This is a genomic window from uncultured Anaerobiospirillum sp. (assembly GCF_902485895.1).
In the GTDB taxonomy this organism is placed as follows: domain Bacteria; phylum Pseudomonadota; class Gammaproteobacteria; order Enterobacterales; family Succinivibrionaceae; genus Anaerobiospirillum; species Anaerobiospirillum succiniciproducens.
This window is the reverse complement of sequence record NZ_CABTML010000003.1, coordinates 1-48,677: the sequence shown is the minus strand read 5'-3', so window position 1 is coordinate 48,677 and position 48,677 is coordinate 1. Positions and strand designations below refer to the sequence as shown.

The following is a 48,677-nucleotide window of genomic DNA, read 5'->3' as shown; positions in this document are numbered from 1 at the left end:
TGCGGTCTGGCTTGTTTTAGTCTATTCATGTGCATGTTTCCCAAAAAAACTGATAAACATGCGGTTCATAATAGTTATGCCAGTTTTATATTAATACCCCCCAAATATCGTACACATACTTACACGCCGCTTTTTCTCACTTGACTGATAATATCTGTGACATTAGGCCAATACTCAAAACATGCTGATTGCTGATTACTCGTGTGTGACTACAATGTAGTACTAATCTAAGGTCACAGCCAAGTTCTCTTATAGCTTGCCATGCCACTCAAGCATCCACAGATGCTTACGAGCACAGCACAGCAAGCACTGCCAAGCACCTGCTAGCACATGCAAGGCAAGCACAGCCAAGCACCCGCTAGCACGAGCAAGGCAAGCACTGCCAAGCACCTGCTAGCACATGCAAGGCAAGCACTGCCAAGCACCTGCTAGCATAGCAAGGCAAACACTGCCAAGCACCCGCTAGCATAGTAATGCAAGCACTGCTAAGCTCCCGCTAGCATTAGCACAGCATCAAGTGATAGCTACACGAGCAAGCACATGCTGTCATGCGCTCGCTTGCCATGGTAGGTATCTAATGTAATGTGCTTAGAGCAATTAACAGCAAGGCGCATGTGACCCAAGATAGCCATGAGGTGTAATCAGCCTTTGTTAGTCATTGAAAGATAGCTGCAGGATCATTATGAGTGACTCATTTAGACTAGAGAAGAATAAGTATCGAGCACAAGCAGGTGAAATTAGAGCATCCTATGCTTATGTCTTTCGCATTGTGTTAGATGATGAGCTCTTCTTAGTGGGTAATGAGCATTATGACAATCTGCGCTTTCAGCCAGTAGGCGGTGGCTATCGCTTTGATGATGAGAGTCTTGATGATGTGAAACGCTACTTTGGGCATAAGTGTGCTCCTGGTACAGTGCGCTCTCATCAAGAAGTAGCAGTGCCAGAGGACAATGACTTTAGATTGCTCTTGCCAGCTGCAGGTATCGAGTCCTTATGCCGTTTCTTTAACAGCACCGAAGATAAAGTAGAGCTTACCAATCTCATCCAAGATCCTAAGGAAAAGCAAAATCTCACTAAAGCATATCGCGCCACCCTTGAGCGCGAAGAGCAAGAGCTTCGGGCTAATAAGCTTTACGCCTGCCAAGATCATAAGAGTACTAGCAGCAAAGATCACAAGACTACTAATCTGAGCAAAGATCACAAGCTCACCAATGACAGCCAAGAAGGCAAGATCATAAGAGGCGATCGTCCAGCCATTCGCTATAAGATCGCCACAAGCTTAAGCGACAGTGAGGTCTATGCAGGCATGCTTGAGGATACTGCACGTATGCTCTTAGAGCAAAAGGGCAATGGCTCACTCGTATGCTTAATCCCAGATAATCATGATGAGCTTATCAAGGCCATGCTTGAGGCGGCAAAGAGTTGCCATGGTGCTCAGCAGGCACTGTGTCATCGCGAGACTATCAATGATCTCAGGCGTGAGTTTGTTGAGGAAATGATTGAAAGTAAGATCGTGCCAGAGAGCATGGCAGGGCACTTTAATGAGCTTACTTATCTGTACCGTGGCCGTCATCAAGAGTACTTCTACGATGAGCGCTTTGGTACATACTCATTCTTTGTCTGCGATATCTTAGAGCTCATTCCAAATGCACAGCAGCTTGAAGTCCTGCGCTATCTTAAGGATCATGAGCATGATGACAATGCCAAAGATCGCTATGTCTTTGTAAAAGAAGATAAGATCCCTGAGCACTTACTGCTGCGCTCTGAGGCAGTTACTGCAGTGCCGTTCCCACCAATTGCCGATCACTCCGTTAAGATCTTAAGCTGCAACCTCAACGCTCTTACCATCCCACAATCAGTAGCTGCTAAAACCTCTGATCCTCAGCCACTTTTCAGCATCAAGCTTAGCTAACAGCGTGCTTGGCAAAAGGCATGCTGCGGATAAAAGAAAACGGCCTGCAAGATGAGATCTTGCAGGTCGTAGTGCATCACGACATTTATCTAAGCATCTTCATGTGAGCCTATCTAGATTAGGGAGGTGCTGCAGCTACTGAGATAATGAGGCTTTGAGTGTAGATAGATCCTTGCGCTTTGCTTCTACTTGCTCGTAAATCTCCATTTTACGACGAGGCTGAGATTCTTTTAGGCACTTTAGCTCAAGTCTTTCTATCTCTTGTTCTAACCTAAAGCATTCTTGATTGATGCGTACTGCCTTAACTGGATCTACCTGATCCTTAATCTCGAAGTTTGCGAGATCTGCAACCAGGTTGGCATAGACTTCATCGATGTTACTGCCATGCAGCTCAGGAAAGACCTCATCAAAACTCTTACAAAAGCTAGAGCATATAATTCTATCGTCAACAATAGCTAGTCTATATTGGCTATTGACGACAATTACCATCAAAAGTTTTTGCTTAATGCAAGTGGATAAGATACGCAATAGCTTTTCGCTATATGCATCGCCTTTAATCATGACCTCAATAACAAACAAGCGTTTAATATCATCGCCCGCGCAAACTCCCTCTAAGGTTTTTTCGCTCAGCTCATGCGTAATTCGCAATGACTTAAGCTCATTATTGATGAGAATCTTGTCATCAGAGCTAATCTCATTAGAGGAGTTAAGAGTGCTTATCTCTATCTCGATATTTTGGTTTTTAGTTGATTCAGGCAAGCTGCTCATTGTTTGTTAACCCCTTATGTCATTATGCAGGCAATGCATTAGTTACTTACTTAATCACAAGGAAGTCAATGAGCTCAAAATCTTTTAGATCTTGATGCGTATTCACGAAAGATACGTCATTATCGCCAGTTAAGAAGGCTGACACATCTGTCTTATTCTTAACATTGACAACAGATCGGACGGCCTTATTCAGAATGTCTGAATAGGTTTGCATCTGAATACCGTCATCTGTCTCATGGTTGAAGAGATCACAAAGCTCATGATCTGGCTCAATCTTGCCAAAGCAAAGCTTGCGGAATAGGTCCAAAAGTCGCTTAGGCTTGAGGTGGTTGGCAACAACATTGCCTTTCATATCCATGTATATGAGATAGAAAGGATGAAGCTGGTTCTTAGTGTCTTTGTGCACGTCAGCAACACGACTCTTGAGCACAAAGATTACACCTGGAGGGCATTCGCTTTCTGATTTAACAATGGCATGTAGTCCATGAGGAGCCTGGTCAAGCTCAGGATAGTCACCGCGTTTACCAATTAGGTCATTCTTAAATTGGTTAAGGCCAAGATCTAAGATTGAAATGCCGGAGCTCATATCCTCAAGGTCCACAACTTCACTGCGCAAACGTTTGAGCTGTTCTTTGCGGTACTCAAGATCGTTAGCCTCTTCACTAGAGAGAGGATTGTCATCACCTGTTGAGGTCATGACCGTAGCCTCCATACGTGATTCAACACGCTGTTTGAGCTTGATGTATTCGTCTAAAGAAATATCTGGCCAGTAGTTGATGAGCTGAATACGTTCATTCTTGGAGCCGATACGATCAATACGACCAAAACGTTGAATGATACGCACTGGATTCCAATGAATATCAAAGTTAATTAGACAATCACAGTCTTGGAGGTTTTGACCCTCACTAATACAGTCAGTAGCGATGAGAATATCAATGCTTTGACCTTGATACTCTGGATACTTGCTCTCTAACTCTTTAGAGCATGGTGAGAAGATAGACAACAAGGCATCGAAATCAATCTTGCCTTTAAAGTTAAGGTTGTGAGTGTTTTTACTGCCATTAATGAGTGCAGTATGCAAGCCATGCTTCTCAAGTGCCCAATCGCTAATACCATCGAATAAGTACTGAGCTGTATCGGCAAAGGCAGTGAAGATAATAATCTTGCGATTGTTATTATTGAGAGGATGCGAGAGCTTCTCATCAATATCAGCTTTTAACTGCATGAGTTTGGCATCTTTACTACCATCAATTGAGGAAGTCTTCTCAAGCAATTGATCTAAAATGACAATGTCATGCTCAAGTTCAGATTGCCAGCTAATATAGTCCATATGCTTGAGCTGAATCTTAGCAGTCTTATGGCCAATATTGATATCGAGCTCATCATCAAACTCATCTTCATCAAAAGTTGGCTCATCAACAGCAGCGTTAGTAAAGTTATGCTCAGAAATGAGGGCAATCATATCCTCATGCATCTTGCGCAGACGTTTTACAGTAATTCTAAAAGAGTTAATACTGCTCTCCATGCGCTTGAAGATATTGATGCTCATGAGGTGACGAATACCTTCCTCTCGACCAGCTAAAGTAAGGTTGTCTTCGTGCTCACGCTCTCTTTTGGGCAGATATTGCTCCATGTACTGAGGCAGAATGTACTGAGATGGAGTGTATATCTTCAAATGAAGAGTTTGCAAAAGGGTAAAGATCTCATGGTACTTAATACCATCAGATTTATCGCACAGAGAAGGCGAGCGATTGATTGGAGGTAAACGAGTTGGAAACTTACCAATAGCAGCTGTGTCATAGAACTGGGCAATATGTTTACGACTGCGGGCAATAGTAACCGCATCAAGCACCTTAAAGAAATCGCTATCGAGGACGTCTTGAAGGTTTCTTTCTAAACGCTCTTTAACAGGCAGTTTGCTCCACTCATTAAAGCGCTTCTGAGCAAGCTTAAAGATCTCATCGATACCAGTTGAAGTATTGAGCTTTTCATTAAGGGTATCTGGTTTGCCCTCATAGGCAAGCTGCAGCTGATTTCTAAGGTCATTGAAGTTGTTGTTAACGGGCGTAGCAGAGAGCATTAAAACCTTGGTCTTAACGCCTTGACTAATGATGCGTCTAAGCAGACGCTGATAGCGGTTATCGACTACCTCAACATCTCCAGTTGCTCGATTCTTTTTGTTTTTAGTGCCGTTTCTAAAATAGTGTGACTCATCAATAACAACAAGATCAAAGTTGCTCCAGTTAATTTGAGACAAGTCGATGCCATTGGAAGTGCCATTGTTACGTGACAGATCAGTGTGAAAGAGCACTGTATAACTAAAGCGATCGGCCTCAAGCGGATTGGTCTTGTAGTTGCGGCAGTACGTGTTCCAGTTCTGTGCTAGTTTTTTAGGGCACAGTACTAGTACACGCATGTTTCTGCTTTCGTAATATTTGATTACCGCTAAAGCAGTGAAAGTTTTACCCAGACCAACGCTATCAGCAAGGATACAGCCATTGTAGGTTTCAAGCTTGTTGATAATGCCTAAAACTGCATCTTTCTGGAAGTTATAGAGCTTCTGCCAAATAACACTATTGCGATATCCAGTACCCTCTTTAGGAAGAAAATCATCATTCATTGCATCTAAGAACTCACAAAAGAGGTTTTGCAATGTAATCATGTAAAGGTACTCGGGGGTATTCTCCTTACAGACACTACCAATGCTTTGTTTTACATTCTCGGTGACATCTGTAACTTCAGAGTCATTCCAGGCTGTTTCAAACTCAGCGTATAACTCAAGTGCATCGTCACCAGATAAGCGCACGATATTGCCAAAAGGGCGACGTCCTGATTGAGTTAAGCCTAAGTAGTCAGTAGCAAAGTGATTGATTTGGAGGTAGGCAAAACATCCATCAAAATTCTTAACCACGAATACTTCATTAATTTCGAGTTCATGAGAAGTATTAGTGTATAAGGTGCACTTACGATCTAACCATTCAGCGCATGCATGAGCAAGCGAGCGTTGGGTCAAAGGATTGCGCAGACGTATCTCGAACTCACAGCCATGGATGACTTTCTCACGATTAATACGTGGGATGATAAATTCTCTAAGCTGCTTGTCTTTCTTTTCTTTCTCAAAAGCTGGCTCTGTATAGATAAACCGCACATTATCAACACAATCAAGATTATCTCGTAGAGCTTCATAAGCAAAAATGCTGAAACTTTTCGCAGCAATGCATACGCTACATCCTGGTGTAAGCACCTGACGTAAATCATCAATAACCTTAGAGCTTGTGTTGTTAAATAAGACAGATTCTTGCATTATGAGATACGTACCATTGTCTGTTTGGAGAAGCTAGATCTAGTTTGGGCTATACAATCCTAGGGCTAAACTTGTACCAAGAAAGAGCTCATAGAGGGGATTTAGTTAGATTACCATCAACTAGCCTGAATGATAATTATAGGCTATTAGAAAGGACAAAACCTAAATATGCGCACTAAACTAATCTACTTTGCATAGAATAGCCAAAAGTTGGCGTGCATCTTATATGGTATGAAGATAAATGATATTACAATCACATCAAATCATGATGTGACTGTAATATTACTAATGCATGAAGAACTTAGATAAGTTCGAGTTTGGCAGGACTAAACGGTACGTACTGCACAGCGTAGCAGGTCATCGAAGGTCGCAACTTTTTCATAGCGGATTTTTGACGCATCTACGTTGAACATACGTCTAGCGCACTCAATCTTGGTATTTTCAATCTTGCGCAGCTGCATAGAGGAAATGTCGCCCTTGGTTTCAGCCACGAAGTAAATATGCTTTACTTGTCCTTCCTTAAAAGTCACCGCCCAGTCAGGTGAATAGCGGCCAACTGGAGTTGGAATATAGAAACCACGCGGCAGTTTGGCATAGACACATACTTCCTCAGCCTTCTCAAGTTCATTGGCAAAGGATTTTTCTACCTCAGCATCATAGAACAGACGGTCTGTAATGTGTTTTGAGGTGATGATATTAGATGCATCGGCCGAATGCTTAACTTCAGTAAAGATATTGCTTGAGTAAGTATCGCTCAGAGGCTCGTAAACTATATGCTCAACTAACATAGTTGCTTTTTGCTCTTTAATAATCCTTACTGCGCGGGCGATGAATTGCTCTGGATTCTTGGCAAAGAGTCCAAACTTCTCATCAGAAAGGCTCTTAAGGATTTTTGTGGCAGTTCTACGAGTGATTTTAGCTCCCTTGGCAATATCGCCCACAAGATCATACTTAACCGAAGAACCTTCGATGCCAAGATTAAGCTCGGTGCGGCTAGATTTTGCCTTGAATGATTCTGCATCAATCTGATTACCGGTACTGATCTTAACTAGCATCTCGTCAACATTGAGCTCTTGAGCTAGAGCTGCAGCTGCATTTTGGATGAGCTCTGAGCTGTCATATGAAACAGTATAGAAGTACTTTCTGTTGATGCTTCTCCACAGTTCCTTAAACTCTTTACTTCTAAAGTTTTCGTTCAGGCCATTATTCACAAGAGCATGTTTATTTTCGTTATAAACCATGTTCTTAAGTGCAGTGGTCTGAGCGTAGGTTGAGCGGGCCGCCTCATGAATAAACATAGACAGCTTTTCTAATTTTGTACCAACAGAAACAGTTGTACCAGCCTCAACAGCTTGCTTATAAGCATCGGTAACGAGACCATAATCGTCAATGTAATCATTGCTCAAGAAGTAGCTATAGATCATAGCTGCTTCCTGCTCAGTGATACTGTGAACGGTGTTGTCTTCTAGCTTTACTTTCTTGCCCTTGAAGAGCTTCAGATCGATCACAGTTGGACGTTCGCGCAGTACATCTTTGGTCTCAGATTGAAGAGTATCAACAAAGTCTTCGTAGCTTTCATTGGCAATAACAGTCAGAGTATTGAGCTCATGGACATTATCCCCCAGTACTGAAATATCCATGCGTTCACCCTGGTCATTTACGCACAGACGTAAGCCACGGCCAACTTCTTGACGCTTGTTGATGGTTGAGCTGGTGTGGCGTAGCGTACAAATCTGGAAAACGTTAGGGTTATCCCAGCCTTCACGCAATGCCGAGTGAGAGAAGATAAATCTAGTCGGCTCTTCAAAACTCAGTAGACGCTCTTTATTGCGTAGGATCAAATCATAGGCCGAGGTGTCATCTGAAATGCCATCTTTCTTGGTCTTAGAGTTTACGGCGCGGCCTTTGTCGATTGAGAAATAGCCATTGTGAACCGATGCCTCATGATCTTTGGTCTTAAGCAAGTACTGATAGTAGGCGTGCTTATTAAGCTCTTCAGGAGGTGCATTCTTGAAGCCCTCCTCAATACGCTCAAGTGTCTGCATAAGTAAAGAGTGGTACTCTTCTTCAAACCATTGAGCAAACTTTCCTTTAACCTCTAGGCCATCCTCTGAGTAGCCTCTGTAGTTAGCAACCTCATCAATAAAGAAAAGGCTTAAGGTCTTGATGCCGCGATTAAAGAGGTCTTCTTCTTTGTCAAAGTGTGAGCGTATAGTCTCACGAATCTGTACACGCTGCAGTGCATCTTCACTTTTATCACCAGCTACATCGCCCTTGTAAATGACTGAACCATCAGATAGTTTGATGCAGTTATATACAGGCAGAATCTCGCTAACACGCAAGTCTTTGTACTGATTGAGCTCATGCGATGCTACAAAAAGATCGTCATTAGCTCTGAGTTTTAAACTCTTACGAACAGTCTTGCCTGAGGCAGTCTTAACCTCCATCTCAACAAGTGCAACTGGAGCTTCATCACGAGAAAGTAAAATGCTATCTAAGTAAAGGTAACCATCGGATCCACTAAGGTTTTTAAGTTCAAAACCCTTTACAGAAATTCGCTTTACTAACTTCTGCTCAAAGGCATCCACTGCATCTAGTGCGTAGATACAATTGTGCTTAGTGCGGTGAGTTGCTGAGTAGTTGATGGTAAAGAGTGGATTAAACTGAGCCAGGCCATCAATTGTCTTCTTACCTTCAGCCTTTTGCGGCTCATCAATCAGCATAATAGGATTAGTTCTAGCAATAACGTCGATAGGACGTAAAGAGTTAAACTCATCACGCTGAGAGTAGATTGTACGAGTTACGTTATTCTTCTTGGATTCATCAAAGCTATTGAAGGCCTGAATATTAATAATCATGACCTCAATATTGTCAGATGTTGCAAACTGTCTAAGCATAGAGAGGTTGGATGAGTCATAAACAAAGTACTCAGCCTTCTTCTCATACTCATTGAAAAAGTGTCTCTCGAGCATAGAGAAGCTCTTTACAACACCCTCACGAATCGCAATGCTAGGCACAACAACAATGAACTTTTCCCAGCCATAACGCTTGTTGAGCTCAAATATGGTCTTGATGTAGACGTAGGTTTTGCCAGTGCCTGTCTCCATCTCGATATCTAAAACGCATGAGCCTAGCTTAGGATCGCCAACAAGCTTATCTGACATCAGGATATTAGAACGCTTTTGGACCTCCTGTATATTAAGGAGTAAGCGCTCTTTGAGGTTTGGACCAATATTCAAAGGTGCATTACGTAGACCATATTCATCCCGAACAACTTTAAAAGCATCTTGTTTAGTGCTTAAGATATAGCTATAGCCATCTTGATATGGTTGACCTGTGAATACTTCAACGGTGTTGCTAACTGCATCGGTCTGATACTGTTGTTTCTTGAACTGAAATTCCATAACCCAAATACTCAGTCAGAATAAGGCAAAAGACATTAGCTATACCTGCAAGATTACCTGTAGAATATAGCTAAGAGGCTCTAAAGCTATACCTGCCAGATTACCTGCAGAATATAGCTAAGAGGCTCTAAAGCTATACCTGCCAGATTGCTGGTGGATAGCTACTAAGCGCTAAAGATATTTTTTGTTTAGAAGTAGAACAGATTAAGGAGCTAGAGCACCTTAATTGTAGTGTTTGGTGAGATAGCCATGAAGATCTGCTCCATGTTATCTGCAACATCGTCTCTAGCCATAGAGCCATCGCGCGTGATGAAATACACCGGCTTACGCTCGGCTATAGCTTTCACTGTGGCAAGATCGATGTACTCATCAAAGCAAGCAATCAGGTAGCCGTCGCGTACAATGAACACTTCTTTGTTGTTTATATGTTCCAAACTGATAGAAGAGTTCAGCAATACATCAGTCTCAAGCATGGTCTGATACAGTAAATCTTCACTAGAACGATCTTGCTTGATGTTATCAGATACAAGCGAGTTACGATTCACATGATTAGGAATGTAGAACGTATCTTCCATATTAGAGCTGTCAAGCTTAAGAACACGGAAACCAACGTCAAGATCCTTTGCTTGATCTCCAAACTCAGATTTTATTTGTGCTCCAGCTTTGCGGATTCGTTCTTTGCCTATTTCACATATTGTCTTGTAGCCTGCCTTGAAAGATAAACTATCTTCATCAATAGCAGCAGGAATTTGAATCATAATAAACTTACGATTAAAGCCTTCTATTGCATTCAACTCAATAACAGCATGAGCGGTAGTTGCAGATCCAGAAAAGAAATCCAATATAATATCGTCATCCTTTGTATTAGCTAAAGTTAATAGCTTTTTAAGTAGAGAAGTTGGCTTAGGCATATCGAATACCTTTTGCCCCATAAGCTTCATGAGTTCTTTTGTGCCTTCAGTGGTTGTACCCACTAACTCTCCACTAAACCAAGAGTCATCAACGGAACCGAATTCTTTCTTTTCCTCGTAAAAGACTTTTAATTGCGGTCTTCCAGTACCTGACTTGCCGAATAAGATACGACCATCGTTTAGATATCTTAGGTAGTTTTTATGATCTGTACACCAACAACGGCCTGAAGGTGGCAAAAATTGTTCACCAGTATTCGGATTAGTTATTAGATAGGTTAGGTTTTTTCTTTCGTTTGGGGCATCAAAAGGATTTGTTTTCCATGGCCCACGCGGATCATTGTCAGGATTAGCAAATTTAGTCTTATCTAGAGGTAGTGGCTTACAAACAAATGAGTCGCTTTTATGCCATTCAGTAGAGTTATTCTCTTTAATTCGACGGTTTTTTCTTCTTCTCTTTTTAGCATAGGCTAATATGTACTCATGGTTGATACTAAAATCAGTATCATTCTGTTTAGAAGTTCTAGACTGCCATGGGATTTGTGCCACCAGGTTTTCGATGCCGAAAACTTCATCACATATCATTCTCAATGTCTGTGATTCGTTATCGTCAATTGATATAAAGATCACTCCATCATCACGCAGAAGATCTCGGGCAACCTTAAGACGTGGGTAGATCATATTGAGCCAGTCAGTGTGGAAACGACCGTTAGAATTGCTGTTTACAACAAGTCTATTGCCGTCATTGTCCTTTTGGCCACTAAGATGTAGGAACTCGTCAGAGTCCATGGTGAAATCGTCTTCATATACAAAGTCATTACCGGTGTTGTAAGGAGGATCGATATAGATCATCTTTACACGAGAGCGGTAGGTATTGCGTAGGACTTTGAGTACATCGAGGTTATCGCCTTCGATGTATAGATTGCCTGTGTTATCAAAGTCCAGACTTTCTTCACGACATGGACGTAATGTTTTGGATGTGCGGGCGTTGGCAAGACGAATGGCGTCAGATTTCTGAGGCCAAGTGAAGTTGTAACGCTCTTGGGATCCTTCAACGATCTTAGATGATAAGGTTGCTTTGAGCTTGTCAAAGTCTACTGCTTGTACTACTTGGCCATTTTCATCAGTAGCCTCAGTAATACAGTCAGGGAATATCTGAGCAAGAGCTTCGATGTTAGAGCTAGTGACATTGCCGCTGTGCATTTTAAGCTTCTCCATTTTGCACCTCGCAAAGTGAAGAATGGCTTAAATTTGCGGTTTTTATACTAGAGAGTAGGTTGAGATTTCGTGCCCCCCCCCCCTACACAATTATGATTGCACTTGTCAAGTGTACAGATCTTTATTAGCGACATTTATGTTGCTCCGATTAAATTAAGGCCAAGCACCAAGGCATTACTAATTACCATTAGCAAGGAGTACGCATGTTTGTATAGCAATTGCTAAAAAATGACTTTTAGTGGTCTAGCATTGGTTTTTGAGGTCTTTGGCCAATAATCTGAGATTAATAGCTCTAACGGGATGAGATTAAAAGTATAGCGCATCTATGATACATGGGAATAAATGATTTGCATAAAGCGCGTCGTATTGGGTATCAAAGATCATGGAATCTTGATTATCTGCTTAATTGTATTGATACGATTAATGGGCATTGATGTGCGGGCGTTGGTGCTGGATTGTTGCAAGGCTGCAGAGGTTATGACAGATAGATCGTGGCAATTATGAAAGCATGCTGCTGACAAAAGAAAACGGCCTGCAAGGTGGGATCTTGCAAGCTGCAGTGCATCACGTTCTTGCTCTAAGCATCTTCATTTGAGCCTATCTAGAGTAGGGGGTGCTGCAGCTACTGAGCTAAGTACTTGGTCGATTTTAGGGAGTGGCTTATATAAGGCTTTTGCTATATGATTTTGACCATGGTTCTACATGATCCGTACATGTAGTTTTCTATTACGCAAGCCTCATAAGTTAACGGTATACCGAATCATCTATAAATTCTCGTTTTAGTTGCCAAGCTACGTTACTGGAAAGTGCTGTAAATTATCTTAGCTCAATTGCTTTCAATTGCTCACTAATGGTTATTTTTATTATTAAAGGTGGTTAAAGAAATCACAAAGTTGCGCTATTATGTGGATGAGTCAATATTGCCAAAACAATTGAGTTAGCGTTTATTTAAAGTATTTTGGCCGATCTTTAATAGATCTTCTACGCTCTATTAAGTCCTTGTTGCAAAGCACTTATTACACTTAGATCCCTAAGTAAAACTGCCTTTTGAGGTCTATGAGTGTGCTTTAGGTAAAAATACCTCTTTTGTTTTCATTATTGGCGTATTTTGGAAGTAAACAATTAACTTGCTGTTAACCAAAATCTCTCACAACAATGTTTTGAGCTCTTTAATCTTTTCTTAAAGTCTAAAAAATATTGTTAATGATAACTCTGGTGAATTTTATGCCAACCAACGAACAATTAGTAAGACGAGGCATTTTTATAGCTACTGGCTATTTATGTGCTGGTGTAGTGGTTGCTATTTTTGCAGGTCTACCTTTATGGATCTCATTTTTTAATAGCGAATTTTCAATTGCTGCAATTGTGGTTAGCGCAACCTTTATTGCAGGCCTCATTATTGGCATGTTGATCTTACGCCCTTTAATTCCAAAGGTTGGTGTAAAAGCCGTGTTTGAGCAAGATGTTTTAATCTTAATGATAGGCTTACTGTTCATGTCTTTAGCCATGAACCAGGCCATGCTCATCGTTGGTCTTTTAGTTACTGGTGTCGCTATGAGCTGGTACTTTACTGCTAACTTTAAAGTCCAAGTAAAAGCAGCTAAAACTGGTGGTGCCTCCGCCCTTGCTTTAGGTGGCTGGGCATTAGGACCTATTGTGGTAGTTTTTGTCTTAAACTACTTTGAACAACATGGTTTACTTATCTTACGTTTACTCTATGCTCACTTCATTATTTTTGCTTTCTGGGTATGGGTACAGCGCTTAGGTCTTCATACTGATTACTCCGATGCCCCAGAGTTTATCTTACGTATTCAAAGCGACGAGGTAGTAGCAAAAGCTCGTCCACGTAAAAAGATCTTTGATCCAGGTGCAAGCGCCTCTGATGAGTTTTTAAAGAATCACTCTACTATTAAAGATCAAGATAAGAGTGAAGGTGATAGCAAAAACTCACCTGAAAATCGTGTGTGATAACTTTAAATTAGTTTGTGTGTGTGTTGCTATTTAGCAATGTTTGAATGAAAGGTTTGATATGCCCTTGTTATTAAAATTATTCAGCTTAATAGCTTTGGGACTGGTGACCATGGCTCCTGCCTGTGCCAGTGAAACTATTTTCACCACTACTACCATCTATGGCATTCGCTATGAGATGATTATCTTTGGTCTTATTTTGCTCGGCGTTGCTGTTTTCTACAATAAGACCATGCATGTTGCCATTATAGGTTTATTATGCTTGTGTTTTTACAAGTATGAATTTATTGATGGCTTTTCTGTAATTCATAAGGTTATTGGTTATACCAATGCAGATGGCCAATGGGTTAAAGGATCTTGGAACACTTATTTAAACCTAGCTTTAATGCTTCCTGGCTTTGCTATTTTAGCTAGCATTTTCGAAGAGTCTCGCTTCCCTGCTGTACTACCACGCTATCTTCCTCAAGGCATCTTTGGTGCCATGGCCTTGCTAGCTTTTGTATTTATCCTCTCTACTTTCTTGGATAATATTGCAGCAGCAATTATTGGCTGTTCTATGGCAGCTACCTTATACAAAAACAAGGTACATATTGGTTACATTGCAGCTATCTGTGCGGCCTCTAACGCTGGTGGTGCTGGCTCTGTTGTAGGTGATACTACCACTACCTTAATTTGGATTTATGGTAAGGATCCTTTAGTTTTAGCTCATGCCTTTATTCCTGCTATTTCTGCTTTCTTAGTATTAGCTTTTTTTGGTGCTCGTCAGCAACATCACTATACTCAAGATATTTTTGTTCCAGAGGGTGGTGTTAAAGTTGAAAATCGCCGTATCGCATTAGTAGGCTTAATCTTAGCTGGCGCTATTATTTTCAACTACTTCTTTGAGTTCCCTGCTTTAGGTATTTGGATTGCAATCTTAATTGGTACTCCTTTTGTTAAGATTAACTTCCGTGAAGGCTTAACTGCTATTGAGTCCACCGTATTCTTGATTGCATTAGTATTCTGCGCTGAGTTAGTTCCTATTGACTCAGTACCAGATGCTTCCATCTTATCTACTATGGCTATTGGCTTCGTGTCCTCAGTATTTAATAACATCCCATTAACTCAATTAACTTTAATTAAGGGTGGCTATGACTGGGCATTAATCTCTTATGCTGTAGGCTTTGGTGGTTCCATGATTTGGTTCGGTTCCTCTGCAGGTGTAGCCGTATGTAACGTCTTCCCTAAGGCCCGCTCCTTCATGAACTGGTTACGTTATGGTTGGCACATTCCTTTTGCCTTCGTAATTGGTTTTGGTGTGTACCTCATTACCTTAGGTTGGGATCCGATGAAGGGCAACCCACCAGATCAAATGCCTGAACCTATTACCAAGCAAGAAGCTATTGGTAACACTAAAATTCACAAGAATGCAGCTATCCCACCTCAAGTACAATTCATGCCTGAGGCTCAAGATAGTGCGGCAGCTCCTGCTCCTGTGACACAGGACTAGTATAAATATACAGAATAGGACACTAAATAACTGTGCATAGACTGGCACAGTTTTAAAACACAGCCAACTTAACCGTCCTGAATTTTTCTATATTTCGTACAATATCTCAGATATAAACACAATATATCTTACACAATTACTAAGGGCTAAAGCTTCATAAACCTGATGCTTTAGCCCTTTTTTATTTTTAGAAAGCACTCAAGAAACCATTGATAATATGCCATAATTATTCGTACGATTCGTGCGAATATCTTAAGCAATATGAACTTCTAAAGCTTAGTAGGGAAAAGCAAAAACAAAAGAAAAGGCTAAGGCTAAGGCTGAGGCAAGGCTAAGGCTAAGGCTAAGGCAAGGCTAAGGCTAAGGCAAGGCTAAGGCAAGGCAAGGCAAGGCAAGGCAAGGCAAAGCTGCTGCCAATAAAGAGCTTTATCTTATAGAGTTGCTAGTGAAGCGATTACACAATGTGCCTTATAGCTAGGGTTGATTAAAACTACTGTATAGGTGAATAGGCTGCTCTACTGTTAGCCTAGGAAGGTCTATTGCAGGGGAGGTTTTGCCTTCGGGAGGATAAGCGTTCGTGGAAAGTTTGTGTGGCAAAACTTTAGATGCTTTTGGGACGGTTTGATAAAAAGAGGCCTTGTGGGTAAACAAGGCCTCTTGAGGTGTGTGCTCTAATGAACTTTAGTTGTGTAGGCAGAAATATCGCCTTTTGGTGTTTAAGCCTTAATTAAAGCAATACGATGACAGAAGTGCCTTCTGGAACGATTACTTGCTTATTCTCGATAGTAGCCTTATCAGAGCTTAATAAGATTTGGCTGCTCTCGTTAACGTCAAACTTAACTGGAGCAGCGCCAAAGTTTGCAACTACCATTAAGGTGTGCTCTTTACCCTTACGTAAGTAAGCGATGGTGTGGTCGTTTGGATCCTCTAAGGCAACAAACTCACCATAAGTAAAGGCCTCAATGTACTTAGGATCTTTACGTAACTTAATTAAGGTCTTGTAGTAGTTAAGTACAGAGTTAGGATCCTTTTGCTCAGAAGCTACGTTAACAGTCTTGTAGTCCTGGTTAACCTTCATCCATGGCTTAACAGTTGAGAAGCCAGCGTACTGACTATCATCCCATAGCATTGGAACACGGCCATGGTCACGAGCTTGATCATTTAAGACCTGCATAGTAACGGTCTCAGATAAGCCTTGCTCTTGACACATCTGGTATTGATCCTTGCTCTGGCAATCATCTAACTCATCGATGTTGTCAAACTTGGTGTTAAGCATACCAAGCTCTTGGCCCTGGAATACGAAAGGAACGCCCTTTAAGGTGAGGTTTACAGTACCTAATGCCTTAGCACCCTTGGCGTTTTGCCACATAAGTGGTAAGTAGGTAGAAACACCACGTGGCTCATCATGGTTCTCGATAACTGGGGCTAAGAAGCCAATATCACCGGCAGTCTTTTGAGCCTCAAAAATTACCTTACGGTATTGGGCTACGCTTAACTTCTCAAAGCCATAGAAGCAGTAGTGCTTGGTTAAAGCTTCACGAGCGGAGAAATCAAAGATGGAGCTAAATACACCATCATCGCCAATAAAGTCTTTTACGTTGTCCTTAGTAATACCAAATACTTCACCTACGGAGAACTTATCGTTAGGGTGGAAGGTACGGCTATTCATTTCACGTAAGAAGTTTAAGGCAACATCAACGTTTTGGCTGTTCATCACGCCGCAGGAGCACATGCCATCGCCTACGCTATCAGGAGTGTACATAGGATAGGTAGGATCTTTACCGATACACATAATGGCATCAACACGGAAGCCAGCAATACCCATGTCCACTAACCACCAGTTCATCATCTCATAGATCTTCTCACGAAGTTTTGGATTGAACCAATTGAGATCTGGTTGCTTCTTGTGGAAGAAGTGGCAGTAGTAAAGATTGTCTTGGCCTGGAACCTTATCCCATACGCTGCCGCCAAAGCAAGCACGTAAGTTGTTAGGCTCTTTACCATCCTTGCCTTCACGGAAAATAAAGTAAGAGGCTTCTTCACAAGTTGGATCAGCACTAGCCTTCTTAAACCACTCGTGCTCATCAGAGCAGTGGTTTACGACTAAGTCCATAATAATGCCAATACCGTACTTATCAGCCTCAGATTTTAACTTCTTGAAGTCTTCTAAGGAACCGAAGATAGGATCGATATCTTGGTAGTCAGCAATATCGTAACCCTGATCTGCAAAAGGTGACTTATAAATAGGAGAGATCCATAAGAGCTCAATACCTAAGTCAGCTAAATAAGGGATCTTTTCAATAATACCTGGTAAATCACCAAAACCATCACCATTGGTATCTTTGAAGCTCTTTGGATAAATTTGATAGGCTACTTTGCCATGCCACCACTTGGTCTGCATATTCTTCTCCAATAGACAATAGCTGACTGTAAACACACACGTAATGACTTAATTAGAATTAGTGTTAATCAGCCCAAGGTAAAAATACAACTACAATGTCAATCACATGACTATAGTCTTGCTTAATAAAGGTTAAAAACTTGCTTAGATTAACCTATAGCTAAAACTAAATTAGATGCTTAATAAAACAAATCTTTAGGAAATAAATAAGAGTAAAAGCCGATTTAGTGAACATTTACCCCTGTTCCTACAAGAGCAATTATAGAGAGCTAATAAGATAATCTGTTATGACTTTTTGGCTAAAAAGTACACTATATTAACTATAACTTATTAAGATCGCTGAATATGAGTGACCTTTATCACAAAGTGACCGATGAGCTGGGATTCGCCTATATGCTGTATTGATTTGAAACCTCATACTAAGCACAGCCCATACGCTTAGCAGGTCATGTCCTTATCAGGCCATGGCCTACGCTTGCATAGTCTGCTAGAACCTTCAATGCAACCTTAGCCAACCTAACAAGTTGGTGCTTAAACTTCTACCTCACCAATAGTGCCTTAGCAGCCAATAAGATTGGCAATAGCAAAGAGCATTAAGTCACTAAAATATGAGGGGGAGTGTCCAATACTTTTGATTAACTTTTAGCAAATATCTTGCTGTTTGATAAAGAGTGGTGCTTAGGGGCGTGCTAGGTTTTGATGGTCTTCAAAAGTGGAGAGTAGGGGATAAGGACTTGGGCTTGGGCTTGGTGAGGCAGCTTAGAGGTGGGGTGCTAATTTTATAGGCTCTGTGATAGAGCCTATAGGAGCACTAACTTTAGTTAGTGCTCCCGGCGATAAAAGATCTAACTATAGTGCCATTTAGTTCTGAGTCTTGTAGTTAGGGGCTAAAGGATCGCCCTCAACCTTACGTCTTTCTAACTCCTTGATAATATCAGGATAGATCTTGTCAAGCTTATAGCCAAGTACAGAGACAATACCAAGGATAAAGAGGCCAGCTGGTAATACAGTGGTTGCTAATAAGATGGTGTTCATAGCCTCAGCAGTCTGCTCTGTAGCGCCGTTAACATAGCCACCAAATTGCATTACTGAGGATGCTAATACAGCACCTAAGCCAGCAGCTAACTTCATACCAAAGCTTGCGCCTGAGTAAACCATACCCTCGTGACGCTCGTGATCAATGTACTCACCATACTCTACACAGTCAGGTAACATGGCGAATACGCAAGCGTAGGTAAAGCCTTGACCGAAGCCCCAAATAGCAGCGGCAATGAAAGCTACAGTAGCGCTATATGGATCAATAAATCTAATTAATGCAGCACAAGCAATTACAGCACAGGCAAACATCAGAGCGTTTCTCTTACCAATAGTTCTGAGCACAATTGGTAAGATTAAGATCATGGTACCAACCTTAAAGACATTCATAATGGTGGCAAAAGTACCAATATGATTTGGGTTGTCCAAGAAGTAACGGCAGTAGTAAGTATTAGCGGTACCAAATACCGTGTCAGAAGTAAAGGTAGTTAACATGGCGAAAGTTAACATGATCCAATACTTGTTGTGGAATAAGCCCTTGACTACCTTTAAAGTGGTCTTTAAATCGCTCTTCTCAGGTACTGGTGTAACAATACGCTCATGACAGAAAGCAAAGGTTAAGAAGAAGCAGAAGCAAGCTACTGCACCTAAGATCAGGAAAGTAATAGTCCAAGCGGCCTGATCATTACCGAAGAACTCAACCATAGGTAAGGTTACAATCAAGGTTAAGGTGTTACCTGCGGTAGCTAAAAGCATACGGTAGATAACGATAATAGATCTTTGGTGAGAGTCATTGGTCATAGTAGTGGTCATAGAGCCATAAGGGAGGTTAATGGCGGTATAAACCACAGTAATGGCAAAGTTGTATGACACAAAGATGTAGACATATTTGAACCAATCAGACATCCCTGAAGGCACTGAGAACAGAGCCACCATGGCAATGAAGAATGGAATCAACATGCGGAGCAGCCATGCACGAGCCTTACCATAAGGGCTCTTGGTATGTTCGATTAACCAACCAACAAATAGATCGGAAAAACCATCAAGGAAACGTGAGAGCAACATAATGGTTGCTACAACAGCAATATTGACGTTTACAAACTCAGTGTAATAGTAAATCAAAATACTGCCAGTAGGAGTGTAGAGCATCTGGCTAGCAAAATCGCCTAAACCATAGGAAAATTTCTCTCCAAATCCAATCTTAGGATCTTTTTGAGGGTTGTTTGCAAGACGAGGAAACAACATGAGTAACTCCTTTTAAGACTAACTTAGAGTGTTTAAATCTAAGAAGTTCTGTAAAAGCATGAATGAGCACCAAAGCTCTATCATTAAACACACACAAAACCTTGATTTTGTCTATACTCCATCATAGACAAAAGAGTAAAAAGATATGAACAAGAGCTATGAGCATTAGTCTTTTCATCAAGGCAACTGGTTTGGCTATAACAACTATAGAACGAGCAAAGTAAATAGTTATTATGATGGCTGCTACTTTCTTATTAGAGTATGGGTGGAGCAATTAACAGTAAAAGAATGATAGCAGCAGCCTGATATTGGGCTAAAAGTAACCTTGCTAAAACAAGTATTGCTCTTAGCTCAAAAGGTAATGGTTTTTTAACTAACTATAGTGCGACCACTACTGCACATACGGCAGGAATGATAATTTGGTTATCTTTAATTTCTACGCTCTTGGAGCTTAAAACTACTTGAGCATTAGGGGTAACTTTATGAACAATAGCACTGTCTTCAAAGTTAGCAATTACTTGAATTTGCTTGCCATTAAGCTCACGAGCAAAAGGAACAACATATTCTGCTTGTGGCTCTAAAGCTACGAACTTACCATCGGTTAAGATATCGTGGTATGGCTCATTGTTCTTTAAAGCAATTAACTTCTGATAGAAAGCTAAGGTTGAGTCAGGATCATTTTGCTGAGCACGAACATTTAAGTTCTTATAATCCTGGTGAACCTTAAGCCAGGTAATCTGTGCGCTGGAGAAGCCAGCGTTTTTCTCATCAGACCATAAAACTGGGGTGCGAGCATTATCACGGGATTCGATATTGAGAATATCTAAAGCCTGACGCTCGCTAAAACCTGCCTTAAGAGCAACTTTGTAGTTATCCTTAGCAGCTACATCGTCAAACTCATAAATAGAGTCAAAACGAGTATTGGTCATACCAATTTCTTGGCCTTGGTAAATAAATGGCATGCCTCTTAAGAGTACATTAACTGCACCAAAAGCCTTGGCACCATCAGCATTTTGAGCATGGCGTGGTAAATAGTAAGAAACGCCACGTGGCTCATCATGGTTTTCAATGATAGGGCACATAAAGCCAATATCATTAACACGCTCTTGGCTAGCAAAAATAGTATCGCGCCATTTAGCAATGCTTACTGGACGGAAACGGTAGTAGGCAGGGTACTTCTCATTAAGTTCACGAGCAGAGAAGTCGAAAATAGTGCTAAAGAAACCATCCTTACCAATATAGTTGCGTAAAGACTCAGGGTTAACACCAAAGGCCTCAGCAACAGAAATGGCACCATGCTTTTTAAAGGTGGCATTGTTCATTTCGTGTAAGAAAGTAGCAGCCTCATCAGATAACTTAGCTGTCATCTTAGCAGCTGAGCACATGCCGTCAGGTGCATCAGCAGGAAGTCCTGGGAAGGTTAGGTCTTTGGCAATATTCATGATGGCATCAATTCTAAAGCCAGCAACACCCTTTTCTAGCCAGAAATTGATCATGTCATAAAGCTTCTGGCGTAATGGCTCATAGTACCAATTCAAATCAGGTTGCTCTTTGCAAAAGTAGTGTAAATACCATAAGTCTTCATTTTCATGACCTGGTAATTTCTCCCAAACAGAGCCGCCAAAATAAGAGCGTAAATTGTCAGGAGGGCAACCATTCTTGCCTTCACGAATGTAAAAGTACTTGGCTTCTTCACTATTAAGATCGGCACAAGCTTTTTTAAACCACTCATGCTCAGAGGAGCAGTGATTGATTACTAAGTCTAAAATGATGGAAATACCACGCTCTTTAGCTTTAGCTAAGAGCTCATCAAAATCTTCCATGGTGCCAAAGGTAGGATCAATGGCCTGATAGTCTGCAATATCATAGCCCTGATCTACAAATGGACTCTTAAAAATAGGGGATAACCAGACAAGCTTAACGCCTAAATCTTTAAGGTAATCAAGCTTAGAAATAATACCCTGTAAGTCGCCGATACCATCACCATTGGAGTCACAAAATGACTTTGGATAAATTTGATAGGCAACTTGGCCCCACCACTTATTAGACACGGTAATCTCCAAGAATCACAATCGCCTCTTAAGCTAACCCTAATCAAATTAGGGGTTCACATACAAAGCTAAGAGGACACTCCTTATGTACAAAAACAACATCTCCTGCTTGTAAAAAGCAAACACACAGTCAAATCTTAATCTACAAAGCAGGAGCCAAATTATTCAGGCAATGTGAATTGTTGCAGTCATTTTTTTTGCAAATACATGCAAAATATTATCGCCTTAAATGGTTGTTAAGTATAAATTAAGACAAATTAGAAAAAGTCCAAAAAAATCATCAAAAAATACACTAAATTAACATTTGGCTGCAAATTTTGTGATCTGTTGCACAAATTGATTTTGAGCACATATTGAGTAGAAAACTTTATTAAATAGCGTAAATATGAGATTTCTGTCGTTAGTGCTAAATCATTCAAGCGTAGTTCAAGGTATGTTAGCTTATCAAAGCGATAAATCTTTGAGATAATAATTACACAATATGAACTTAATCATCCTGAATTTTTCTAAATTTCGTACAATATCTTATATATAAACACAACATATCTTACACAATTATTAAGGGCTAAAGCTTCATAAACCTGATGCTTTAGCCCTTTTTTATTTTTAGAAAATCACTCACGAAACCATTGGTAATATGCTATAATTATTCATACGATTCGTATGAATATCCTAAGTAATATTTAGAGCAATATTATCATGGCTTTGTACAGAAATCTAAAGCAAATTCCAATACCTGAAGGTGCCAAAGTTTCAAGTTACGACAAAAGAGTTTATGTCCCCTCACAATCTAGTAGTGGTACTCAAAGTAAACGTGAGATTGGGCAAGAGACTGAGCCAGGCATGATGGTGCCTAACGATAACTTTCGTATTGAATACCCAAACCTTTGGAAGCATCACTATCCACAGTCACCAATCCCACTTCCTATGATCAGTGTTGGAAACTACGCTGTTTCTCTAAGCATTGGATTGAGCTCAGGTCTATACCATGACTTACAGGAATGCTTTGGTCCTTGGCATGGCAATGCAATTATGGACTTTGCTCGCTATATGATTAGAGAACAATCTTCTGTAGCAATGACATATGAGCAAGCCATGGAAAATCAGCTTTTCTTTCTCGGTAAAGGAGAGAATGACAGCTGGTTCTCTAACTTGTTTTCAAAACACATTACCGCAACTCAAATTCACGACTTCAGGGATGCATGGTTGAATCGTTGTGTTGCCAATGGCATGCAAGACGTCTGGCTCTGTATTGATGGCTCAAACAGTGACTTAGCCATGGAGAATAGTGATTTAGCAGAGCTTGGCCACTCTAAATCATTAAAGGATCGCCCAATCATCAGTTATATATGGGCTGTAGACCCTGCCTCAAAGCTGCCTGTAACATGGTTTGTTAACAATGGGGGCATGATAGATTGCAAAGCTATAGACGAAATTATTAGGTACTTAGCTGCATCTAACCTAAAGATCAAAGGTGTAATCTTAGATAGAGGATTTGTCTCTAGAGAGGTTCTTCAGCTATTGACAGATAAAGGGCTTGACTACATTGTCATGCTTACATCAACCACAACTGGCTTCAAGACAATGCTTGAGAAGCATGGTGAATCTTTAATCAATGAAAAGGCTGAATTTCTGCTTTCGAGTGAATACATCTTTGGAGTTGAAGAAAAGGTTAAAGTCTTTGCAAACAGTAAGAGTGAAGCCTGTGTAGCCTTGTACTTCTCTGCTCAAAGAAAGTATAAGCAGGGAAAAAACTTCGTAGAAAAGCTTTTTGAGGCACATGAACAGATTGCTAATCAGATTGAGAAAAACTCGGTGAAGGTGACCATTCCTCAGGGCTTTAAACGTTACTTTAAGCTTATTAAGGATGGTGAAAGAGTTATAGGATTTGAACGCGACAATGCGCAAGTACAGTCGTCATTGCGTCAAAATGGATTTCATGCAATAGCTTCAGCCAAAGATAGAAGTGCGTTAGAGATTTCGGAACTCTACCGTCTACGCGACTATAGCGAAAAGCAGTTCTCACAACTAAAGACTCAGTTAGGCGGTGGAACTGTTAGGGCTCACTCAGATAAAGGTGCACAAGCTCGATTCATGGTTGGCTTTGTAGCATCAATCCTGCGTACCCACATAATGGTCAATTGCCAAGAACTCAAGATAAAAGATACGAATCGACTAATAAAAAGTCTTGATAGCGTGTCACTTCGTCGAGTAAATTCTGGCAGATACGTGGCTTGCCACAATTACAGTGTCGACATTGAAAAGTTGTTTGATCGACTTGGTATTGAGTTCAGCCATTTAGAAAAATTTGCTGATGTCGCAAACCAGCAGTCTGAAGGCAAAGACAAAACTCAAGTTCGAACATTAGAGCTCTATGTAAAAAGAGGACGCGGTCGACCTAAGGGAAGAAAGAACAATAAAACCCTTGAAAGAGAAGCTGCAGAACAAAAGCTTGAAGTAGTCAAGGTTAAACGAGGTCCAGGTCGTCCTAAGGGCCGAAAGAACAATAAAACTCTTGAGATGGAAGCAGCCGAGCAAGCTCTTGGTATTGTTAAGATTAAGCGTGGTCCAGGTCGTCCTAAGGGGCGTAAGAACAATGCAACTCTTGAGAGAGAAGCGGCTGAGCAAGCTCGTGGCATTGTTAAGGTTAAGCGTGGTCCAGGTCGTCCTAAGGGGCGTAAAAACAATGCAACTCTTGAGAGAGAGGCGGCTAAACAATCCATAGACATGGATGTAGTTAAGCGTGGCCCAGGCCGTCCTAAAGGGCGTAAAAACAACAAGACTCTTGAAAGAGAGGCCTTCAAACAATCCATTGGGCTTGTAGCGCTAAAGCGTGGCCGTGGGCGTCCTAAAGGCAGAAAGAACAACAAAACTCTTGAAAGAGAGGCAGCTATACTAGCGCAAACTGAAATCCAGTAACTGGTGTTATAGCAGATGCGCACGGCATCATTAACTGTGATGTAGCAATAGAAAGATGACTATCCGTTTTAGAGGTTGAATCGCATGAATCTCTTCTGGCACGAAAGAATATTTTAGGCAATATCTTTGATGTCTTTGTGCGAAATTTAGAAAAATTCAGGAGATCATCTGCCTAATTGTACAGAGACGACTAATGGGCATGATGTGCGGTCGCAGGTGCCAGATCGTTTGCAAGGTGGCAGAGGTTATGACAGATAGATCGTGGCAATGATGAAAGCATGCTGCTGCCAAAAGAAAACGGCCTGCAAGATGGGATCTTACAGGCCGTGGCGCATATGTATGCGGAGATCAAAATCGATTTGGCGTTAGATGACGAAACTATCTGTTAAGAGGTGGGAAGAGTTTCTTATCCTTTGCCTTGAGGGTGTGGAGCATTCTAAAGGCTACTTCAGGCTTGCCTAAGATGGTGATGCTAGAAACATCTTTGCCATTGGTACCAGCGCATGAGTAACCCTTGATGCCGTTGAGTATGAACTCAAAGTAGAGCAGGTCGCCTTGTCTCTCAATTGGCTTAACTTTAGCATGCTGAGCTACTAAGGTTCTTTGTAAGTCAGTAAGTAACTTAGTTGGGTGAATCTGACCAGAGCCTACGACGATATTAACGCTAGATTGCACACCAGGATTAACGAAGTTGACGTTAACTGAGTGCGGCATGTTCTGAGGTCTTCCTTGTACATGCCAGGTGTTGCCTAAATCTACGGTAAAGAAGTGAGTTTTGAAAACTTCAGCAGATGCAGTTGCAGGGAAGGTTAGTGTAACTGCAGCCATAACTAATCCAAGTAATGGGAGTGTAAGTTTTCTTGTAAATTCCCTTACTGACAGTTTTAGCATAGTCACGTCCTTAGCCTCATTAGGCGCTAAGTGCAAAAGACAGGGAGTAGTTTGTCTTTGGCAATGAAAGTAGGGTTCTAAACTATGATTTGAGTATATGACACTTGCTCAGATTATTAGAGATCGAGCATCTGACAAAGTGAAGCGAGTCAAGTTTTAAATTGCGAATATCTTGCTAATCATACTTAACATGTGTGCAGTCAGAAACGATCCACGTTTTTATAGTCTAAAAATGCAAAAGTCAGAGTGCCTTTAATCAACTTAACGTCATTAAGTGTAAGCAACATGTTTATTTTTCTGAGCAGCTAGGAAGTGTATATGTTGGGCTCGATGCAAAGAACTCTGAGGCTAAAGATATCCTTGAGGCCATATAAGTGCAGATACAGGCAAGTTTTACCGTATATGCATCAAAACTTAATAACTTTAGGGTAGAATATGCGGCCTTAGCTCATAGCATATGCTAAACAGCGTCAGACTATTAAGTTATCTGCATACACGCCTTTGGTTCGTGTTGGTGCTCTTACGTGGTTTTGATAGATGTTTTTAGGTTTTGTACTGGCATGTACTTATGGGCTTTTGGGGTATCTTAGCGAGCAGGGTACCTAAGTTTGGTCAGTAGTTCTTTTTACAGGCTAAATGGCTAGTCAATTGCGCGGCGATATTTGATGAAAGATAAGCATTGTACTTACCTAAGATACTTTGCTTTTTGAGAGAAACTGTAAGGTTTTACTCGCTAGTTTGGTGATGATGTACTCAAAATTGCTAAGCGGTTGAGGATCGATCGTGAAATATTCTAAAAAGTAAGTAATATTAGACTTTGATATGTGTGTGGTTATGACTGATGAAATGTCTTTTTTCGTGTAATCACAACAGAATCACATACTGCTTTTTAAAGTATGCACGATCTTTGCTTAGAGCAAAGTGTTGTTTTGTTTTAGTCGCTATCTCGACCCATTAAGTAGCCTTAGTGGAATCTCTTTTGTATAGGCTTTACCATGGCACTTTTTAGTGCTTTTATGCTAAAGCATATGGCATAAGATTAAATCTAGATGGCTTAGGTGTGTGATCTTATCGCACCTCATCAAAACGACGGCTTTGATGCAAGGTAGTCTTTTGAGCAAGATTACTGTTAAAGCGATCTTTCTTGAGGATGTTTTAACTCAAGAATAGGTTTATAAATTGACTCAACATTAGGGATTTGTATAGCGTTTGCTATGCATGATCTCTATTGAATAGGCATGCACAGAGATAGTCATTAAGAGTTAATCCTTGTAGTTCACGAAAAGTACTGTTAGTTGATTTGTCCGTAACTTCAGTGCCTTTTCTTGCCATAGCTGTACAAAACGGCCAGTGGCGGTGGCAACAAGGTGCTTTTGCTTAGCTTTGTGATGCTCGTAGCTCGGGGCATATGCAACACCTTTATAGCCAGGTGCTGTCATGTGTAATTGCTATTGGTTTACTTTCTCTTATTAGAGAAACTTTTTAGGGGCATGTCTGAAAGTGCGGAACACTAACCAAGAGTTCAGAAAGGCCAAGCAAGATCCAAACGTAAAGCTAATGCTGGCCGCTGGTCCAAAGCTCACTCACTTAATGCCGGGTGATAGACCAGCTAAGCAAGACAAACCTGCCAATGACATGGGTAGGCCTGCAGCTCCACAGCAAGCTGCATCCACAGGTATGTCTACTGTCGAAGCTTTGGCTAAGGTGTTTTTCAATGCACCTGCAGCCCAAAGCTCGCCTGCAGCAAAGGCAGATCCTAATGCAGCGGCTGCTCAAAAGGGAGTCAAGAAGCATACTACCGAGCGCAGTTACTTTGAAAATGGCATGATCCGCTCTGAGACGCCATTAGTTGATGGTATTCGTCACGGACGCGAGCGCGTGTTTTTTGCCAACGGTAATGTTCAAATCGAAACACCTTGGGTAAAAGGCTATAAAGAGGGTGTTGAGAAGCAGTACTTTGAAGACGGTGGTATTCGCCGCACTACTAGCTATCGTCTTTCTAAAAAGCAGGGTGCTGACACTGAGTACTTTGAGCAGGGTAATGCTATCCGTCGCGAGTCATACTACACCGATGACATCATCGATGGTACTCAGCGTGAGTTCTATCCAAACGGCACCATTAAGAATGTAAATCAATACGAGCACGGTGATCGTCACGGCATTAGCTCTACCTTCACCTCTCAAGGTGCCATCATGAATGAGACACCTTATGTGCATAACATTATTCACGGTGTAGCTCGTTCTTATTATTCAGATGGCCAGCTCAACCATGAGACTCCATTCCAAAACGGTGTTAAGCATGGCGTTGAGAAGTGGTTCTACATTTCTGGCAAGATTCAGCGTGTAGCTTTCTACCAAGATGGTGAACTCAACGGCACTCGTAAGATGTATTACGAGAATGGCTACATTGAGTCAGAGACTACTTTCTCCGATGGCAAGAAGAATGGCTGGGATCGTGAGTACTACTCTTTAGACACTAGCACTGAGCCAGAGAGTGAGGGTGCTAAGGCAACCCAAAAGGTTTTAGAGACTTCAGGTGTTTCTATCATCAAGCCAAAAGATGAGAACGGCGATCGTAAGATTGTGTTCATGGGTGATGATGAGAAGCGTGGCTTAATGAAGCATGAGGCTTTCTATAACCACGGTGAGCCAGAGGGCTTAGAGCGTACTTATTACGACAATGGTAATGTCGAAACTGAAGGTAACGCTGTAAACGGTTTCTGGGAAGGCATTGCCAAGACTTACTATGAGAGTGGTGTGATACACATGGAGTCAAACTTCAAGGCTGGTGTACGTGTCGGTGAAGAGCGTCACTACAGCTTAGCAGGCCACCTCAAGTTCATCGTCTACTATGATGAGAACGGCAAGCCATTTGAAGGCAAGTGTGCTTGCGGTAAGAAGTTTACCCAAGATCAGCTCGATGCTTTCTACAACGGCTCAGGAGATCCAACCTGCGATCACCGCCGTTAATAAGCTTTAGCTTAAGCATAAGCATAAGCATCGCAAAATCCTTAAAAGCAGCAGTCATTCGACTGCTGTTTTTACTTTAGCTCCATAAAAATGCCGCGCACACATTGTATTATGAGATCATCGTGATGGCATTGCCTCTCTAATAGATGTGTCCTTGTTGTGTCATTGTTTAGCCACTGGCTGTTTAGCGGTGCTAGCTCTATCTTGCTGTAGCAAGCTGTTCCAACATGTTTGCTGCCATGACCTTAGCTATACAAGAAGATATGCCGCTCAAATACTCATGTTCTTCGCAATACGAGATGCTATGCCGCTCAAAAGGCATAATGCTGTAGCGAAGTGAATGACAAGGATCATGGGATAGGGCAATAAGCTTTTGAAGTGTGATAGCGCATAAAAGAGGGCTTCAGGAGAGGGGCTGCACGCGCTGTGGATGGTGGCTATAAGGATGCAGCGGTAGGCATGGGTCAATGCATTGCGTGGCGGCTATATCGTTTAGAGTACCGTGCCAGGGTAGGGGTTATGGCACGGTAATGAGCACTTATCACTAGTCGCTAATGGACGTGATAGTGCTACGTTAGTTGATTGGGGTTTTAGTCAGATCGCACTAATCGTAATAGAGCACGTCATCCCACTCTATGCCTAGAGCCTCATCGATGGCATCGTCTTGGCCTTGCTCTTTGAAGTTCTTAAGCTGATTGAGGCTGTCTTTGAGGTAGGTCTTATTTAACACATTGTTTTTGTAAAGATCATCGAGCATGTAGATGAAAAATGCAGTTTCCTCATCTTCATATTGAGACTCGTCAAAGTCCTCAAAGTCGTCAGGATCATCCATCTCAAAGATCTCGACTACCTCAAGAAAGACCTTGGCGTTTTTGCCTAAGTACTTGTCTAAGAACTCGTGGCTGTCGTTAGATAATTGGTTGAAAGTCTCGTCAGATAAGACACCTTGCTGATGGCAGTTATCTAAAAACTCAAAGAAGTTCTTGTAGCCTGCATCAAAGTCACCACATAAGGCTAGAGGATCGTCACTTTCCCAGATATGGGATTTAACTTTAGTGCAATTGCCACTAACCATGAGGATGTGGCTAAGAGGGATTTCATAGGCCCACTCAGAAAGGCCCTCGAACTCCTCACTATCTGGAGTTTTAACGTATAAATAGCTGCGGTTGCTCATGATAATTCCTTTTTACAGCAAGAGACAGAAGCTAAGCTAAGCCAAGATAAGCTTGATTGTGCAAGCAAAAGTTAGCTCTGTACTGCTGCTTGCAATGATACTGAAGTTAGCATAGCACATCGCTTGATATATAGGAGGGTTTATACCAGGGACTGTGAGGATTTGTGAGGACTGTGAGGATTTGTGATTGATCGCTTGAAAGATTGTCGAATACTCTTTTAGGGTTTAATTAAGGGAAACGCACTGTTCTTGTAGATTTTCGTGCTAGTTGGTGAGCGGCAATAAAAAAGCGGGCTTGAGCCCGCTTGAGATAAGGGAGAAACCCCTTCAGATTAGAATTTAGTGTTGGATTCAGGCAGGCGTCCCCGCCTGAACCACTAGATGGGACAAAGAGACTAGATCTTCTCTGGAACCATCTTAATGTGACCGCAAGGACACTCCTGAGCACAAACACCACAACCCTTACAGTAGTCGTAGTTGAACTCATAACCCTTGCCTGGGCCTAACTTGATAACAGCGTTGTCAGGGCATACGCCGTAGCAGTTGTCGCACTCCATGCAGTTACCGCATGATAAGCAACGACGAGCCTCGAAAACTGCGTTCTCTTCGGTTAAACCGTGCTGAACTTCGTCGAAGGTTGAGGTACGACGAGCAAGCTCGAGCTGAGGACGAATCTTCTTAGGAGCATCGGAGTAGTAGAATGGGTGCATGTCTTCCCAACGTGCATCCTCGTGCTTCTCTGCCTTTACGTATGGACGGCCAGATAAGAAGCCGTGAACACCGCGAGCTGCATGCTTGCCCATGCCGATAGCGGCAGTTACGGTACGGTCACCTGGAACCATGTCACCAGCTGCGAAGATACCAGATACGGTAGTCTCGAAGGTAGTGGTGTTAACGGTAACAGCGTCCTTCTGTAACTCTAAGCCTGGAATAGCCTGTAAAGGAGATAAATCAACGTTCTGACCGATAGCTAAAACTACGGAGTCAGCAGGCATGTCCTCGTACTCGCCAGTTGGCTGTGGGTTGCCCTTCTCGTCAAGTGCCATCTTCTCGATCTTTAAGGTCTCGCCTTGAGCCTGATCGATGGTGGATAACCACTTAACCTCAATACCTTCCTCGATAGCGCCATCCATTTCTTCTTCGTTAGCTGGCATCTTATCGCGGTTACGACGGTAAACGATGATTGGCTCTGCGCCTAAACGACGTAAAGAACGAGCTACGTCAACAGCGGTGTTACCACCACCGTAAACTGCTACCTTACGGCCGATCTGAATGTCGCCATCGGTAGAAACCTTCTCTAAAACGTCTAAAGCGGTAAGAATACGGGTAGTATCACCAGATGGGATGTCAACATTTGAAGATAATGAAGCACCCATGCCCATGATAACTGCGTCGTACTTGCCGTTTTCCTTCTCAGCAAGAACGTTTTCGATCTTACGGCCGTACTCGATGGTTACGCCCATGTCGAGAATGCGCTGTACTTCAGCGTCTAAGATCTCACGTGGCAGACGGTATACAGGGATACCGTAACGCATCATACCGCCAGCCATCTTAGCCATTTCAACGATGTGAACAGTGTGGCCAAAACGACGTAAGTGGTAAGCAGCGGACAGACCAGCAGGGCCTGAACCGATAACTAATACACGCTTGCCGGTCTCACGAGCTGGCTTCTTGAAAGCTAAGTTGTGAGCTAAAGCGTAGTCACCTAAGAAGCGCTCAACAGAGTTGATACCTACGGACTCATCTAAGAAGCCACGGTTGCACTTGCCTTCGCAGGTGTGGTAGCAAACACGACCCATACATGCTGGGAGTGGGTTTTGCTCAACTAAAACGCGCCATGCGTGCTCATAGTCACCCTCTGATGCGTAGTAGAGCCACTGCTGGATGTTCTCACCAGCTGGGCACTGCTTGTTGCAAGGTGGGAGCTTGAATACGTTAACTGGACGTAATGTACGCCATGAACCGGTGTGATTGCTTAAGGATGAAGCAGGATCAAGGGTTGTGGCGAATGGTTTTTTCATCATTTTGAACGGCTCCTTAGACTAACTCTTGACGCTCGTAAGCCTGAATGGCGGTTGGTACGGTCTCAGGGACGGAATCGCCCATCATGTCGTACTGGCGAATGTTCTCTTCGCACATCTTCTCGAGAGCCTCGAGTACCTTAGGATCGGCCTTCTTGCCGGTTAAGTGAGCATAGCGGCGCTGTAACTTGAGGAAGTTGATGATTGGCTGCTTCTCTTTGATCTTGTGTACAGAAGTTACCTTACCGTACTCAGCCTCGAATACTGGGTAGAAGCCAGTCTCAACAGCTAAACGAGCAACAGTTACAGTGCTTGATGATGCGCTACCCCAGCCTAATGGGCATGGAACGAAAATCTGGATGTAACGAGCACCACGGTAGCTCATTGCCTTCTCAACCTTGTACTCAAGGTCACGAAGATCAGCTACGGTTGCAGTGGCTACGTAAGGAATACCGTGAGCCATAGCAATCAGTGGAACGTTCTTACCCTTACCCCAATCAGAACCTGGGTGATCACCAACTAACTGAGTGGTTGCAGTACGAGCTGATGGAGGGGTAGCAGATGAACGCTGTACACCGGTGTTCATGTATGCCTGGTTGTCGTAGCAGATGTATAAAACGTCATCGTTACGCTCAAACATACCAGAGAGTGGACCGAAACCGATATCGGTGGTACCACCGTCACCACCCTGGGCGATAATACGGGTCTCTTTGCCACCATACTTTAAGGCACGAACCTTAGCAGCGGCAGCCATACCAGTACCTACAGCAGCTGCGTTACCGAATAAGGAGTGGATCCATGGTAAACGCCATGCTGATTCAGGATATGGAGTAGAGAAAACCTCAAGACAGCCAGTAGCATTACATACAGCTAAGTTGCCGTTGGTTGCACGCATTGCAGCGTCAATAGCGGTACGAGCACCTAAAGCTTCACCGCAACCCTGGCAAGCACGGTGGCCAGAGGTTAAGGTGTTAGGACGATCCACCTCGGCCTGAACAGCGCGCATGGATGGGTTTAAAAGACGGTTACCTACGGTGTTGGAACCGGTCTGGTAGAAATGAATCTTGTCTAACATTGCGATCTCCAGAACTAGCGTACAGACTTAATGATGTCGCTCTCAGCGATAGGGCCGTCTGCAAAAGAAACACCCTCGGCATCCTTTAAGTAGTTGTTGAGGACATTTGGTTGAGCATCAACGAAGGTTAATTCCTCAACTAACTTGCCCTGAAGAGCCAGATCAGCGATGTTCTTGATGGTTGAACCTAAGATTGCACGACCACCTAAGCCAGCTACTACAGAACGGATCTTGCAGTCAGTGCCGTACATGGAGCGCTCAACCTCTGGGCCGATAATGCCACGAGCACCGATGGAGAATGCACGCTCAACAACAACTACGTTCTTGCAGTCGCCGATAGCAGCCTTCATTGCCTCGTATGGGAATGGACGGTAGGCCTTTAATGAGATGATGCCAACCTTGTAGCCCTGCTCGTTGAGACGATCAACTTCGTCCTTAGCAGTACCAACTGAAGAACCAGCGATAACGATCTTAACGTCAGCATTGTCGCAGTTGTAGCACTCAACTAAGCCGCCAGAGTTGCGACCGGTGAGCTTACGGTACTCTTCGGTAACCTTCTCGATAACGCCAATAGCCTTAGCCATCTTGCGCTGCTGTAAAATCTTAACCTCAGTAAATGCCTCTGGGCCAACCATAGCACCCATAGAAATAGGCTGCTTAGGATCTAAGAACTCCTTAGGATTGTACTCAGGTAAGAATGAATCGATCTGCTCTTGTGATGGAATGTCCATACGCTCAAAAGCGTGGGTTAATACGTAGCCATCCATCAGAACCATGACTGGAAGACCAACTTCCTCAGCGATCTTGAAAGCCATGATGTGGGTGTCAACTGCGTCCTGGTTGGACTCACAGAATAACTGTAACCAGCCAGAGTCACGCTGTGACAGGGAGTCAGAGTGGTCGTTCCAAATGTTAATAGGAGCACCGATAGCACGGGATGCTACGGTCATAACCATAGGAAGACCTAAACCTGATGCGTTGTATACGCCTTCTGCCATGAACAGGAGACCCTGAGAGGCAGTAGCAGTGTAGGTACGAACACCACCGGCAGCAGCACCGATGGAGATAGACATAGCGGAGAACTCGGATTCACAGTTAATGAACTCGCACTCCTTGAGCTTGCCTTCCTTTACGAGCTTACCTACGTTCTCAACGATGTGAGTTTGTGGGGAAATTGGGTAAGCACATACAGCACCAGGACGGCAAAGGGCAACGGCCTCAGCGATACCAAGAGAACCTTCGATTTGCTTAAGCATTTGCGCCTCCGTTCTTGATGTTGCTAATAAATTCGTAAGCTAAAGCAGCGGTCTCAGCGTTAGCATCACCGACCTTGCCTGGATAGCGGGTTTGGAATGACTTCTGTACTGACTCGAGCTTGAAGATGCCGGTAACAGCTGCTAAAGCGGCGATCATTGGTGCACCTGGAAGTGGACGACCAATCTTCTGCATAGCAAAGTCAGTTGCTGGTACAGTGTAAACGTGACCAGCTGGTAAACGCTTAACCAGCTCTGGAACGATTTCCTCTGGGGACTCGTTGGTGTTGATGATGGCGTAGCCATTGTCAGATAAACCAGCGAATACGTCTAAAGCGGTTAATAAAGTACGATCCTGAACAACTACAGCATCAGGACATAAAATAGGCTCGTGAGTTCTGATCTCTTTTTGATCAATACGAGCATATGCAACAACTGGAGCGCCTGTACGCTCGGAACCGAAGCTTGGGAAAGCTTGTGCACAGTGGCCTTCTAAGAATGCTGAGAGTGACAGCATTTCGGCTGCGGTAACTACGCCCTGACCGCCACGGCCGTGTAATCTAATCTGAAGCAAAGTAGGCTCCTTTAATATGCATCAAATCAATTTTCTCTTAGCCTTAGCTACTTACTTATGACTTCTGCACAGGGATACGACTTTTCTTTTACTACGCGATGCATTAAGAATGTTCTAATATGAGGACTTTCAGTAAGCATCAAGATTGAAGCTTTATTTGCAAACGCCTTTTCTTGGCGTTTGTGTCAACACATCAACCGTTAATACTTAACTGATGTATTAGCCATTTTTTAAGTAGTAAAAGCCAAGTGCACAATATCTTGCGATACTGTCTCGAAACAGCAGGTATAAAAGGCATACAAGGAGCACTTGACTTGAGTGCATATCCTTTAGCCTTAATACATACACAGACCTGCAAGAAATGACTGTGTACTACCGCTCCGAACCTTGTTACGGGGCACTTAAGACAGTTTGACAAGGACTGCCGTCGTAGTCCGCTTACTTTCAGGAGATGTCAGAAGACAATCCTAACGTTTAAGCAAATGAACTAACGGGAAAGATCCGCAAGTTACGCCATTAAGAGTTCTTATCTCACCTTCAGTCTCCACGAAAGAGGGAGCAAAACAGCTTAATTTAGGTGCTTGATGTATAAGAGAAAGCTTACACGCAAGAGCACCTGCGAAACTCAAAAACAATATAGTCAACAACACCGTAAAAAGCCACGTACCAATTCTGATTTTGGTTAGCGTTGGATAACTATAAACGTGATGTTCTTCACACTAAATTGCCAAAACGGTGCCCATGGCAGTGCGGTTGCACTAAAAATGATAAGTATAAATATTATGTCATAGATAAAATCGGTGATCTAAAAGCGCATAAATCCCTTATCTACAAAGGTTAGCTATAGGTAATTGGAATTAGGCTAGATGGCTATCATGTAATCTAGATCACAACTTGGGATATTCAGAAGTTTAATAAACCTACTTAATTAAATGATTTTAATAAATAGATATCGCCACTAACTTGATGTGAAATTTTTCAAAAGATGATGTGCATGCTGTTTATAAGCACGTGTATCTATTTGAGAATAAAAGATATATAAGTAACGCTTATGGAAAATCGGTTCTAAGACGCCGTCACATTCGCATCAATTAATAGGTGCTAAACCTAGTAGATTAGCCAAAGTTGGGCTTTATCTTGGATCCAAGTTGCTGATTACTGCAAAAACACTACAAAGAGTCTCACTTGAAAAACTAGTATCAAAAGGGCGATTTTTAGGTCATATTCTGGAGTGAAGTTTCAATTTGGCATGTCTCAATGAAATTAAACTCCATGCCAATTACCGCTGCACCTTCTCTTTTCGCCCGCAATGGTGCAAAGCAAAATACGCAAAGCTACTCATTATCCACTCAAAGTCACGAGGCCTACCGAGCCCATAGGGCAATGCCAAGCCAGCACATAGTTGAGGCTGCCTATGCTATAGCGTGTGGCAGCCGATCTTATAGCGTGAGGCCTCATCACCATCAAAAACTAGGCAGGTTGCTTTTTCAAGCAACAAGCTTAATATCAATTGAATACTTCAGCCAAGTAACACTTTCACAGGCATATACATACATACATATATATGTATCAGCTGACTGCATTGCTCATAAGATGGTACCAGTGTAGGTAATGGCAAGGCCAAAGTTGCTGCAGCTAAGGTCAGATAGCTGTCCATCTACATATATAGAAGCGGTACAATCTTTAGTAACACCAATCATTCTGCTGGACTATGTATATGACCATCATTAATGGATGAAGAACCTTTAGTTGACCTTACTGTTATATCTAACAGTTTAAGCTCTTGGTGGAATAAGTCATACAGTAACGCCAGATTTACCTCGTAGCTGATCTCAGATCAGGTATCTTACGTTTGTGCCTAGTTTGGCGGGCTCTAAGTTGCTTAGTGAATCTATTAATGTAGCTCGCTCAGATGGACGGTTGTTTCTTTAGAGAATGATTCAGGACTTGTTAACAGAATAGATAGACTGACCGCAGCAAATTATGGCGTGGCAATCAATATCAGTCACTGTTAACTCTAATTTGTTAAGCATGAAGACAGAACAATCATGTTGCAGGCTGCTTCTATTTATACACAAGGTAATGGTAAGGGGTGTACAAAGGGGCAAATGTTTGAAATCATGCTTGAGATAGCAGAAACATCGCTGCAGATGCTTGGCAGGGATTTGCAGAATCAAATGAAAGATTGAGTATGGCAAGACATGCAACAAATAAGAACCTACAGAAAGCCAAGAGGCTCAAGAGCGACGAGTTCTATACTCTACTTTGCGATATAGAGCGTGAATTGCAGCATTATGAAGGTTGCTTTGTAGATAAGGTTGTTTACTGCAACACCGATGATCCTAAAGACAGTAATTTCTTTAAGTTCTTCAAATACAATTTTAGAAAGCTTGGGCTGCGCAAGCTAATAGCTTCGTGTTACAAAGAGCAAAGTAGTGGTCTTTTTAGTGAGCCTGCTAAAGGGCAAGCATATTACTGTGTTTATGAAGGTAGCGAAGAGACGACTAAAGTAGGCTACTTTAATGGCGATGGTGATTTTAGAAGTGAAGAGTGTTTAGCCTTACTTAAGCAGGCAGATATTGTCGTTACCAACCCGCCATTTTCACTTTTCAGAGAGTTTGTAGCTCAACTTGTTGCATACCAAAAGGATTTTTTAGTAATTGGCAACATTAACGCAATCACATACAAAGAGATATTTGAGTTAATCCAAGGCAATCGTGCCTGGCTTGGCGTTAATCTTGGTCGTGGCATTTCTGGGTTCATTGTACCTGACCATTACGAGCAATATGGTAGCGAGGTTGATATTAATGCAAACGGGCAAAAAATCATCTCTACTAATAACTGCCTCTGGCTTACTAACTTGGATTTAGCTCAAAGGCGCAATGATATTAATCTCACCAAACATTATTCAGGGAATGAGCTCTGCTATCCTAAATACGATAATTGCGACGCTATCAACGTAAACAAGACCAAGGATATTCCTAAAGACTACCCTGGACTCATGGGAGTGCCGATAACTTTCTTGCACAAATACAATCCAAGTCAATTTGAAATTGTAAGGTTTAGAAAAGGCGATGACGGCAAAGACCTATGTGTCAACGGCAAATGCCCGTACTTTAGGATCCTTGTGAAAAATAGGGCACCTTTGACATCCACCATTATCCCCTCAAATGGCCATGCAACAGAGCAAGCATCAGCATCTGCTCTGAATATGCAAACAGGCAAGTAGTCGCATCTGGTCAGAATATGCAAATGACCGAGCTAATGCGGCTGATTTGAATAGCAAAGGTGATTTGGGATTGTCGTTTTTCATACACTGCAAAGTTTGCAGAAAGCTGCTTATGCTGCAGTGCGCTTATATGGTAGATATTGGCTGATCTTTTTGTTTGTAAATGGCTTAAATATGCTATTCGTGGGCAAGTAATGTCTTGCCTTTTCGCAGTCGCAACAATTTTTTATCTATGTAGCGTGGCGCTCAATGCATATCTATGTACTGAAAACCCCATAGATATGCAAATCTTTATACATAATCAAAGCTCAGAGAATCTCTTTAGCAGTGATAATTTGCTTGAGTATATGATAACAATTTGCAAATACTTATACTAAGTATTGTGGCCATAGTTCATTATTGATGTAATAGCCACCGAACAAGTCTTGATCGCGTCCTGTATTACTGTGAACCCAGTTGAGTACAGGGCGCTTTTTTATTTTGGCCCTCCAAAAAAATCAGATCCAGCCAATTCGTCTTCTCTTTTTCACTCATCCCAAGCATACAGTCGCCATCCCTGCAGAAACTGTTGCTCTTCACTTGCAAAGCCATTGTCAGCTCTTCAGGTAGTACCGTATAAAGGCGTCACATTCCGTAACTGCATAGTCATTTAGGCCGCAGCATTGGGATGCAGTCGGTCTCAACTTGCTTGTCTCACACCTCCTAATTAGATGCTTGGTGGATGCTTAGATCGAGTTATCCTGCCGTGCTGATAAACGAGGGACTGGCTGCACTAGCCATGTGGCGTGGTGCGTGAGATCTATGTTCGACATCTATAAATGAGAGTGTGTTGGGCAATAGCTATCAACTTTGTAAGTTTAACGGCCCTGGATGCTAATACGGTGCTTTTTGCCTTATGTGCTGGCAAGGTGGCTGAGCTTAAGATATAAGCGCTGGGATTATTGAGATAAAGTCGCATGAGGGCTATAAAGTGAGACATGAGCCTGTGTATTGGCAAAAGCTTGAGATAGGCCTCAGGACTTGCATGCTAGTCTCATGCTAGAATCAATAAGATGCCGCTTTTCAATCACTGAGCATGTATGAGCTCGTGATTAGGGTCGTTTCGGTGTTTTTACTTACTTGGTGCTTGGTCATTTATTGTTAAAAATGTGTTTGCTATTTTGAGGCCTTTTTGTACTATATGGCGGACAAAGCTCACTTACGAGCGTCATTGTATAGGCTAAAAGTAGCTATCTTTATTTTGAGCAAGCTATACCTTACAAAAGGCAGAGCTTGAGTGTTAGTGTGTTAATCCTTGTTTAGTTTAGGGTGCCATTAGTGAAAGATATCAACCAACTGTTGATGAGCCATGATATCCGTGAGAAGAATCTTGAGACAGTTCTCAGGACTCTTCATAAAGAACAGGTATCAACTGCAACTAAGCTAAATAAGCTCACCGGCTTATCTGTAGTTACTGTTAATAAGCTCCTCGATCAGCTTGTTGAGTCTGGACAGGTTAGAGTAGGTGCAAATACTAAGAACCTCAAAGGAAGACCTGCCTCTACTTATCACTTTAATGCTGCCTATAAATTAGTGCTCATCATTTCTTGTTACAAGAGAGGCGGCCACGACTATGCGGGCTACTCGATTCATGATCTGTTTGGTGAGTGTATTGAACGCCGTGAAGAGTTACTTGCGACCGTCCATACTGATGAGTTTAAAGTAGCGATTGAGAACTACTTAGAGCGCTTTCCAAAGATCTCCATGATCGGTATCTCCATGCCATCAGAGTCGATTGGTGGCCGTATGGCTTCAGCACTGCGTCGTGATCCTTTGTCACGTCGTTTAGCGCAGCATATGAAAAATCGCTTCCACTTACCGGTCTTTTTGGAAACTGATATTAATGCTGCTACTTTAGGAGCCTTTAAACGTCACTCTCAATACGAGTTCGTGTGCGGTTTAGCATTAGTACCAGGCAGATCTCCTGTGTGCTCCTTCTGTTATAACGGCTCCTTGATTCGAGGTCGTGATGGCTTAGCTGGTGAAGTTAAGCACTTCCCGATGTATAACAATATCGGTATCTTGCCACTTGACCCAGATGCTGCTGATGATCTTGCAGTACGTACACTGCAGGCAGTCACCTGCGTGCTTAATCCTGCACTGATCGTCGTCTATACTGAGAGCCTTAAGTCTGGGCCTGCTCTTGCTGATCGCCTTAAGCGTCGTCTGACTAATGAGGCAGAAATCGTATTAATGCCAAAGATCGAGGTTACCGATCATATGCGTGAAGACATTGTCTCAGGCATGATCACCTTATGCTTAGAGCATCTAAGCTAAGAAACAAAGCTAAAAGATTTGATAAGGCACAGGTTGCCATCATAAGAGGGTCTAGGAGCACTGCTACTAGGCCCTTTTTTAATAAATAGACTTACATCGCCACCTAAACTCTTCGAGTTATAGGTGGAGAATTACGCCTATTTGTTAAATCGGATAAATCTTTAGAGCCTCCATCTTAAAATAAAGGTCAGGGCTATGGGATAGGCAGCATAGCGGATGTCAAATTGAACGAGATCATTTGTGGCACAAGGAATAAGACTTTGCATTTTGTGCTTTGGAAGAGACTAAATGATGGTCTACTAAACATAACTAAGCGCTTCAATAGGATATTGATTGGCTTTTTAGCAATATGAGTTCACTTATAGGGAAATAAAAGTGAGACTTTATCTCTATATCAATTGTTCTGTTATATAGTATTTGAACTCTATCAACTAGGCTCATTGGCTTGAACATTGATCTAAGTTTTGTGTAAGTGCGTTTAAATCCTAGATACTCTTAGAAAACTTTATGCTATAAATCAAAAATAAGGATACTGATCAGTCCAATAAATAAAATTATTGCACATAATGCCAAACATGCTTACACAACTATAGTTGACATAATTTATATAAGTGTTAAAATGAATTGTGAAACAGTTCGCTAAAGGTGTTGTATACTAGTATGGATCAGCTAAGTTAGCTCATAATGCAAGCTTGTTCAACGAATTAGTTAATATTTAAACCTTGTCTAAACCTACAATTGAGTGTGACAAGTACATAAATATTTAGTTAACCATCATTTGCATTGAATGCCATATGCACATTGGTGCTATACTCTTTTTCGTTGCAGCACATGAGTTCTAGCCTCTGTCATGCCTTTTGGGATCATACAGGGCAGTACTAAAACTGATACAACCCTTAAGCTCAACATATGCACATTCAGTAACTTAGAACTTCATTTTTTAAATACTGAATGATTTTATGCATGTTTTGCTCTATACGTAAGTATTGACTGTAATACCAAACTACTTATATATAGAGTAATATTTGAATGCTTTAGGTATGCAACTAAGTTAAGACTTCTTTGCTTGCTCATGCAGAGGCTTCTTTAATCAACGCTTATACATGTTAGGCAGTTAGTGCTCTGATCTTATACATGTATGCTCCTTTAAAGAGACCTTTGTCATTTACTTGTATTTGTTGTTTCCGCTAGGTTACTTCATAAAGTAATGTGCAGTGAAATAGCTTGATTCACTGATTGGGACAGCACAAGATAAGCTTAGTTTGCCATCTGTTGTTGGCTTTACCTTAATGGTAAAGTCTGAATATGCAAACCTTTTGAATTTAAAGCCTGTGGCTAGTAAGACAGAGGGTTTGTGGTAGTGTTTGCAAAGTTAGATGTAGATTTTTGTGTGGTTAAGGTTCACCAGAAGACTTGTTGCAATGAGTGCTTGGCTTATTGCGCTCACCTTGTGTGAATGATACTGCAAGATTGTTTATATTGGCCGATGCGCACTTTAATCGTTGTTTAATCATATGTCGTATGTGCAGGATCTGTAGTTCATTGTGTGGTTCATACAGCACAGCGACAATTTGCGATTTTAAGCTGGCTTGATGATAGGAGCTTGGTGCTAATGTTGCGTTTTATCAACATTAGTAGCTATCAGTTAATACTGCTTAAATGAGCAAGTACTATGAAAGGGACAAGGTATGGCAGCAAACTCCTATTCAAGCACGAATGGGTCTGAAACAGAGTCAATGGATCCACCCGCAATTGCCTTTAAGTGGACCCAGGCACGACGCCTTGAGTTTATTGACTTTCGTTTAAGTTCAGACGGACGCGTCAATCGTAGTGACCTCGTTGATTTCTTTGGTATCTCTGTACCACAGGCATCTTTAGATTTAGCTCGCTACCTTGAGTTAGTTCGCAAAGCTACTCCAAGACGTAAGAATCTTATCTACAATCGTCATCTTAAGTACTATGTTCGTACTGAAGACTTCAAGCCATTGTTCCCAACGGTATCAAATCCGCAAAGCTACTTAGCTGATCTGCTTGCTCTGTGCCGTGGTGAGTTACCTCAGTCCCGCAATTTCTTTGGCTATGTACCAAACGTAGGTGTTGCTACCTTCGTACCTCCACGCCGTAGTGTCGACCCTGAGATTCTCTTCAATATTCTTGAAGCAATTCGTTGCCGTATGGCTGTGCACGTTACCTACATGAGCGTTAGCTCTGATGGTGATCAGTCACACCTGATTGCTCCTCATGGTCTTGCTTACGATGGCAACCGTTGGCACGTACGTGCTTACTGCTACAATCGCCATGGATTCCGTGATTTTGTTCTATCACGTCTGCTCACTTGTTCTGCACCAGACATCCAGGCACCGGAAGATCGCTTCACTGCTCCAGGTGGTAACGGTGTCGTAATCGTAAGTACCTCTGGTCGTGATGATCGTGACTGGAATACTCTTATCGATCTCGTATTGTGCGCAAATCCTAAGTTACCTGAGCGTGCTAGACGTGCTGTTGAGATGGATTACGGCATGGAAGAGAATGGTACTGTGGTTTACACTTGCCGCCGTGCCTTAGTCTTCTATACCCTGCAGTGGTTACGCCTCACTCCACATGATGTTAACTTACCTCCAGAGTGCCGTCAGATTGTCTTAGACAACGAAGACGAGGTAATGGCAGTTTTAGAGAATGACAACTTCTCCTCATTAACTGTTATTCATGAGTGAAACGATCCTGCAAGTCAGGTATTCGTTGCAAATTCAGGTCTAAAGTCGCTCTCTAATTCTCAAAAGCGCAAGTAATAGACCTAAAAAGGCCCTAGCAACTCAAGTTGCCAGGGCTTTTTAGTTTCTGCATACAGCATATCTTGCAGCGCTATCCTCGCCTCAATCTTTGCACGCACCAACGTAGCTACAAGCGCTTTAGGCAACACGCGTCTAAGTTTTATGAAAGGGCATGAATGTGTACTCTAAAGGATGCAGTGAAGGTATATATATGCCATCTCTAAGGCTATACCATCAGCAAGGCAATTAAGCTATGTATAGCCAGGACGCATATCTCATTACATATTAGAGCTGTCATCTTTTATACAAGATAGGGTGTCATCGCTTTTTAGCTAGATACTTGCGTTAGCACGCAATTTAGCTATATCTTTTGGTCTTTTACAATCAAGAATGCAAAGTTTGTTGTATCATGTATCATAGTGCAACAATTGTTTAGCAATCCCGGTGAGTGTTGTCAGCCCACATGGTGTGCTGCAAACAATATATAAAGATCAACTAATGGATGAGCCTTGTAGAGGCTTTCTCTAAGCTAGTTTGTTTTACGACCTAGTCACAAGCAGTGTATTCGTGATTGATCTTTTGGACTTTTCAATCAGACAAAAGCAAGGTGGAATTTATGCATCTTAGCGGCAAGACGGTTTTACTCCAGGCAGGTGATTACACTGCGACTATCGTAACCATCGGCGGTGCAATTGCTAGCTTAAAGTATTTAGGTCATGACATCATCATGCCTTGGAAGCCAGAGTCTGTTCCTGAGGGCTATCAGGGCAAGATCCTCGCTCCATGGCCAAATCGTATTCCGGATGGTATCTATACTTTTGCAAACAAAGAGTACAGTCTTCCTATCAACGACAAAGAGACTCAGTGCGCCTCTCACGGTTTAGTGGCTTGGCAAGAATGGTCCATCAAGAGTATGTCAGCAAGCGGCGTTGAGCTGCAGTGCTTCATTCCTCCACAGCCAGGTTATCCTTTCTTAATCAGCCTGCAGGCTAATTATGAGCTTATTGAGGGCATGGGTCTTAAGATCGACATTACTGCTCAGAACGTAGGCAAGGAAGACGCTCCATATGGCATCGGTATGCACCCATATATCACTATTGATGGTCAGCTCATCGATGAGTGCGTATTATCCATGCCATTTACTCGTGCCTTTGCCTTATCCGAGCGCAAGATCCCAACTGAGGTTGTCTCTGTAGATGACTTAGGCTTCAACTTCCAAAAGCCACGTGCTATGGGCCCAGTTGAAATCGATCACTGCTTCATCTCTGAAGGCGCTGCTCGCATGAATACCGTCATGCTCGAGAACAAGGATCTGAAGGTTTACTGCAAGTCCAATGCTCCATTCATGCAGCTGTACACTCCAGACAAATTAGGTCGTAAGTGCTTAGCTGTTGAGCCTATGACTTGTGCTGCTAATGCCTTTAACAATGGCTACGGCCTCATCACCTTAAAGGAACATCAGCACAGCACCTTAACCTACATCATTGGTGCTGTTAAGCAGGTATAAGCGCTAGCTTAATAGGATATATGCTTTGATTAAAAAATGCAGACCACCACTAGGCCTGCATTTTTTTATGCGCCCAATCTAAATGCCTTAAGGTTTTGCACCTTATGAAGTGGTCCCATGTATAGGCGCATTTATACAAGCAGCAATTACCTATTTACTCATACAAACATGCAAAAGCGAAAAAATATTGGATCGTCTATCGCAAAATAGCATTCGTATCATTGTTGTTCACGCTTTGCTCGGCTATAGTATAAAATTAGACTAAGAATACTAACGTATTTGCTTGCGATGCTCTGTGAAAGTTACCTGCTTCACCGTAGCTAAAAACTCCAGCAAGACGTGTTAATGCCATTGTGCGCTCTGTATGCACATAAGGATAAGAGCTTCTTAGGTAACGAATAATCCCATCCACACGGAGAATTGCAGATGTTAAAGATTGCCAAGATTGCATTAGTGTCAGCTATGTTAACCGCTGGTTTAACCGGCTGTGGTGACAATGCTCCAGATGCATCCATCCCTGCTAAGGTTTACGCTGACGGTGTTGTAAACAGCGACTTACACAAGATGCTGTCAGTAATGGATCTTTCTGACGTATCCAAGGAGAACCAGAAGTTAGTTTCTCAGAGCTTAGGTGAGATCTTAAACACCACCAAGGCTATTGCTGCAGCAAAGGGTGGTTTTGCTAAGTACGTTGTTACCGACATTACCGCTGAGGGCAATGAGGCTGTTGCTAACGTTAAGTTCATCTTCAAGGATGGTAGCGAAGTTGTTAGTGCAATCCCAATGCGTTTATCTGGCGACAACTATGCTGTTGTTTTAAACCAGGCTCGTGCTGAAGAGACCGCTGAGGTTGCTGCTGAGGACTTAGTTCCTGCTAATGCCGAAGTTCAGGCTGCTCCTGCTGAGCAGGCTGCAGCTCCAGCTGCAGAGGCTAAGGCTCAGTAAGCTGCTAGCTTCAGGCAACAAGATAGGCTATAGCAATACTAGAGCCTAACATCATGCAAAGGCATCATGGGATCACAACCTGTGGTGCCTTTGTTGTTTTTGGGCTTAAGAAAAAGATCGTGATAGTGGTAAAGGCATTAGCATGTGCATGATCTTTTACTAAGCTAGCACGTTATAAGAGCAATTGACATTAAAGTGCCTTGGACCTTCAACGTGAGCTTGTGTACTGCTAAGGTTAGGCGTTAACGTTAGTGCTACTTTTAGAGGGATTGCGGATCATCAAAGACATAGATGATCTTAAGATTGGGATCTTCGATAAATGACTGCGGGACGTAATAATCGCCCTCGTTGAGCGGAATGTTTAAGAATGTCTTGTTAACTTGCATGGTGACATGATCTTGTAGAGCAAAGATCACCATGGAGCTACAGTAGATAGATCGTGGATCTGGAGTGATAGTAAAGGGTTGACCTTCAATACTCTTAAGATAGTTTTGCACCTGCTCAATAGAGCTGTCTTTAAGATCTTGATAGCGACCAATGGCTAGAGAAGAGGCCTCGCTAACAAAGTTCTCAAGGGGAATAGTAATCACCCCTTCAAAGTTTGAGCCTGCATCATCTGCAGTGGTGGCGTGCGTAACTAAGATCTCAGGCTCGATAGCGCTAATCATACCCATATGTGAGTACTTACTATTAGTGACATCTGCAATGACAAAGCTATCAGCACCAACTCCCATTCTAAAGATAAGATCACCCACCTTAAGCTCAGGAAGTGGCGCAATACTCTCCAAGCTTAAATGCGTTACGCTCGATGATGTGATCTCATTGCGCAGGTATACTGCAGTACTTAGAGCACTAACTATGGTCAGTGCTGCACAGGCTGCGATTAACTTAGTGCGCTTACGTAGATGAAGTTTGCTTGAAGACATAGAGTAGGCAATAAAGGTCATAAATGATTAGCACAAGGGCTGCTATGCATATTGTATCAGTAGCTCATAGCTTTATCTTAAGCAAAGTGCACAGACTTATCACGATAAGAGCATAGCAATCATTCTCTAAACATAACGCATTAGCGTTCATGGCATGACTTACAGCTGGCGATCTTAGCAAGTGGAACTTTCAGCTCATTTTATTACTCTACCATTTAACGAGAGATCAGAAGAGCAGCACAGTCTAGGCACTGCTTATTCAGCAGCATGAGAGATGCGCGGCATGAACCATCACTTATCAATAATGATTAGCGTGCCATGCTGTTATACGGCTGTGAGTTAGGCGCGACCACCACTCTAGGAGCAATCTTACTTCAAGAGCAATAACTCTGCTCTTTAGCAACTGACCCTGATCCTAAGCAAGGATCATTAGTGCTCAGCGGTGATCCTCTGATAAGCCATACTTGAAACGATCTTGGTACAGGATCACAGGGTAGCGCGTGATCTCATTGAAAGCTCTAGGCAAAGGGCCTGATCCTTTTCAAAAGATCACAATATAGCCAGTGATCTTTCTAATAGAACAGAAGATAGCCAGTGATCTTTCTAAGAGATCAGAGGATAGGGCGTGATCCTGTTGAAAGATCAGAGGATATGGCGTGATCTTTTTTGAAAGATCATGAGATCAGAGCGGCGATCTTGTTTGATCTTTTGCAAAATAGAGAAAAGATCACCGCTGTTTGTGATCAAACGGCTTATTTATAAGGTTTATAGTGCAACGATCTCATGAAAAAGCGGTGATCTTAGGGGCTGAGATCTCATGATCTTGTGTAAAAAGCGCCAGTTGTCATACAAGTAATGGTGATTTTGACAAAATTGCACTGTTTATAGCAAAGCGCATAAATAGGGGCGTTTGTTGTTGTCTACACGTACAAAAATTATTTCTAAAAAGATTTTTTAAAATCTAGTGGAAAAGAGGGAACTTTTATGTGAAACTATACGTAGATTGATTGTTGAGCTTGCTTAGCAATCAGTTAGGAATGACGGGTCGCTCCCTGACTTCCGAATTTCTATAAAGCCTCTTTTTTTATAGCGGATCTCTTCGGAGTGAAGCTAACGTACTGACCAGAGTGCAACGTTATTCATAATAGGTATCATGCGTAAGCCTGTTATGAAATTCTTTGAAGTCGGAGCTTTGTCGGTATGGTCTTGGATTGGAACTGAGCAGCAGCTAAGCTTGCTTAAATAGCAGAGACATGATGCTGTATAAGACAGAACGCACTTCTAGGGGAAGCCACGGGGTAGGATCCGTGGAGCACTGAACCTAGAGGATTGTGTAGTCTTTCAGGTACTCGCCGAGACAGGGGGCTTTATCGATATAGCCCATCCCCTCTAGCTAAGTTCTTAGCAAACTAATCTCCCTCAAACAAAATCTTCTTCTTCTTCTTCTTCATCAACATACCCTTTTTGCGTCCATCGCATCCATCATATATCTCTTCATCATCATAATTTTTCACATCATCTTTTTGCCAATAGTCCTCAGTGCCCTTTTGCGTCGCAATCTGCAAATGTTTTCATCAAACAGCAAAATCTTGCAGACATCAGCACCAAAAGCAAGCGGCTCATCGTAGCAGTTTCTCTTTTACCATTGCATCATGTTGAAGCATGATTTTCATAATGCGCTCGTAGCCAATGCAGCTCAGCCCATTACGCTGTCACTTAATCTAGTACTAACGTAATTGTCTAGCAGCTACAACAGCGTAGCAATGAAGGCAACGGGATGTAGAAGAGTCAGCTTATAAATACCAGCCCGTCGTACGAGCAAACTCAAGGCTAAGCAGGCAGACTCGTATGGGAATAGCTCTACACTTTTACCTTTCTGTGTAAGGAAGAGAGAAAGTAAGCTATTTTGTTGATGCTGCTTAACTACCAATGCGTACGCTACGGCATGTATCAAAGAGTAACTTACTGGCCATGTACTCAGGCTTTGGCCATGAGTTTGCGTTAGCGCATGGCTGCACTTTGATACTGCTGCTTGATGCTACTGATTGACACTGCCGCTTGATGCTACAGCTAGACGCTATAGCCATACACATTCGCATTGGCGCGGCATGGAGTCACGCTTCTTTGGTTAAGCTTATAGCTACACTATGCTGCACCGGATTCACTATGGCTAGTCATTATGCAAGGTAGGTAATTCAGAGTACGTGTTTTAGTTGTGCTGTATGTGATGGTGCACTGTCAGTCTGATCTTAATGGAAACCATGTATACGTGAACTACTCTCAGGTACTTGGTCGATTTTACGGGGGTTAAATTTAAAAGCTAGCATACATATTATAAACCGCATGTTTATCGAATTTTAAGGAAACATGCAATTGCTAGGATTTAACAAAACCACACTGATT

General features: G+C 42.3%; 24 protein-coding genes and 1 pseudogene. 11 read left to right on the top strand and 14 right to left on the bottom strand.

Annotated features, from left to right (window positions below; genetic code table 11):
- Window positions 1-682: 682 nt before the first annotated feature.
- Window positions 683-1,912, top strand: coding sequence for a hypothetical protein (locus tag RDO37_RS00160; protein WP_308497691.1), 1,230 nt, complete (start codon window positions 683-685; stop codon window positions 1,910-1,912).
- Window positions 1,913-2,047: 135 nt separating this feature from the next.
- On the opposite strand, the gene RDO37_RS00155 is transcribed toward RDO37_RS00160, so the two are convergent.
- From RDO37_RS00155 to RDO37_RS00140, 4 genes are all read right to left on the bottom strand, one after another.
- Window positions 2,048-2,680: a DUF4391 domain-containing protein gene (locus RDO37_RS00155; protein WP_308497690.1), complete on the bottom strand. Its 633-nt coding sequence runs from the start codon at window positions 2,678-2,680 to the stop codon at window positions 2,048-2,050.
- A gap of 46 nt (window positions 2,681-2,726) precedes the next feature.
- Complete coding sequence (locus tag RDO37_RS00150) at window positions 2,727-5,828, bottom strand: helicase-related protein (protein ID WP_308497689.1); 3,102 nt, start codon at window positions 5,826-5,828, stop codon at window positions 2,727-2,729.
- Window positions 5,829-6,310: 482 nt separating this feature from the next.
- Window positions 6,311-9,388, bottom strand: coding sequence for a DEAD/DEAH box helicase family protein (locus RDO37_RS00145; protein ID WP_308497688.1), 3,078 nt, complete (start codon window positions 9,386-9,388; stop codon window positions 6,311-6,313).
- A 212-nt stretch (window positions 9,389-9,600) separates the two neighbouring features.
- Window positions 9,601-11,514, bottom strand: a complete 1,914-nt coding sequence (locus RDO37_RS00140; protein ID WP_308497687.1) for a site-specific DNA-methyltransferase — start codon at window positions 11,512-11,514, stop codon at window positions 9,601-9,603.
- A gap of 1,224 nt (window positions 11,515-12,738) precedes the next feature.
- On the opposite strand from RDO37_RS00140, the gene RDO37_RS00135 reads away from it, so the two are divergent.
- A complete protein-coding gene (locus RDO37_RS00135) occupies window positions 12,739-13,482 on the top strand; it encodes a hypothetical protein (RefSeq protein ID WP_308497686.1) in 744 nt (247 codons plus the stop codon).
- A gap of 112 nt (window positions 13,483-13,594) precedes the next feature.
- The gene (locus RDO37_RS00130; protein ID WP_308497685.1) at window positions 13,595-14,971 is read left to right on the top strand and encodes a citrate transporter; all 1,377 of its coding nucleotides are present in this window, start codon (window positions 13,595-13,597) and stop codon (window positions 14,969-14,971) included.
- 727 nt (window positions 14,972-15,698) lie between these two features.
- On the opposite strand, the gene RDO37_RS00125 is transcribed toward RDO37_RS00130, so the two are convergent.
- From RDO37_RS00125 to RDO37_RS00115, 3 genes are all read right to left on the bottom strand, one after another.
- Window positions 15,699-17,372, bottom strand: coding sequence for an alpha-glucosidase (locus tag RDO37_RS00125; protein WP_308497684.1), 1,674 nt, complete (start codon window positions 17,370-17,372; stop codon window positions 15,699-15,701).
- Between the two features lie 861 nt (window positions 17,373-18,233).
- Window positions 18,234-19,652: a glycoside-pentoside-hexuronide (GPH):cation symporter gene (locus tag RDO37_RS00120; protein WP_308497683.1), complete on the bottom strand. Its 1,419-nt coding sequence runs from the start codon at window positions 19,650-19,652 to the stop codon at window positions 18,234-18,236.
- Window positions 19,653-20,029: 377 nt separating this feature from the next.
- Complete coding sequence (locus RDO37_RS00115; RefSeq protein WP_308497682.1) at window positions 20,030-21,703, bottom strand: alpha-glucosidase; 1,674 nt, start codon at window positions 21,701-21,703, stop codon at window positions 20,030-20,032.
- Between the two features lie 699 nt (window positions 21,704-22,402).
- Here RDO37_RS00115 and RDO37_RS00110 point away from each other — a divergent pair.
- Entirely contained in the window at window positions 22,403-24,622 is a 2,220-nt protein-coding gene (locus RDO37_RS00110; protein WP_308497681.1) for a transposase, read from the top strand.
- A 378-nt stretch (window positions 24,623-25,000) separates the two neighbouring features.
- On the opposite strand, the gene RDO37_RS00105 is transcribed toward RDO37_RS00110, so the two are convergent.
- Window positions 25,001-25,450, bottom strand: coding sequence for a hypothetical protein (locus RDO37_RS00105; protein WP_273319791.1), 450 nt, complete (start codon window positions 25,448-25,450; stop codon window positions 25,001-25,003).
- 1,563 nt (window positions 25,451-27,013) lie between these two features.
- On the opposite strand from RDO37_RS00105, the gene RDO37_RS00100 reads away from it, so the two are divergent.
- Window positions 27,014-28,483: a toxin-antitoxin system YwqK family antitoxin gene (locus tag RDO37_RS00100; RefSeq protein WP_308497680.1), complete on the top strand. Its 1,470-nt coding sequence runs from the start codon at window positions 27,014-27,016 to the stop codon at window positions 28,481-28,483.
- Window positions 28,484-29,087: 604 nt separating this feature from the next.
- On the opposite strand, the gene RDO37_RS00095 is transcribed toward RDO37_RS00100, so the two are convergent.
- The 5 genes from RDO37_RS00095 to RDO37_RS00075 all read right to left on the bottom strand — a co-directional run bounded on the left by RDO37_RS00095 (window position 29,088) and on the right by RDO37_RS00075 (window position 34,580).
- Window positions 29,088-29,657, bottom strand: a complete 570-nt coding sequence (locus tag RDO37_RS00095) for a hypothetical protein (RefSeq protein ID WP_308497679.1) — start codon at window positions 29,655-29,657, stop codon at window positions 29,088-29,090.
- 395 nt (window positions 29,658-30,052) lie between these two features.
- Window positions 30,053-31,681, bottom strand: a complete 1,629-nt coding sequence (locus tag RDO37_RS00090) for an NAD(P)-binding protein (RefSeq protein WP_044121143.1) — start codon at window positions 31,679-31,681, stop codon at window positions 30,053-30,055.
- A gap of 13 nt (window positions 31,682-31,694) precedes the next feature.
- Window positions 31,695-32,753, bottom strand: coding sequence for a thiamine pyrophosphate-dependent enzyme (locus RDO37_RS00085; protein WP_027938824.1), 1,059 nt, complete (start codon window positions 32,751-32,753; stop codon window positions 31,695-31,697).
- Between the two features lie 14 nt (window positions 32,754-32,767).
- Complete coding sequence (porA, locus tag RDO37_RS00080) at window positions 32,768-34,009, bottom strand: pyruvate ferredoxin oxidoreductase (protein WP_308497678.1); 1,242 nt, start codon at window positions 34,007-34,009, stop codon at window positions 32,768-32,770.
- A complete protein-coding gene (locus tag RDO37_RS00075) occupies window positions 34,002-34,580 on the bottom strand; it encodes a 2-oxoacid:acceptor oxidoreductase family protein (protein ID WP_027938826.1) in 579 nt (192 codons plus the stop codon). The genes porA and RDO37_RS00075 overlap by 8 nt, the downstream gene beginning before the upstream one ends.
- 1,931 nt (window positions 34,581-36,511) lie before the next feature.
- On the opposite strand from RDO37_RS00075, the pseudogene RDO37_RS10815 reads away from it, so the two are divergent.
- From RDO37_RS10815 to RDO37_RS00050, 6 genes and pseudogenes are all read left to right on the top strand, one after another.
- Window positions 36,512-36,769, top strand: a pseudogene (locus RDO37_RS10815) (EcoRI family type II restriction endonuclease); the annotation flags it as partial.
- 2 nt (window positions 36,770-36,771) lie between these two features.
- Window positions 36,772-37,809 carry an adenine-specific methyltransferase EcoRI family protein gene (locus RDO37_RS00070; RefSeq protein WP_374045293.1) on the top strand — a complete coding sequence of 346 codons (1,038 nt, stop codon included), beginning with the start codon at window positions 36,772-36,774 and terminating at the stop codon, window positions 37,807-37,809.
- 1,317 nt (window positions 37,810-39,126) lie between these two features.
- A complete protein-coding gene (locus tag RDO37_RS00065) occupies window positions 39,127-40,125 on the top strand; it encodes an ROK family protein (protein WP_156907494.1) in 999 nt (332 codons plus the stop codon).
- A 1,688-nt stretch (window positions 40,126-41,813) separates the two neighbouring features.
- Window positions 41,814-42,839: a YafY family protein gene (locus RDO37_RS00060; protein ID WP_084281565.1), complete on the top strand. Its 1,026-nt coding sequence runs from the start codon at window positions 41,814-41,816 to the stop codon at window positions 42,837-42,839.
- Window positions 42,840-43,512: 673 nt separating this feature from the next.
- Entirely contained in the window at window positions 43,513-44,403 is an 891-nt protein-coding gene (locus RDO37_RS00055) for an aldose-1-epimerase (protein ID WP_273320257.1), read from the top strand.
- Window positions 44,404-44,829: 426 nt separating this feature from the next.
- Window positions 44,830-45,348 (top strand): hypothetical protein, encoded by a 519-nt coding sequence (locus tag RDO37_RS00050; protein WP_273320254.1) that lies wholly within the window; start codon window positions 44,830-44,832, stop codon window positions 45,346-45,348.
- A 260-nt stretch (window positions 45,349-45,608) separates the two neighbouring features.
- Here RDO37_RS00050 and RDO37_RS00045 read toward each other — a convergent pair whose 3' ends face one another.
- Window positions 45,609-46,295: a YiiX/YebB-like N1pC/P60 family cysteine hydrolase gene (locus tag RDO37_RS00045; RefSeq protein ID WP_308497677.1), complete on the bottom strand. Its 687-nt coding sequence runs from the start codon at window positions 46,293-46,295 to the stop codon at window positions 45,609-45,611.
- Between the last annotated feature and the right edge of the window lie 2,382 nt (window positions 46,296-48,677).

What these genes read in the sequence shown, in the direction of transcription:
- RDO37_RS00160 (WP_308497691.1), top strand. Translation starts at nt 683, where the DNA reads ATGAGTGACTCATTTAGACTAGAGAAGAATAAGTATCGAGCACAAGCA.
- RDO37_RS00155 (WP_308497690.1), bottom strand. Translation starts at nt 2,680, where the DNA reads ATGAGCAGCTTGCCTGAATCAACTAAAAACCAAAATATCGAGATAGAG.
- RDO37_RS00145 (WP_308497688.1), bottom strand. Translation starts at nt 9,388, where the DNA reads ATGGAATTTCAGTTCAAGAAACAACAGTATCAGACCGATGCAGTTAGC.
- RDO37_RS00140 (WP_308497687.1), bottom strand. Translation starts at nt 11,514, where the DNA reads ATGGAGAAGCTTAAAATGCACAGCGGCAATGTCACTAGCTCTAACATC.
- RDO37_RS00135 (WP_308497686.1), top strand. Translation starts at nt 12,739, where the DNA reads ATGCCAACCAACGAACAATTAGTAAGACGAGGCATTTTTATAGCTACT.
- RDO37_RS00130 (WP_308497685.1), top strand. Translation starts at nt 13,595, where the DNA reads ATGGCTCCTGCCTGTGCCAGTGAAACTATTTTCACCACTACTACCATC.
- RDO37_RS00125 (WP_308497684.1), bottom strand. Translation starts at nt 17,372, where the DNA reads ATGCAGACCAAGTGGTGGCATGGCAAAGTAGCCTATCAAATTTATCCA.
- RDO37_RS00120 (WP_308497683.1), bottom strand. Translation starts at nt 19,652, where the DNA reads ATGTTGTTTCCTCGTCTTGCAAACAACCCTCAAAAAGATCCTAAGATT.
- RDO37_RS00110 (WP_308497681.1), top strand. Translation starts at nt 22,403, where the DNA reads ATGGCTTTGTACAGAAATCTAAAGCAAATTCCAATACCTGAAGGTGCC.
- RDO37_RS00105 (WP_273319791.1), bottom strand. Translation starts at nt 25,450, where the DNA reads ATGGCTGCAGTTACACTAACCTTCCCTGCAACTGCATCTGCTGAAGTT.
- RDO37_RS00095 (WP_308497679.1), bottom strand. Translation starts at nt 29,657, where the DNA reads ATGAGCAACCGCAGCTATTTATACGTTAAAACTCCAGATAGTGAGGAG.
- RDO37_RS00090 (WP_044121143.1), bottom strand. Translation starts at nt 31,681, where the DNA reads ATGATGAAAAAACCATTCGCCACAACCCTTGATCCTGCTTCATCCTTA.
- RDO37_RS00085 (WP_027938824.1), bottom strand. Translation starts at nt 32,753, where the DNA reads ATGTTAGACAAGATTCATTTCTACCAGACCGGTTCCAACACCGTAGGT.
- porA (WP_308497678.1), bottom strand. Translation starts at nt 34,009, where the DNA reads ATGCTTAAGCAAATCGAAGGTTCTCTTGGTATCGCTGAGGCCGTTGCC.
- RDO37_RS00070 (WP_374045293.1), top strand. Translation starts at nt 36,772, where the DNA reads ATGGCAAGACATGCAACAAATAAGAACCTACAGAAAGCCAAGAGGCTC.
- RDO37_RS00060 (WP_084281565.1), top strand. Translation starts at nt 41,814, where the DNA reads ATGGCAGCAAACTCCTATTCAAGCACGAATGGGTCTGAAACAGAGTCA.
- RDO37_RS00055 (WP_273320257.1), top strand. Translation starts at nt 43,513, where the DNA reads ATGCATCTTAGCGGCAAGACGGTTTTACTCCAGGCAGGTGATTACACT.
- RDO37_RS00050 (WP_273320254.1), top strand. Translation starts at nt 44,830, where the DNA reads ATGTTAAAGATTGCCAAGATTGCATTAGTGTCAGCTATGTTAACCGCT.
- RDO37_RS00045 (WP_308497677.1), bottom strand. Translation starts at nt 46,295, where the DNA reads ATGACCTTTATTGCCTACTCTATGTCTTCAAGCAAACTTCATCTACGT.